This window comes from Vibrio sp. 10N.247.311.14, from assembly GCF_041467715.1.
Lineage (GTDB): Bacteria > Pseudomonadota > Gammaproteobacteria > Enterobacterales > Vibrionaceae > Vibrio > Vibrio crassostreae_C.
Genome location: NZ_JBFSVE010000039.1, coordinates 1 through 51,002 on the forward strand (window position 1 = coordinate 1; position 51,002 = coordinate 51,002).

General features: G+C 43.6%; 38 protein-coding genes. 32 read left to right on the top strand and 6 right to left on the bottom strand.

What is annotated here, in order from left to right:
• Positions 1-97 precede the first annotated feature (97 nt).
• The 4 genes from AB6F11_RS14705 to AB6F11_RS14720 form a co-directional block, all read right to left on the bottom strand.
• Positions 98-1,861 (bottom strand): PglL family O-oligosaccharyltransferase, encoded by a 1,764-nt coding sequence (locus tag AB6F11_RS14705; protein WP_102393519.1) that lies wholly within the window; start codon positions 1,859-1,861, stop codon positions 98-100.
• Positions 1,862-1,957: 96 nt separating this feature from the next.
• The gene (uvrA, locus tag AB6F11_RS14710) at positions 1,958-4,789 is read right to left on the bottom strand and encodes an excinuclease ABC subunit UvrA (protein WP_102393518.1); all 2,832 of its coding nucleotides are present in this window, start codon (positions 4,787-4,789) and stop codon (positions 1,958-1,960) included.
• Between the two features lie 149 nt (positions 4,790-4,938).
• Positions 4,939-5,811 (bottom strand): UTP--glucose-1-phosphate uridylyltransferase GalU, encoded by an 873-nt coding sequence (gene galU / locus AB6F11_RS14715; RefSeq protein WP_017061340.1) that lies wholly within the window; start codon positions 5,809-5,811, stop codon positions 4,939-4,941.
• Positions 5,812-5,968: 157 nt separating this feature from the next.
• A complete protein-coding gene (locus AB6F11_RS14720; RefSeq protein ID WP_029235590.1) occupies positions 5,969-6,616 on the bottom strand; it encodes a LuxR C-terminal-related transcriptional regulator in 648 nt (215 codons plus the stop codon).
• A 278-nt stretch (positions 6,617-6,894) separates the two neighbouring features.
• Here AB6F11_RS14720 and AB6F11_RS14725 point away from each other — a divergent pair, with 278 nt between their 5' ends.
• From AB6F11_RS14725 to AB6F11_RS14755, 7 genes are all read left to right on the top strand, one after another.
• The gene (locus AB6F11_RS14725) at positions 6,895-7,458 is read left to right on the top strand and encodes a single-stranded DNA-binding protein (RefSeq protein WP_102393517.1); all 564 of its coding nucleotides are present in this window, start codon (positions 6,895-6,897) and stop codon (positions 7,456-7,458) included.
• Between the two features lie 184 nt (positions 7,459-7,642).
• Positions 7,643-8,971 carry a site-specific integrase gene (locus AB6F11_RS14730; RefSeq protein WP_104216330.1) on the top strand — a complete coding sequence of 443 codons (1,329 nt, stop codon included), beginning with the start codon at positions 7,643-7,645 and terminating at the stop codon, positions 8,969-8,971.
• Positions 8,968-10,539, top strand: coding sequence for a site-specific integrase (locus AB6F11_RS14735; protein ID WP_198600177.1), 1,572 nt, complete (start codon positions 8,968-8,970; stop codon positions 10,537-10,539). Before AB6F11_RS14730 ends, AB6F11_RS14735 begins: the two co-directional genes overlap by 4 nt.
• A 2-nt stretch (positions 10,540-10,541) precedes the next feature.
• Positions 10,542-12,671, top strand: coding sequence for an integrase (locus AB6F11_RS14740; protein ID WP_104216331.1), 2,130 nt, complete (start codon positions 10,542-10,544; stop codon positions 12,669-12,671).
• On the top strand, positions 12,671-13,117 hold the full coding sequence (locus AB6F11_RS14745; protein ID WP_104216332.1) for a hypothetical protein: 447 nt from the start codon (positions 12,671-12,673) through the stop codon (positions 13,115-13,117). The genes AB6F11_RS14740 and AB6F11_RS14745 overlap by 1 nt, the downstream gene beginning before the upstream one ends.
• Before the next feature lie 2 nt (positions 13,118-13,119).
• Positions 13,120-13,563, top strand: a complete 444-nt coding sequence (locus tag AB6F11_RS14750) for a VPA1267 family protein (protein ID WP_050052718.1) — start codon at positions 13,120-13,122, stop codon at positions 13,561-13,563.
• Positions 13,560-15,752 carry an ATP-dependent RecD-like DNA helicase gene (locus AB6F11_RS14755; protein ID WP_372179580.1) on the top strand — a complete coding sequence of 731 codons (2,193 nt, stop codon included), beginning with the start codon at positions 13,560-13,562 and terminating at the stop codon, positions 15,750-15,752. The genes AB6F11_RS14750 and AB6F11_RS14755 overlap by 4 nt, the downstream gene beginning before the upstream one ends.
• 599 nt (positions 15,753-16,351) lie before the next feature.
• Here AB6F11_RS14755 and AB6F11_RS14760 read toward each other — a convergent pair.
• Both AB6F11_RS14760 and AB6F11_RS14765 read right to left on the bottom strand, forming a co-directional pair.
• Positions 16,352-16,990: a hypothetical protein gene (locus tag AB6F11_RS14760; protein ID WP_104216334.1), complete on the bottom strand. Its 639-nt coding sequence runs from the start codon at positions 16,988-16,990 to the stop codon at positions 16,352-16,354.
• 407 nt (positions 16,991-17,397) lie between these two features.
• The gene (locus AB6F11_RS14765; protein WP_104216335.1) at positions 17,398-19,620 is read right to left on the bottom strand and encodes a hypothetical protein; all 2,223 of its coding nucleotides are present in this window, start codon (positions 19,618-19,620) and stop codon (positions 17,398-17,400) included.
• A 707-nt stretch (positions 19,621-20,327) separates the two neighbouring features.
• On the opposite strand from AB6F11_RS14765, the gene csrD reads away from it, so the two are divergent.
• From csrD to tldD, 25 genes are all read left to right on the top strand, one after another.
• Positions 20,328-22,343, top strand: a complete 2,016-nt coding sequence (csrD, locus tag AB6F11_RS14770) for an RNase E specificity factor CsrD (protein ID WP_102393516.1) — start codon at positions 20,328-20,330, stop codon at positions 22,341-22,343.
• Between the two features lie 2 nt (positions 22,344-22,345).
• Entirely contained in the window at positions 22,346-23,788 is a 1,443-nt protein-coding gene (locus tag AB6F11_RS14775; protein ID WP_102393515.1) for an MSHA biogenesis protein MshI, read from the top strand.
• Positions 23,788-24,435, top strand: a complete 648-nt coding sequence (pilO, locus tag AB6F11_RS14780; protein ID WP_017061345.1) for a type 4a pilus biogenesis protein PilO — start codon at positions 23,788-23,790, stop codon at positions 24,433-24,435. The genes AB6F11_RS14775 and pilO overlap by 1 nt, the downstream gene beginning before the upstream one ends.
• Complete coding sequence (locus tag AB6F11_RS14785; protein ID WP_017061346.1) at positions 24,428-24,760, top strand: hypothetical protein; 333 nt, start codon at positions 24,428-24,430, stop codon at positions 24,758-24,760. Before pilO ends, AB6F11_RS14785 begins: the two co-directional genes overlap by 8 nt.
• A gap of 15 nt (positions 24,761-24,775) precedes the next feature.
• Positions 24,776-26,413 carry a pilus (MSHA type) biogenesis protein MshL gene (mshL, locus tag AB6F11_RS14790; RefSeq protein ID WP_102393514.1) on the top strand — a complete coding sequence of 546 codons (1,638 nt, stop codon included), beginning with the start codon at positions 24,776-24,778 and terminating at the stop codon, positions 26,411-26,413.
• A 53-nt stretch (positions 26,414-26,466) separates the two neighbouring features.
• Positions 26,467-27,306 (top strand): ExeA family protein, encoded by an 840-nt coding sequence (locus AB6F11_RS14795; RefSeq protein ID WP_017061348.1) that lies wholly within the window; start codon positions 26,467-26,469, stop codon positions 27,304-27,306.
• 2 nt (positions 27,307-27,308) lie between these two features.
• Complete coding sequence (locus AB6F11_RS14800) at positions 27,309-28,484, top strand: lipopolysaccharide assembly protein LapB (RefSeq protein ID WP_102393513.1); 1,176 nt, start codon at positions 27,309-27,311, stop codon at positions 28,482-28,484.
• Positions 28,474-30,198 carry a GspE/PulE family protein gene (locus AB6F11_RS14805; protein ID WP_017061350.1) on the top strand — a complete coding sequence of 575 codons (1,725 nt, stop codon included), beginning with the start codon at positions 28,474-28,476 and terminating at the stop codon, positions 30,196-30,198. Before AB6F11_RS14800 ends, AB6F11_RS14805 begins: the two co-directional genes overlap by 11 nt.
• A 12-nt stretch (positions 30,199-30,210) precedes the next feature.
• Entirely contained in the window at positions 30,211-31,434 is a 1,224-nt protein-coding gene (locus AB6F11_RS14810) for a type II secretion system F family protein (RefSeq protein WP_017061351.1), read from the top strand.
• A 3-nt stretch (positions 31,435-31,437) separates the two neighbouring features.
• Positions 31,438-31,893, top strand: a complete 456-nt coding sequence (locus tag AB6F11_RS14815) for an MSHA biogenesis protein MshF (RefSeq protein ID WP_102393512.1) — start codon at positions 31,438-31,440, stop codon at positions 31,891-31,893.
• Positions 31,894-31,972: 79 nt separating this feature from the next.
• Positions 31,973-32,548, top strand: a complete 576-nt coding sequence (locus AB6F11_RS14820; protein ID WP_102393511.1) for a prepilin-type N-terminal cleavage/methylation domain-containing protein — start codon at positions 31,973-31,975, stop codon at positions 32,546-32,548.
• A gap of 35 nt (positions 32,549-32,583) precedes the next feature.
• A complete protein-coding gene (locus AB6F11_RS14825; protein ID WP_102393510.1) occupies positions 32,584-33,036 on the top strand; it encodes a type II secretion system protein in 453 nt (150 codons plus the stop codon).
• Positions 33,037-33,181: 145 nt separating this feature from the next.
• Positions 33,182-33,673 (top strand): prepilin-type N-terminal cleavage/methylation domain-containing protein, encoded by a 492-nt coding sequence (locus tag AB6F11_RS14830; protein WP_102393509.1) that lies wholly within the window; start codon positions 33,182-33,184, stop codon positions 33,671-33,673.
• Positions 33,670-34,251 (top strand): prepilin-type N-terminal cleavage/methylation domain-containing protein, encoded by a 582-nt coding sequence (locus tag AB6F11_RS14835; RefSeq protein ID WP_017071541.1) that lies wholly within the window; start codon positions 33,670-33,672, stop codon positions 34,249-34,251. Before AB6F11_RS14830 ends, AB6F11_RS14835 begins: the two co-directional genes overlap by 4 nt.
• Positions 34,251-34,991 (top strand): prepilin-type N-terminal cleavage/methylation domain-containing protein, encoded by a 741-nt coding sequence (locus AB6F11_RS14840; protein WP_102393508.1) that lies wholly within the window; start codon positions 34,251-34,253, stop codon positions 34,989-34,991. The genes AB6F11_RS14835 and AB6F11_RS14840 overlap by 1 nt, the downstream gene beginning before the upstream one ends.
• Complete coding sequence (locus AB6F11_RS14845) at positions 34,981-35,418, top strand: MSHA biogenesis protein MshP (protein ID WP_102393507.1); 438 nt, start codon at positions 34,981-34,983, stop codon at positions 35,416-35,418. The genes AB6F11_RS14840 and AB6F11_RS14845 overlap by 11 nt, the downstream gene beginning before the upstream one ends.
• On the top strand, positions 35,415-39,845 hold the full coding sequence (locus AB6F11_RS14850) for a DUF6701 domain-containing protein (protein WP_240698187.1): 4,431 nt from the start codon (positions 35,415-35,417) through the stop codon (positions 39,843-39,845). The genes AB6F11_RS14845 and AB6F11_RS14850 overlap by 4 nt, the downstream gene beginning before the upstream one ends.
• Positions 39,846-39,992: 147 nt before the next feature.
• The gene (locus AB6F11_RS14855; RefSeq protein ID WP_017068734.1) at positions 39,993-41,036 is read left to right on the top strand and encodes a rod shape-determining protein; all 1,044 of its coding nucleotides are present in this window, start codon (positions 39,993-39,995) and stop codon (positions 41,034-41,036) included.
• Between the two features lie 94 nt (positions 41,037-41,130).
• Complete coding sequence (gene mreC, locus AB6F11_RS14860; protein ID WP_004735927.1) at positions 41,131-42,018, top strand: rod shape-determining protein MreC; 888 nt, start codon at positions 41,131-41,133, stop codon at positions 42,016-42,018.
• Positions 42,008-42,496 carry a rod shape-determining protein MreD gene (mreD, locus tag AB6F11_RS14865; protein WP_004735926.1) on the top strand — a complete coding sequence of 163 codons (489 nt, stop codon included), beginning with the start codon at positions 42,008-42,010 and terminating at the stop codon, positions 42,494-42,496. The genes mreC and mreD overlap by 11 nt, the downstream gene beginning before the upstream one ends.
• 7 nt (positions 42,497-42,503) lie before the next feature.
• Positions 42,504-43,127, top strand: a complete 624-nt coding sequence (locus tag AB6F11_RS14870; protein WP_102393506.1) for a nucleoside triphosphate pyrophosphatase — start codon at positions 42,504-42,506, stop codon at positions 43,125-43,127.
• Positions 43,128-43,147: 20 nt separating this feature from the next.
• Entirely contained in the window at positions 43,148-44,617 is a 1,470-nt protein-coding gene (gene rng / locus AB6F11_RS14875) for a ribonuclease G (protein WP_017061363.1), read from the top strand.
• Between the two features lie 10 nt (positions 44,618-44,627).
• On the top strand, positions 44,628-48,503 hold the full coding sequence (locus AB6F11_RS14880; protein ID WP_102393505.1) for a YhdP family protein: 3,876 nt from the start codon (positions 44,628-44,630) through the stop codon (positions 48,501-48,503).
• A 94-nt stretch (positions 48,504-48,597) separates the two neighbouring features.
• The gene (locus AB6F11_RS14885) at positions 48,598-49,410 is read left to right on the top strand and encodes a carbon-nitrogen hydrolase family protein (protein WP_017061365.1); all 813 of its coding nucleotides are present in this window, start codon (positions 48,598-48,600) and stop codon (positions 49,408-49,410) included.
• A gap of 19 nt (positions 49,411-49,429) precedes the next feature.
• A complete protein-coding gene (gene tldD / locus AB6F11_RS14890; RefSeq protein ID WP_017061366.1) occupies positions 49,430-50,875 on the top strand; it encodes a metalloprotease TldD in 1,446 nt (481 codons plus the stop codon).
• Positions 50,876-51,002 lie beyond the last annotated feature (127 nt).

A 51,002-nucleotide genomic window follows, 5' to 3' on the forward strand; every position in this document is an offset into this window, starting at 1 on the left:
CTTGTACGGTGGTGTGAGAGGACGGAGGCCGTGAGGCCTCCTCCTACTCGATTGCTCTAAAAGTAATACTACGAGTTAATATCTCGTAAACTCTCAGCTATTCTGCAGACGAAACGTTATCTTCTGCTTGTGACACTTTCTTATACTGAACCTTTGAAAAGTCTCTGTTAGGGAATAAAAAGTTCGCTTCGCTACGAATTTGCTCTGCTTTACTTTCTTCTCCTAGGCCTTGATACGCCAGAATCAGATTGCTGTAGAAAGCCGGTCTTGGTTTACTCTTTATGATCTCCAGTGACCAATCGATGTAAGGCTGTATAAGGCTCGGGTCGGCTTTGTAGAGGCCGATATTAAGGTAAGTGCTGTATATATCCCAATCGTAGCGATCTTTCCACACTACTGGGTTCGTTACCTGCTTAAGAATGTCCGGATTTTTCGGCTTAGACAGTTCAAACTTAGTCAGTACATAGTTGGTGTGCAGGGCGCTCAACATATAAAAACTGACCAAAATAGGGAGCACTAAGCTCAACACTCTAAATAGGGTCTTGCTGATGATACTGAACGACTGTTGATAATGTCGGGAAGAGCGCTGATCTACCCAGTAAATCAATATAATGAATGTTATCCAGTGAATCGCCGAGTGGTAAAAAGGATACTCAAGTTGAGAGTGTAAAAGTATCGGTATGAATAGCGCCAGTAAAGCTAAGCGTGTTCCTTTCGCTGAGCTCGAGATACGCGACAATACTAATACTGCGGCAATCAATATTCCTATGATAGGTACAATACCGCCCTCAACTCCCCAGAATAGAAACTCATTGTGAGGGTGATCCATTGCCGGAAGCCCCGGATGATAGTTTGAATTGAGTTGGTGCTGACGAGCTGTATACAGAGTGTACTCTGATTCAAATTTTCCGTAGCCGTAACCAGTAAATGGTTTCTCTACCAACATGTCTAATGTTTGCGGGAAGGTGTAAGTGCGAGCGCTTTCTAGATTAGTTCTTTTACTTGCTAGGCTATCTGTAGTGCTAAGGCTGATTACTGAAAATGCAATCACGATACCGACAGTAACGGATGTACACCATCCGTAGAAGCGTTTCTTGGTCGAGAACTTGTATAGATAGGGCAGAATGCAGATAAACCCAATGACAGCGGCCAACCATCCGGTACGTGATGCAATGATGATCAGCAAGGGCACGGTTAAGGTTGGAGTTAAATACAGTAGGAATGATTCGCTGATCTTATGGTTATATTTAGCCGGCTGCCTTGCTAAAAGGTAAGCGGACAGCACAAAACCAGTAGCAAGAAAGCTTGCCATTACATTCGGTTGTTGAAATATCCCATATGGTCGGTTTGCAGCAGTGTTGTAGCCAAATAGGTTGCCAGGTTCTAATAAGAAATATTGCACATAGCCAAATAGTGCTTGTATAACAACAGCAAGTACAATGAACCACAACATACGTTGCTTGTGTTTATTGCTGAACTTAAATTGCTGCAGCACCACAAATAAGGCAAAGCCCGCCCACAATCCAAGCAAGCGTCCTGACGCTCCTTGAGGTGCAGCATTGCTGTATAAAATGGGTAGCGTGAGTATGATGCAGCTAATCAACAAGCCAATTGTTAATTTGGAATACTTGAGTACTCGATTGGTCGCGAGTTGGTAAAAGCCAATCGCTAGCGTGAAGCTTAGCGCTAGCCAAGTGGTAGGGTTAAAGGATAGAGCAAGGCCCGAACCACCAGGATTCGGCATAAAAAAATGCATAGCTAACAAGAATACAACAGCTAAAGAAGCCAGAAATGCTTTGTTGAGTGGTAGCTGAGTGACCTGATTTTCTAGCTGAGTACCGCTAGTGTGTATTGTTGCCATAAATCCCTAACCTTATAAAAACAGAGCTTGTTCCTTCTGAAACAAGCTCTGTTACTTTAACATTTTTCTGTCTGCCCGCAGGGCGCTATTTTACACCTACTTCAAATTTAACATAGGCTTAAGGAAGCGAGCAGTGTGTGAACCTTCGACTAACGCCACATCTTCAGGTGTACCCTCTGCAACAATCTCACCACCACCTTGCCCACCTTCTGGGCCAAGATCTAGGATCCAGTCTGCTGTTTTAACGACATCTAGGTTGTGCTCAATCACGACAACTGTATTGCCGTGATCACGCAGTCTATGTAATACCGTCAGTAGCTGCTGGATATCGTGGAAATGAAGGCCTGTTGTTGGCTCATCGAGAATGTATAAGGTTTTTCCCGTGTCTCGTTTAGACAGTTCACGCGCTAATTTAACACGCTGAGCTTCACCACCAGATAAGGTTGTAGCTGCTTGCCCTAAGCGAATGTAAGAGAGGCCAACGTCCATTAAAGTTTGCAGTTTACGAGCGATAACAGGTACCGGGTTGAAGTATTCACGAGCATCTTCCACAGTCATCTCTAGAACTTCGTCAATGGTTTTACCTTTGTAGCGGACCTCTAGAGTCTCACGGTTATAGCGCTTACCTTTACACACATCACAAGGCACATACACATCGGGTAAGAAGTGCATCTCTACCTTGATTACGCCGTCTCCCTGACAAGCCTCACAACGACCACCACGAACGTTAAAGCTGAATCGACCTGGCTTGTAACCACGAGAACGTGATTCCTGAGTGCCCGCGAATAGTTCACGAATAGGGGTGAAAATCCCTGTGTAGGTCGCAGGGTTTGATCTTGGTGTACGACCGATAGGGCTTTGATCTATGTCGATTACCTTATCAAAATGTTCTAACCCTTTAATCTTTTTGTGCTTTGCTGGAACTGCAGTCGTGGCACCGTTTAATTGAGTGTGGGCGACTTTAAAGAAGGTATCGTTGATAAGCGTTGATTTACCCGAACCTGATACGCCCGTAATACAACTGAACAAGCCAACAGGAATTGTCGCGGTCACATTCTTTAGGTTGTTCCCCGTTGCGCCAACGATCTCGACGACCTTTTTCTTGTCGATAGGCGTTCTCTTTTCAGGCACTGCAATTTCTTTAGCACCGCTCAGGTATTGGCCTGTCAAAGAGTTCGGGTTTTCGATGATGTCTTGCATGGTACCTTCTGCCACCACGTGACCACCGTGCACCCCTGCTCCTGGACCGATATCGATAACATGGTCAGCACAACGAATTGCATCTTCGTCATGTTCCACAACAAGTACCGTATTACCTAAGTCTCTCAGGTGAATTAAGGTTTGCAATAGACGTTCATTATCGCGCTGGTGGAGACCAATTGATGGCTCATCAAGTACATACATAACGCCAACTAAACCGGCACCGATTTGGCTCGCCAAACGAATACGTTGCGCCTCACCACCAGACAGCGTTTCAGCACTGCGTGATAGGTTAAGGTAGTTCAAACCAACGTTGACTAAGAAATGCAGACGATCATTGATCTCTTTCATCACTTTATCTGCGATCTGCCCACGTTGACCGTCTAGCTTCAATTCTTGGAAAAATTGTAGTGCGTCAGCAATGCTAAGTTCAACGATTTCCGGAAGTGTTGTATCACCAATGAAAACATTACGAGCTTCTAATCTCAGGCGAGTGCCATCACAGCTAGAGCACGATTTGGTTGAGATGTATTTGGCAAGGTCTTCACGCACCGCGCTAGATTCAGTATCACGGTAACGGCGCTCTAAGGTATTTAAAATGCCCTCGAATGGATGACGCTTAACTCGAATATCACCTCGGTCATTGATGTACTTGAATTCCACTTCAGTTCGACCTGATCCTTTTAGAATGATCTCTTGAGTCTTTTTCGGTAGAGAATTAAATGGCGCATACAGATCAAAACCATAATGTTCTGACAGCGACGTTAGCATCTGGAAATAGTAGTAGTTCTTTTGATCCCAACCTTTTATCGCACCTTCAGCAATGCTTAGGTTCTCATCTAAAATCACTCGGCTTGGATCAAAATACTGTTGAACACCAAGACCATCACACGTACCACATGCTCCTGCCGGGTTATTAAATGAGAACAGGCGAGGCTCAAGCTCTTGCATGCTGTAACCACATTTAGGACAAGCGAAGTTAGCAGAGAATACGATCTCTTCTTGATCCGTTTCGTCCATCCAGCCGACGACAGCGATACCGCCAGAGAGCTCTAATGTGGTCTCGAATGACTCGGCTAAACGCTGTTGAAGATCAGGACGAACCTTGAATCTGTCTACCACAACTTCAATGGTGTGCTTCTTATGAAGTTCAAGTGCTGGTGGATCGGATAGATCACAGGTTTCACCATCAATTCGGGCTCGGATAAAGCCTTGCGCAGCTAAGTTTTCCAGTGTTTTAACATGCTCACCTTTGCGCTCTTTGATAATCGGTGCCATCAACATCATCTTTGAGCCTTCAGGCAGTTCTAAGACCTTATCCACCATTTGACTGATGGTTTGTGCTGCTAGAGGGATGTTGTGGTCTGGACAGCGAGGTTCGCCTACTCGCGCATACAATAATCTGAGGTAATCATAGACTTCGGTAATGGTACCGACGGTTGAGCGAGGGTTATGTGAAGTCGATTTTTGTTCTATTGAGATAGCTGGAGACAGACCTTCAATATGGTCGACATCAGGCTTTTCCATAAGAGATAGAAATTGACGAGCGTAAGCAGACAGAGATTCAACATAACGACGCTGACCTTCTGCGTAGAGTGTGTCAAACGCAAGTGACGACTTTCCTGAACCCGATAATCCGGTGATGACAGTCAGTTTGTCACGTGGAATGGTTAGGTTGACGTCTTTGAGGTTATGCGTACGAGCGCCTCTAATTTCTATTTTATCCATCTCAATAGACCATGTAATTTTAAGTGGCTAAAGTATTACATAGAGTGAGATTTGTGCAAAGTTTTACTGGATAAAAAAACAGTAAACAAAAAGGGCGACTCAAAGAGTCGCCCTTTCTAAAATCAGTAACGTTAGTGATTAACCAGTCGTTATGCTTCTTTCTTGGTCGAGTGTTTACCTAGCTCGATTTGCTGCTGGTCTTTCTTGTATAGGTTTTCGAAGCAGTAGTTTGTTGCTTCGATATAGCCTTCAACACTACCACAGTCAAAACGTTGGCCTTTAAATTTGTAAGCCAATACACAGCCTGCTTTTGCCTGTTTTAGCAATGCATCAGTGATCTGGATTTCGCCGCCTTTACCTGGTTCTGTCTGCTCGATTAATTCAAAGATATCTGGAGTCAGAATATAACGACCAATGATCGCTAGGTTGCTTGGTGCTGTACCTTGCTCTGGCTTCTCTACCATGTCATCAACTCGGAAAAGGTCATCTTTGATCATTTCGCCAGAGATAACACCGTACTTGTGAGTCTCTTCTTCTGGAACTTCTTGTACAGCAACAATAGAACAGCGGAACTGTTTGTATAGCGCAACCATCTGAGCTAGCACACCTTGTTGCTCGTTCACACAAAGGTCATCAGCAAGTACTACTGCGAACGGTTCATCGCCTACAAGTTCGCGACCCGTTAAAATAGCATGGCCAAGGCCTTTCATCTCACGTTGACGAATGTAGGTGAAGTTTGCCGCTTCAATCGTTTCACGGATATTAACCAATAGGTCTTCTTTATTGGTGCCGCTAATCTGGTGCTCAAGCTCGTAGTTTTTATCAAAGTGATCCATGATCGAGTGCTTACCACGTCCAGTAACGATGCACATTCCATCCATACCAGCCTCGATAGCTTCCTCTACACCGTATTCAATCAGAGGTTTGTTTACTACAGGCATCATTTCTTTAGGCATTGACTTGGTTGCAGGTAAAAAACGTGTACCGTAGCCAGCTGCCGGGAAAAGGCACTTTTTGATCATGATAAGACCCTTTATCTATAATAATTATTGATTCAACCTGAGTGGTTGATATTTCTGAGGGCAACTCTAGCATAAGTTATGTCGAAAATTCAGCAACAATAGCCATGGTTTACTAGAGCTTCCCTCAAAATTATCGTCAGACTAAGAGGTGGGTCGATTATGCAAGCAGGTTCTGGTTTGCCCATGCTATCGCTTGAACTCTATTTTTTACCGCAAGCTTACGGAATATTTGATAGAGGTGAGATTTAACCGTGAACTCACTAATAAACAAGTCATCGGCGATTTGTGTGTTTGAAGACCCGGATTGAAGACAGCGAATCACCTGGATCTCACGAATGGTTAAATCAACATTGGTTGGTGTGGTGTTGGTATTGACCATATTGCGATAATAAAACAACAGTTGATTGGTTACCTTCCTTGGCAGCCAGTTATCGCCATCAATGACTTCTTGAAGACCACGAGCAATCTTGTCCTTTTGTTCAGTGTTGTAAAAGAGTCCTTTTAGTACCCCATAGGTAAGAAGCTCTGAGGTTGGAAGTTGCTGGGGGACATTGAATAAAATGATTTCGTGATTTTTCCACATAACAGTCAGGTTAGGACAAATAATCAGTAGTTGTGGTACCTCTCTGTAATCGACGAGCAAGATCCGGTTACTCTGCTTTCTATCAACTAGCATTAATTCGTCGGGTGTCATTTTGTAGAGAACAATAGATAAATGCTTTTCTATCTCTTTTACATGTAGATAGGTATCGTTTGGGTCGATGCACAGAAAGTGTAAAGTGCGAGCGTATCTTGATTTTCTCATTGAAACGTCCTGTTTGAGTGGGATTAGATTCCACGTTGTCATGCAGGCTTTAGCTTCTCTAGCGCCTTGATAGTGACTTGCGTTGAATATCAATTATCAAAGTAAATGAGTGGTTTGTAAGTGGAGAAAAAAGCAACATCGCTCTGAATATCATGATTTGTTACGTTTTTATTCTTTGTAGTGAGGAGAGAATAGGAATGCGATTTATCACTGCAGAAAAGCATGCTATTCTTGTGCGCTAAAATTTTCTGAGACTATGAATTTAGACGGAGCAAATCATGGCTAGCCGTGGAGTTAACAAAGTTATATTAGTGGGTAACCTAGGTAATGACCCTGAAATTCGTTACATGCCAAATGGCGGCGCAGTAGCGAACATTACCATTGCAACGTCAGAGTCATGGCGTGATAAAGCAACTGGCGAGCAGCGTGAAAAAACAGAATGGCACCGTGTTGCTCTGTTTGGCAAGCTTGCGGAAGTTGCTGGTGAGTACCTACGTAAAGGTTCTCAAGTTTACATTGAAGGTCAACTTCAAACTCGTAAATGGCAAGATCAAAGCGGTCAAGATCGCTACACAACTGAAGTGGTTGTTCAAGGCTTCAATGGTGTAATGCAAATGCTTGGCGGCCGTGCTCAAGGTGGTGCTCCTGCTCAAGGTGGCATGGGTAACAACAACCAACAGCAAGGTGGTTGGGGTCAGCCACAGCAGCCACAACAACAACAGCAACAACAATACAGTGCTCCCGCTCAACAGCAGCCAAAAGCACCTCAACAAGCTCCTCAGCAGGCTCAACCTCAATATAATGAGCCGCCAATGGATTTTGATGATGACATCCCATTTTAGATCCCGTATAACTTAAAAGTGTAAGAATAAGCGCTTTTCAAACAGAAAAGCACCCCGTAACCCAGCAGAAATGCTGGGTTTTTTTATTTCTGACATTTTTGTTGACACCACCCCTGAGAGTTACTAGAGTTTATGTATAAATAAAGTGTAAAAATAAAAAGTATAAATGAGGGTAAACATCAACATGGAATACAAAGTAGAGACCTTGATTTTTGATCACGGAGAGCGTTACCCGATACTCATGGGTAGCGACGGAATGCCTCACTTTTATACAACACTTTGGGTTACCACTAAGCTACGTTCAAGTATGGCGGTAAATACAATGGTAAACCGTCTTGGAGCTTTGAAGTGGCTCTTTAAGTGGGAAGAAGACCAAGAGCGGGATTTTTATTCTGAGTTTCAGAAAGGGCAGTTCCTGAGCGATAAAGATATTGAAAATATCAAGTCCCACTTAGCTATGGATGTAGCACGTATTAAGGGTATATCTAAAAAAAAGAATATTCGAAATAAAGTAGTGAGTATTGATGACGCTATATCAGGCATCGAAATCACTCCCACCGTAGGCAGGAACCATCACTACAACCGCATGACATCAGTGGCTGAATACTTAGACTTCATCGCTAAGGTAGCTGTTCAATCTCAAAATAACGAGAAGCTAACTAGATCTATTAAGTCAATGACTAAGCGCTTTAAAGCTCATAGACCAAAAGGTAAAGGTAAAAACGTTATCGATAACCACGATGGCAAGACCCTAACAGATGGACTTGTAAAGGAGTTTTTGGAGGTTGCTCATTACGACAGCCCTTTAAATCCGTTCAAGCATGAGGTGACAAAACGACGTAATCACCTGATGTTTTTGCTTTTAAAGGAACTAGGTCTACGTCGTGGTGAGTTGCTGTCACTTACGATAAATAATGGTCATATGAGACTGGTTGGGGACAAGCCTTACATCTGGGTTAGGCGCGAGCACGACAGTGAATTTGACCCTAGAAAAGCACAACCAGTGGCTAAAACTAAAGAACGCATGCTACGCATCAAGAAAGATGTGGCAATCCTAATTGATGAATATATTTGTAAATATCGCTTTAACACTCCTAACGCCAATAAACACCCATTCCTTTTCGTTACTCATCACAAGTGCACTACGCAAGGTCAACCGATAAGCGTGAGTACGTTTGATACTGTGATCATCCCAATGATGAAGCGTGTAGACCCTAAATTTGATGATATTTATGCTCATTACTTTCGTCATGATTGGAACGAAGTCTTCTCGAAGAAGGTTGACGCAATTAATGAGTTGGCAGATGCGGGTTCAACAGAACACAAACGAATTGAGCCTGAAAAGGAATCCAAGATGAGGCAGCACAGTCTGGGGCATTCTAGTGAGAAAAGCCACGCTGTTTATAACAGACGACATGTGAAGAAAAGAGCTAATGAAGTAGCACTAGAAGAGCAGGAAGAGCTAGAGCGTAAAGTTAAAGAGTTAAAAAATAAGGAAGGTAATGGCTCATGAGTAATTTGGCTTTTGATTCAAAACAATTGGTAACTTCCCCAAGTGCTGGATCTCAGGCGTATGTATCTAAAGATGGCTACAGCTTTGATATTGATGCGGATACTTGGCGGTTGAACAAAGGGGTGACCGTATCATTCCAGCCAGACATCCTAGCGTTAGAGCCTAAGTTGCTTAATGGATTTAAAAAAACACTAGCGAATTATGCGATGGAGTTGTCAGCATCTCATTCCAATAATATGTACTTGCGTTTCCAACGTATGATTAGAGACACAAAAGCAACCTCTATCGATGACGCCACGATTTTAAATTGGCGAGCAATGCTTGATGACGAGCACGAGTGGTATCTAGGGGCGTTGCGTGGTTTTTTAATTAGCTGGCATGATTATGGATATTACGGTGTACCAGCCGATGTCGTGCGACTACTTGAAGGCTTGACGTTATCAGGGAATAGCAAAGGTGTTGCGGTAGCTAATCGTTGCCCTTACTCAGGGGCTTTTACTCCAAACGAGGTTCTTGCCCTTAATCAAGAGCTGATCCGTTTGTTTAGAGACGACGAGATTCCCCTTGCTGGGTATAGCTATATTAGTGTGCTTCAAGCTACAGCCAGACGACCAATCCAAATTCGACAGTTAAAAGCCTGTGATGTGATTCGAGATTACAACTCTGAGTCTCAAGCTACAAACTTCTATCTTAATATCCCACGAGCCAAGCAGCGTGGCGGGGGCTTTCGTGTTGAGTTTAAGAAGTTATCGATAACTGAAGATTTATACTTAACCTTGAAAAACTTGGTTGAGGCTGAAACTCAAAAGTTAGAAGCATTATTTGATGTTGAGCTTTCTCCTCAACAGCTAAAATTAGTGCCACTTTTTATTGATTGGAAAATGACTGATGACTTTAAGCAGCAAGGGATGGATATGTCACTTGATCTTCTTCGTGCCGATGTTCTCCATTTGTCAGAAGTACAACTGCGTGAAAGATACATGCATAACTTTAAAGTTAAGCAGGTGGCTATATCTGAACGAACGGGAGATGTCATTCATGTAACTGCACGTCGTTTCCGTCATACCCGCGCTACAAACCTTGGGCGCAAAGGGCTAGGCGCTCATATCATCGCCGAAGCTCTTGATCAGTCTGATACGCAAAACGTGAAGGTTTATACTGAAAATACTGCTGAAACAGTTGCTTATATTGATAAGGCAGTAGGCAAGCAATTAGCCCCATTTGCAAATGCTTTCATGGGGAAAATCATCATGAAGGCCGCTGATGGCGAACGTGGCGATGATCCAACTGCACATATCCCAGATGTTGATAACGAGGTTGTGGGCGCATGTGGAACGAATGATTTTTGTGTTAAAGGGTATGAGGCTTGCTACCTTTGCCACAAGTTCAGACCTCTTGCTGATGCCCCTCATGAAAAATTTCTCAATATGCTGTATGCCGAAAAAGAAAAGCGGCTCAAAGAAACAAAAAGCGAAGAGTACGCATCGACAAAGGATCGGTTGATTCTTGCTGTTGAGTGGGTCGTGCAGAAGTGTGCCGAAATGAATGCGCAGAAAGAAGGTAAGTGATTATGAGTGAAAATGTATTTCTGTTTAAACCCAAAGCAGAACTTACCGCAGAAGCTAACCTTGAGCGCTTCATCAACAAGAGCAAGCAACTATCTGTGTTTGGCTTGGATAAATGGCATGAGAATAAATGGGACACAGTTAAAGGTACTAGGACTGTAGTGGCGCGTTTCTCGACCAACAGGGAGCCATCAAATAGTTATACCTATCAACCCCTTGCCTCACCTTTCTTGGATTTTGCTAAAGCATATATTAAGTACACTTATTCTCATAAGCCAGTGACTAATCTACAGCGTCATTTTGAGGCAATTCGCATTCTCGAAGAGGCTCTTTTAGAGGCGACAGGCACTGCTGACATTTTAAATCTCGATGGTGTAGTTCTGGGGAGGTTGGATGAATTTTGCAAGAAACGACTTAGTAATGCTACCGCATTAAATAAGGCGGGCTACCAAATACAACTGTTGCTGGACTTCTGTCGAAGTAACTTAATTACACCTAGTTTGCCTGAGTGGTCAAACCCTTACGGCAAAAAGAAGGATCTGAATGTTGCGCTCGACGATGAAGGCAAGGAACACCGCGCTGACAAATTACCTGATGACGACGATATGATGCTGGTTGCCCAGTTATTCAGTAATGCTCCCGAACTTGGAGTGGAAGTTGAATACTACACAGCAGTCATGGCATTGCTGATGTGTGCGCCTGCACGCTGTTCAGAGCCTACTGTACTGCCTGTAAATTGCGAAGTGTGGGAAGAGAACCGAGCGGGTGATTTAAAACTTGGCTTACAGTGGGTTCCAGCGAAAAAAGGTAAGGTGGGCGTTAAGTGGATTCCGACAGTAATGCAGGATGTTGCTATTGAAGCCATCAAGCGCTTAAAGCGCATTGGTGAGAAGGCACGAGAGGCTGCGCTATTCGCGGAGGATCAACCTAACAAGTTCATGCGGCATTCCGGGTGTATTACCCCTGAAGGTTTTAGTGATACGTCCTCTTTGTCGTTAGAGCAGTTCAATGCGGCAATGTCAGTGAATTTGAAAGGCTTAACTTTGAAGGCACCGACACCAAAGTGGCTAATAAATATTCTTGAGGAGAATGATGGCGTTGTCACTTACGAGGCGCTAGGAAAGTATGAATATTCGAGGTTGAGAAAGAAATTCAAGAAATGGCCTTATGCCGACAAAGCTAAACACGTTAAGGTTTCTGATTGCCTATTTTTACATCGGGAAAATGAGTTTCACAACAAGTTTAAGCCTCGTGGCTTCTCTTCTTTACTGCCAACAGTCAATCAGATTAATGACAGATTTATTCAAAGAGAATCCCGCGATGGCAGGTCTCTGTGGAGTAAGTTTGAAGTCAGCAAACCTGATGATTTACCTATTCAAATCCCATCCCACAACGCACGGCACTGGCTAAGCACAATGTGCGAGCGGGGAGGAATGGATGAGCTTACTCTGGCTAACTGGGCTGGCCGAGCCAAGGTTAGCGATAATAAAAGCTATGACCACCGAACAGAAGAAGAGAAAAGTGATGAAATGGCAATGCTGCTGGATAGTGAGCATTTAACACCACTGGATAAAATAAAATTAAACCTTCCTGTGTCGTATGAGGATATCGGTAAGGACTTGGCTGGTTGCGCGATAGTGACAGAGTTAGGGGTTTGTGAGCACGATTTTTCTATGTTGCCATGTACTAGTAATGGGGACTGTGAAACTTGCAAGGAGTTGGTTTGTATAAAGGGCATGGAAAACTCACTTGATAACTTAAAAAAACGCGAAATAGAAGTGGCTTCACAATTGAAGAAATCTCAGGATAGCCGCGAAATGGGGGTGTTTGGTGCCGACCGCTGGATATCAGCACACGGCTGGCGTCTTTCGCATATTCGCACAAAAATCAGAATTCTAGAGGATGAGAATACACCTGACGGTACACCCGTTCGCATACCTGAAGAATATGACCCATCACCAGTGAAAGAGGCTTTACGCGAGAAGGGCTTTGGTGTTGATATCGAGTCACCAGAGACAATTGGCATACAAACAGACGGCTTAGTGTTAGAGGGGACAGCACCAGAAACCAACGACGAAGAGCTGGGATTAGCCGATGAGGTATCTGATTTGTTCGACATAATGGAGGATTTTTAATGCCTAAAATTGTAATCACCCCTGAGACTCTACCTACAATATTGGACGTAATTAATACATGGGAAGGTAAGTTAACTTGGCCTCTATTGTGTGAGCGTGTAGCTGACCTGCTAGGAATTAAAGGCGGAGTGCAGAGACAGTCATTGTCTTCATACAAACAAATACAGGAGGCATACACGGATAAAAAGGATGCCCTAAGGCACCCTGTGGCTCCTGATGCTGCTCCTACTGTTAAAGTGGATGTCGACTACCTTCAGGGCAAGGTTAGGGCTCTAGAAGCTGAGGTGGCTCGATTAACTGTACTGAACAATGCATACAAGCAACGTTTTATACTTTGGCAGCATAACGCCTATAAGAATGGCGTTAGAATGGAGAGCCTTGATGATGCCATTGAAATGCTACAAAAGCCGCTGGTAGAGCTCAAACGCAAAACTGGAGGCCAATAGTCATGAGTAATGGGCGCGATAAAGGCAAGGCAACAGTGGCGGCCTTTAAGGCATGGATAGCAACACAAAATGACGACAGTTTCACCCAGATTATTTATCGAGGCAACTTAAGCCGTGGTGAAATCTGTAAGGCCATTGATTGTGGGCGTCCTGCTTTAAGGCAAAACCCCGACCTTGCAAAACTCTTAAAAGAGCTGGAAGACGATTTACGTGAGCGAAAGGTGTTACCGCCTCTTTCAGATGAAGGGAAGGCAAAGCGTGGTGACACAAGCGCGAAAATGTATAACGGTGATGGTAATAAGGCTGTAATGCAGGGAAATCGTTTACAAGCTCTTGAGAGAGAGGTTATGGACTTAAGAGCTAGGAATGCAGTGCTGGAGCAGGAGTTGAGTCGATTTAAGGAGTTATCCGAAGTCGTATCTGAGCTAGGGATGATACCGCGATGACAAAAAAGCCGACGAATCGAAAATATACAACTGAGCAGTTTAGGTTAACCAGCTTCTTCATTAAAACCAGTAGTTACATGGTACTTAAGGGTGTCCCAATAGCAAGGGATAGCTACAAGAAAAACGATGGTAAGTACATTGTTAGCCTTGGTATTAATCCTACCGATCTCCCTGTAAAACCCTCCATTGGACAACACTGGGAGGTTAATGGCATAAGGGATATTACTAAGGTGACGCAGGATGACTATGTCATGGATGACTATAGGTACAGTAATGCGACACTAAAGTGCCTGATGCCTAATTCTTCTGAGGCTTTTGTCAGATTCATTGCAAAGCAAAAAGATTTCAAAGATGTCGGAGAAATAAAAGCTCGCAGATTATGGGCAAGGTTTCAAAAACGCATTTACACCCTACTATCCGAGGACACTGAGCAGCATCGTTTAGAGTTGTCTGAAGAGTTAACCCCTGCTGCTATTGATGCTATGTACCTTGGCTATGAAAAATATGCCAATTTAAAATCTGCAAATTGGATGTCGGAGCATAATATACCATACGATGTTCAACAAAGGTTGTTTAAGTCCCACGGTAGAGCATCGATTGATGCCATTAAGCTCGATCCATACAGGTTGATGACATTTGGTCTCGGATTCAACGAAACAGATGCTTTGGCTATGGAGCGGTTCTCCATAGTACGCACGGACGAAAGGCGTTTAATCGCAGCCGTCGAAGCCGCGATGCAAAAAGAAGTATCCAAGGGACATACATGTGCTGACAAACCAACTCTGCGCAAGGCCATCAACTCCATTTTAAAGGATGCTAATTTAACCTCCCTTGCGTTAAAGCTAGGAGAGGATAAAACGAGGTTTGCCTTCAACAGCGAAACAATGACTTACCATCCGACAGGGCAGTTGTTGATGGAAGCTGTAGTTGCTAGGCGCTTGGTTGCGTTGTCGAATGTTAATAATCTTTACACTGAAGAGGCTAATGCCGCTTTTGTTAAGGCGAAAAATGAATTGCCGTATGAGTTGACCCAGCGTCAATGTGAAGCAGTTATTTATTCACTAGATAACGCCGTGGCCTGTATTACAGGAGGAGCAGGTACGGGTAAGACGACAGTTCTTAGAACCGCATTACGTAGTTTTTATGAGCTAGGTTATACCATTCATGCCCTAGCTCTTAGCGGTCGTGCAGCCATGCGTTTACATGAAAGTATCGGCTTTGGTACTAAAACAATTGCTGCGTTTTTGCGTGATGAGACAATAACTGAGAGTAGGCAACTTGTGGTTGTTGACGAGGCATCCATGGTTGATTTGCCATTGATGTACCGAATCATTACACACATTGCTCCCAATGTTAGGATCTTACTAGTTGGCGATCCTAACCAACTACCGCCTATTGGTGCCGGGCGTATACTAGCTGATGTTATTGCGAGTGGAGTCATAATCAATACAACATTAGATATAGTGAAGCGCCAAGAAGGCTCCAGCGGCATTCCTGAATATTCAAGGTTGGTGAACAATGGGGTTGTTCCTCAAAACCTGTCTTCAGGTGCTATAAGCTTTCATGAAGCAGAGGATCAGGATAGTTTGGCTGAAATATGTCAGGAGTTATATGCAGGGTCTCCTGACAACTCGCGCATAATGGCACCTACAAACAGGTTGGTAGATCGAGTTAATGAGTTGGTTCAATGGCGTATCAATCGCACTGGAGAGCCAATTATGTTTTCTGATGGTTTGGATGAATGGTACACAAAGATGCGCAAAGGCGATCAGGTGCTGTTTACCAAAAATGACCACATAAGAGGCGTACAGAACGGGCTGTTAGGGGAGTTAACCGACATTGAGAGAACGGAGAGTCGCCTCGGTGTGATCACCCTTGATAATGGCAAAACGTTGGATGTTGATAATTTAATTATTGACCAGTTACGTTTGGGGTACGCTATTACTTTACACAAAGCTCAGGGCAGTCAATTTCCACGAGTTATCATTGCGCTTCAGAACTCTAAAATGCTTGATCGTGCATGGCTATATACAGCTATAACGAGGGCTGAGGCTGAGGTGCACATTGTAGGCACTAAGGATTTGATGGGGAGGGTTATCATCGCACCGAGTCATACTAGCCTGAGAAACACCTATTTGCCGATTCTGCTAAATAAATATAAAAGCAAAAATACTTGCCGCTTGATTTAGTTACACGGGAATGAACGGAATTAAGCTGTCTAAATACAAAGGTATATTGGCCATGATCGGCTCTGGTATACCTTTGGACAGGACAGGACAGGATAGGACAGGATTGAGCTAGACGTTTACTAAATTAGCATTTAACGGGTTACCTAAAACACCTACAAATCTCTAACTTAGTGGCCAAATTCACTGTTCCACAGCACTATCCTAGATGAAAAGGTTGAAGTTGATGGAAAAGAACAGACTAAATACACCATTGATGACGATATGGGTGAGAAGTTCATAAAGCTATCTTTACAATCTCTTAGCTCTGTTTTTTGTGGTTCGGCAGACTAACTTTGATAAAACCTACAGACTTGTAGATGTTGTAGGGATAGAAAAAGTAAGTTATTGCACCACTTTATCTGCGCTATTAATAGATTTAACTAAAACGTTTTTGGTCACTTTCGAGCTAGAAAGTAGCATAAGTAAAAATTCAGTCTGAGAAGCTTTTGGACAATTCCGTTTTAGCGCAATTACTAATTTAGAAAAAAATGAATTAGTTGAAGTATAGATATTTCAACTCGCCTAGATGATTGTCCAGTATTGCTGGAGCAGATCAATAACTATGATAGGCTTAAGTTACTTGACTCATTAAAGTAGTTACAAATGTTCGGTGTCGGGTATTGCCCAGAACCAACGATGTATGCACTGTATTCCTCAGTGAACAAGTAAACAACAAACATATCCTCGTCTCTGATACTTACCTGTGATTGATCAATCTTAGTGTATATGTAACTATTATTAGGCTTTCCACTAGTAAATAATGTGCTACCTTTTCTACCATTAACTACTGACAATTTCATTTCCAGCATTCGACCATAGCGCTCCATCAAGCGCTTTTCATCACTCTCATTAATAGCAAGATCTTTGATCTGTTCAATTATGCTTTTAACCTCTTGAGCAGCAAAAATCCAATCTGTTCTCTTTAATGACAGCGAGTAATTTTTATTATGAACAGAAATATTTTCTATGGGGGTCACATTGATCATTTTTTCTGAGATCAAGGTCGCTACAACTAATTCAACAGACTCTTTAATTGAGTCATGGTACTGAAAATTCAAAGCACTCTTAGCAATATCTCTTGATGATTTTGCCATATCTGATGCTTTCTTCGTTGCAACTGCTGAAGCTATTGCACCAAAACTTGCGAGAAATGTTCCTGTTACTGATAACCAAGCAATCAGGTTAGATGTGTCTTCCATATTTTTTAAAATACCTTTTACTGTCGTGAGTAGAGTAGATGTAAATTGTGGATTATGCAGCAAAACACTCAAGCCAATGTAAGATATCGCCAACACTACCAAGCTAACCCGAGCTTTAAAATTTCGCAAAAGCATTTAAACCCTACACTCCACCACTAAAAGATGATTATTCCACATTTAAGTTATGTTTAGTTAGATGCAACCAACATAAATGCCTGCGAACAACAAAGATCAGAAGCTCTTGTCTGTCTAGGCCGCATTCCTTCGTTTAGGTAAGCACTTATTGCAGGCAATAAAGATTGAAACTCCTTTCTGGACAGAAACGAGTCAGATGATTTACCTCTTGATAGGTTGGTTCACATTAGAAAAAGTATCTCCGTTTATTCAGTTACGCTATTTTTTCCAACCTATTTATCATTAATATTTAGCTTAATTGCTTCAATTGAATACTTAATCTCCTCTCGAAGCTCATTTGTTAAGTGGCTGTTGCAAAATGTTTCAATAGCACAATGAGAGTAACTGTTAATTCTTCTTTCTTTTTCGAAGCGACCCAACATTCCTAAATACTCCAATTTGGTCAAAGCGTTAGTGAAAACCTTATGATTTCCAGAAAATTCATTTAATTTTTTGTCAATTAAGCCTCTATATTGAGAACTTTCATTATTAACTGAAATTATTGCAGATGCACAAATGGATTTTGCCAGTAATCCATGATCACAGTTTATTGATGCAGCATTAAAGCCTACTTTCAAAATATTATCGACCAAAAATGATATAGTATCTGAAGAGTCTATCAAGTGATGTAGATTAAAAAGTGAATTCATGAAACCATAGGTATCGATCCTACGTAAAACCTCTTTATCCTCTCTGATTTCGCATAAGGCTATAATCTCTCTGTTAACTACCTCATAGACATCATGACTTAACTGACAGTCAGTCTTTTCATCGGTGAGTTCCAACAAGATTTTTAGCATAGTCTCAGACAAGCTATATAAACAATGAAATAGGACTAAATTTTTTTCTTGATCCAGTTTGTAAAGCTCCCCTCGGTCATTAAAAGTCAATTTAAGCCACAAACAAATACCTTTAATTAGCGATGTTACCAGACTCCGATATTTATCTGGGTCACTGGAAAGTATGCTTGCTTGTTTAGCTAGCCTGTAGGATAAAGAATTTTCTCCAAATCCATAAAAACCGTTTACAATACCTAGGCTAAATGAAGTCATCTTCTCTTGATTCAAATAGAGCCGACCCAGAGAGTGAATACTTTTTGATATACTCTCAATTGCTGCTTCAACCTTAGAATCTTCATTCAATATCAATAAAAACGCTATGTCACCGTATCTTCGCATAACATCGTTTATTACAGTGATATCCCCATTCGCTATACTCAAACTACCTAGCAACCTCAGCGATTCATCAAGCGGTTGTATGTTGTCATGCGAAGCTGTTTCTAATAGCCCAGTAGCTAACCTGCCAACAGCGCTGGAAGCATTTATCATCACATCATTATTTTTTAAGTGAATTGAATCCTTGACCGAAGAGGTGAAATAATGGATCGCATAATCAATTTGTTGCCCCAAGCGATACCCATGTTGCTCATTGTAAAAGTTGAGAACCAGAGCTAACTGTGAATAAACGTCAAAGCATATATCAACCCATTCTTTATCATTCGCTTTAATAGCTTCAGATGCACTGTACGCTATCTTCGATAATACATGGTCAAAAACTGGCTCTGACTCGATGCTCGTCCTCATATAAGGTGAGCCTTCAATAAACGTGTTCTGCCTAAACTGAATATACTTGTCAATAATATACACTGATTTTTTCAGTGTATTTCGAGCTACTATGTAATCATTCAACTCAGTGTAAACCTTCGTCATTGCACACAAACTGTCAATAGAGTTAATAACGGATTGCTGATGCATCGGATTACTTTTACATAGTTCCCACCGTTGAGAATTAAAGTTTTTATTCGTAAGGCTTTCAATGGGTGGGGGATTTTCAGTTCGTATTTTCCTTTCAATAGCCTTTCCCCATCGTCCAAGGTTTGAGCTGACCTCAGATGCTATAAGCTCTACTTGCTCTATAGGGTTAATTAGTTGTATTGACCGTTTATAAGAAAAAAACAAAAGAAAAATAAATAGCACCACAGCCCAGAGCATGAGCGTTGCGTATTGACCAGAATAACCATCAACAATAAATAGCGAAGTAGTTATAATTGAAAGTGATATTATAAGGCAGGATGAAAGATATCCGAGTATCTGCTTATCAGCACTAAATCTATAAAAGTCTAAATACCTCAATCTCTGAAGATTAGCTTGAAGAGAAAACAATAGTAAAGAAAAGACTATTGCAGTAAATCCAAGCAGTCCCCCACCGATAGTAAGCGATATAGCTTTTAATTGTTCAACTGAAATCTCACCATTTAGCAAAGACGATGCTTCTACTGAAACCTTAAAAGTAATTAAGGACATTAAAACTAAAAGCACTCCCTTTTGCTTAAGGGTATAGTTTCTTAATGAGTAAAAAAAACTTATAGCGCGTGCCTTTTCTAGTCTGGCTAACCGAACGACTCCCTTCTTTTTGCTATCAAAAAAGTCTTTGCATCTTAATATTAATAAAGTCACTGCTATACCCACTCCGTTGCACTACAATAACTTACAGCAAAAAGCATAGCTTTTCATCCATACTCAACAGTTCTTCACTCTGAGGTAGGAGATAGGTATTGCAAAAAGTAAGTCAAATGATGGCTTGACGAAGTGGGTTGATCAATCGGTCACAACTCACAATGGGGCAAAGGTGAGTTTGCCGTGATCGGTGCAGGCACACTTCTGGACAAAGGTGATGTCATCACGCAAATTGCGTGATTGATTTGTGACTCAGGAAGGGATAAGGCGTACAATCAATAAAGGATGATTTGGTGAGACATAGCGGTTTATGATTTGATCTGCATTCTAACAGGTAGCCTTGTCTTGTGCGTAAAGTGTAAGAATAAAAGACGAATTTTAATGGATTAATGGTTTATTTTTACGTTATTTTTCTAAGTGTAAGAATAGTTGGGCGGAACATGTCTCTGAACTATCTTGAAAGCTATGTCTAGCTTGGCTTTGTAAGTGTGAACTCCTCACTTACTCACTCACGCACTGAAAAGTTTACCTTTACTACCGTTCTAGTCCCTGTTTTTAATATATTATAAAGACAGTATTAAATTGGAAAAAGCCGCGTTCATCGCGGCTTTTTGTTACCTACAATTCTTAACGCTTTATTTACAACGTCAATTTATAGTATAAGTAGCAATACGGTATAATGTGAGTTGAAAAGGATTTCGTTATTCATGAGATATACCCCGACACTAAAATTGAGCACTCGATTGGTCGCATTTGTCACCGTGATAGTGATCAGCGCGATGTTCATTCTTTTTATTGGTGGCACACTTTCCTTTAAGCGTATTGGACAGGAATATTTAGACCATTATTTGGTTGGCATTGTCGACGTTGTAGATAAAGAGATGGAAGACCCTGACGCCGCGTATTCAATGCAGCGTTGGATGCCTAAGATGTTGCAGGCGAGCAATATTGTTGAGATGAAACTCTCGAACAAGACCGGCATCGTTTATCGTTTCAAAGATACCTCCCCACAAATTGATCCCAATCGTCTTTATGAGAAAAGCTTCATTTTAGAGCGTAATGAAGGCTACCGAATCGAATTTAAAGCACTTCCTCCTTATATTGGCTACAACTACTCAATGGAAGCGATGTGGTCAATTACTTTGGCTGTCGCATTGGTTCTGTTCTGTCTTGCTCGTGGTGTTCGTTGGTTGAAAGAGCAGCTCATGGGTTCTGAGATTTTGGAAGAGCGAGGAAGAATGATCTTGGCCGGTCAGGTTGAAGCTCATGCAAAGGGAGATGAGCGAGAGTGGCCTTATACCGCAAGTGAAGCCTTAGATGTCTTGATCGAAGAGCTGCAAGATGCTCGTCAAGAACGAAGTCGCTTTGATACCTTTATTCGTACTCACACCTTCCTAGATAAACTCACAGGAACGGCAAACCGAGTTTTATTCGATAATAAGCTGGAATCGGTACTGCATGAAAGTGGCGCACGAGGCGGTGTGTTACTGATACGTATCGACGAATGGGAGCAAGTTCGTGATGCTAACGACAAGCAAATCACTGACGGCTTTATTATTGAAGTCGGTGAAGTACTGTCGAATATCGTTCAGCGCTATCCCGATGTCATATTTTCTCGCTATTACGAAGCGGACTTTGCTGTATTTATCCCTCATCAGGGCGCAAAAGATATTGCGACCTTGGCTGCTCAGTGTTTAAGGCAGTTAGATAAGCTAACTCCGCCAGAGCCTTTAGAGTCGGATAACTGGTGTCATATTGGTGTGACCATGTATACCGAAGGTGAGCGTCATAGCCAGATCATGGATGAAACGGAAACGGCACTAAAGAGTGCTCAGTTAGAGCGTATTAATAACTGGAGCCGTTACCCGAAAGAGAATAAGAATGAGCTTGATAGAGGCAGTGTTCGTTGGAGAACATTACTTGATAAAGCGCTGCTTCCTGAAAATTTAGTAATCTTTGCTCAGCGGTGTTATCTTATGCCGGAATCTGGTCAAGTTAATGAATTGCATAGAGAAATATTTACTAGAATTCAGGATCCTGACAAAGGTTTATTGAAATCGTCTCGATTTATGCCTGCGGTAGAGCAAGTGGGTTATCAAGCTCAAATGGACCAATCGGTTCTAAAGGTTGTGTTGAAATCGTTGAAAGAATCAACTCAACCTATCAACTATTCAGTGAATCTGAATGTTACCCCGTTTGCTAATAAACAGCACTTTAAGTGGTTTAGGAGTGAGTTGTTACAGCTCTCTGCTCAACACCGCTCTCAGCTTGCGTTTGAATTTTCAGAAGGGCACTTGATTGCTCATCTTGATTATATGAGACCGGTGGCAAAGATGTTGCGAGGTTTAGGGTGTAAAGTTGTGGTTGGCCAAGCTGGGCGAACCATTGTTAGCACTCACTATATAAAGGATTTGAAGGTTAGTTATATTAAGCTTCATCGAAGCCTAATAAAGAAAATCGACCAAAGGCATGAGAACCAACTGTTTGTTCGAAGCTTAATTGGGGCGTGTGGTGATTCTCCAACTCAAGTTATTGCCGTTGGAGTCGAGACAAAACAAGAAAAGAATACCTTGATAGAGTTAGGCATTAACGGCTATCAAGGGAGATATTTCGACGAAGAACAACAAATTATCCCTTTGCCTAATCAAGCAGAAAAAGCCGCGAAAGCGGAATCTGTTGTCAAAGTTGGACGAAGAAATCGATGGCGTAAGAGTAGTAGTTAAGAATGAATTTTAAAGCGATTTTAGACAAAATAAAGCCAACGAATAATAAAGGTAGCTCGCAAGTTGTCTTGGTGGGCAATGACGCCATTTATATTTCATCGACAGAACAAGATCCTCAAGTAGCCAGCATTCCCGTGGTTAATGGGGACTGGGAGAGTGCGCTAAAAAAATCGCTTAGCAGTGAGGCGTTTACCAGTAATAGCGTCCAACTGATTGTCTGTGCTAACTACTACCAAACCTACCAAATTGATAAACCGGACATTCCAGAGAGTGAATGGTCGGTAGCACTGCCTTTTTTACTCAAAGATCTTGTTTCAGAAAGAGTCACGGAAATTACTGCGAGTGCGGTCGCGTTACCAACGTCGAACAAGCTGCAAGTATATGTCCTGCCTAAAAAGCTGTTGGACAAGCTTTTGAATATCACTAATTCGGCTCAGGTTGAATTAATAGGTGTTGCTCCTGAAGATGAAATCTGGGGTTACAGTGCAGGCGAACTGTCTAATTTCATTCTTTTACAACGTAGCGTCAATTCACACTTTAAATTGGGTGCGTTTGTCGAAAATACCGTTTGTTTTCAAAGAACCATCCGCAGTGTTGTGCCACCTTTAACGGGTGTTGCGTCAAGTGCTCTGCAGTTAGATGGCCTCGCTTTAGAGCTTCAACGCTCGATTGATTACCTTTCTTCTCAAATTAAAGGCACCCAGCTTCACCAGCTTAAAATCTGTTGTGACGAAGAAGATGAAGCAGAGTTACAAAGTGCCTTAAACAGCACATTGAGCTCGACAGTTTCACTGTTGGTTGAAGGTGAGCGTGATAATTCAGAGAGTTTGTTGCTTAAACTTGCAGCTGAAAAAGAGACGTTTAAGGTCAATCTTTACCCTGAACACCTTAAGCCTAAAAAAGAATATTTTACGCTGACCAATGTTGTTGCGAGCTGGGGAGTAATTTGTGTTTTGATGCTTGGTGGTTACTTCGCAATGCAGTATCAAGTTTCTAATCTAGATAAAGAGCTAACAGCCCTGCAACAAGACTCGAATCAACTTAACAAGCAAGTTAACCAATTGAATAGTAAGTTAACTCAGCATAAACCGTCTCCAGAGAAAGTCGCGGCGGTTGCGCGTCTCAAACGTGAGACTGAGGCTAAAAAAGAGGCTTTGAAGGCTGTTGGACAATACGACGAATCCCAACAAGTCGGGTATTCTGGCGTCATGAATTCCTTAGCTAAATTAGGCCGAAATGACATTTCTCTTTCGCACATCTACATGACCCACGATACTTTAGATCTTAGTGGCTTGGCTCGTAACGCAAATGTCGTTCCGAACTGGATTGGTCAGTTTAAAAGTGAGCTTAATTTAGTCGGACGCACTTTTGAAAAACTAAAAATTGGCCGTAATGATCAGGATGTGGTGACGTTTGAGCTAAGTACTCGTCGGGAGAGTAAATAATGCAGCAGTGGAACCAGCTGAGCGATAAGTTTCTTGCATTAAGTCAAAGAGAAAAATGGCTACTTTTTGTGTGTGGTTTTGTTGGCCTATCGATGTTGTTGTTCACCTTATTGGTTGAGCCTGCGTATCTCGATCTACAAGCTAAAAATGCCAAGGCGAGCAGCCTGACTCAATCGAATCAAAGGCAGCAAGGTGAGTTACTTGTTCTGCAAGCTCAGTTAAACAAAGACCCAGACAAAGAAATTAATCGAGAGTACAAAAAGCTGCTGGTGGAGAGCCAAGATCTCTCTCTTCAGCTTTCTCAGATTGTTGATGGATTAATCACACCTTCTCAAATGTCGCAGTTACTGGAGAGCGTTCTTAACGCCGGTAATGGACTAAAGCTTGAATCGCTAGAGTCATTAAAACCAGAAGCGATTTCGAACAATAAAGAGACCAGCGAATATTCAGGCTACTTTCTTCACCCTGTAAGAATGGAGCTAACCGGCAGTTACTTTGATATCTCAGCTTACCTTCAAGCACTTGAGTCTCTACCTGTGAGTTACTACTGGCGCACATTTGAATACTCAGTAGAAGAATATCCTAAAGCTCGACTGGTGTTCGAGGTTTACACATTAGGTACTAGACAGGAGTTTATCGGTGGTTAGAACTCTTTTGTTGTCCTTGCTATTTAGTAGCTCTTTTGTGTGGGCTGAGCAAGATCCCACGGCGCCATTAGGCTGGCTTTCACCTCAACAGAAAACGGCGCCTGCTAAGAAAGCACCAACTCGTTATCGCTTGCCTTCTTTAGAAAGCATCGTGTGTAAGGGAGATACGCCTTGCTATGCGATTATGAATGGTCAGATTCTCGGACAAGGGGAAACGATCAGAGGGTACCGAGTTAAGAACATAGATCCAGAATACGTCACTCTGCAGAGAAGCTCTAAGCAGTGGAAATTAGAGATGTTCTCTTTAGATGTTAAGAATAATTAAGGTTAGAGTGAAGACATGCGTAAACTTGTAGTAGCAATCCTAGTGTCATCTTTAGTCGGCTGTTCGATGGGGCATAGAGATCCTGTTGAGATTAAAGAGTCTTTAAACGAATCAATTAATGAAGCCAATAGCAGAGCGCTTCATGAGCTGCCTTCGTCGGTTCAAGATGACCTTATGCCTCAGCTTAATTCTGACTCGATGTCTCCGGGGATGGAAACGGTTAAGCGTTTTCGTATTCAGGCAAAAGGCGTTGAAGCGAGAACTTTTTTTGCCAGCTTAGTGAAAGGTACGGAATATAGTGCGGCTATTCACCCAAGTGTGTCTGGAAACCTTACGCTTAATCTAACGGACGTGACGTTAGATGAGGTACTGGCTGTTGCTCAAGATATGTATGGCTACGATATTGAAAAGCGTGGCAAAGTGATTCAAGTTTATCCTGCCGGTCTTCGCACCGTAACGATCCCTGTCGATTACTTACAAGTTAAGCGTTCTGGTCGCTCACTAACGACGATCACCACCGGCACGATCTCTAACTCAGATTCGAATTCATCGAGCTCTTCAAACTCGAACTCAAACTCGTCAAATTCATCTAACTCTTCTAATTCATCAAACTCGACATCGAATGGTGGTACAGAGATTGAAACGACCTCTGAAAGTGATTTTTGGCCACAGCTTGAAGCGGCGGTTGCTCACTTAATTGGCTCGGGCGATGGGCAAAGCGTTGTCGTGACCCCGCAAGCGAGTGTGATTACAGTGCGTGCTTACCCTGACGAAATTCGTGAGGTTCGAGAGTTCTTAGGTATTTCTCAAAAACGCCTGCAGCGTCAAGTTATCCTAGAAGCCAAAATCATGGAAGTGACCTTGAGTGACGGCTACCAACAGGGAATTAGCTGGTCGAATTTGTCTAAGTCGATTGGCAGCGGTGGCGTTGTAATTGATCGTCCGGCAAGTACTTTACCGCCGTTAGATGCAATCAGCTCTTTGTTAGGCGGACAAACTAACGTAACGATTTCAGATGGCAGCTTTGAAGCAGTTTTGAGCTTTATGGACACTCAAGGTGACCTTAATGTTCTATCGAGCCCGCGAGTCACGGCGGCAAATAACCAGAAAGCGGTTATCAAAGTGGGTACCGACGAATACTACGTAACAGATTTATCAAGTTCGGTCGGTAGTGGTGATGACGCGAATGTCGCACCTGAAGTTGAATTAACTCCGTTCTTCTCTGGTATCTCTTTAGATGTTACCCCTCAGATAGACGATAAAGGTAGCGTGTTCTTACATGTACACCCAGCCGTTATTGAGGTAGAGGAAGAAGTGAAAGAGCTCAACCTTGGTTCCACGACGGGCTTGGTGCAACTTCCTTTGGCGAAAAGCTCTATTCGTGAGTCTGATTCAGTGATTCGCGCCAAAGATGGAGATGTTGTGGTTATTGGTGGGTTAATGAAATCCAACACCAGTGATGTGACCTCTAAAGTTCCATTCCTCGGTGATATTCCAGCCTTAGGTCATTTGTTCCGTAACACCAATCAGTTAACGCAAAAAACTGAACTCGTGATCTTGCTTAAGCCAACGATCGTGGGTGTGAATACTTGGCAAAATGAGTTGGAGCGTTCACGTGATCTTCTTCAGCAGTGGTTCCCTGATGAAGAGTAATTGCTTACTTTCTCAATATAGAGTGGCAGTGTCTCACTAAGCTAGGTCGTCGTATGTATCAAGCTCACTTTGGTTTTGAACAACTGCCATTTACCTTAACGCCGAATACCGATTTCTTCTATGGTTTAGCGCCTCATTTCGAAGCGATTCAGACGGTAATCTCGGCGTTGGAAATGGGCGAGGGCGTGATTAAGGTGACCGGAGAGGTAGGCACTGGAAAAACCATGGTTTGCCGGATGTTGGTCAATCACCTACATGACTGTACAGCTCTGATCTACTTACCAAACCCTGTGTTATCAGGGGCAGACTTGCGCCAGGCGGTTGCAACAGAGCTTGGTTTAGCTGTCGATAATGAAGCAACCTTGGTTGATAACATTCAGCATAAGCTCATTGAATTGCACAATTCTGGTTTAAGAGTGGTGGCTATTCTTGATGAAGCTCAGGCTCTATCGGATGAAGCGCTCGAAACATTAAGGTTGTTTGGTAACCTTGAAACGGAAGATAAAAAACTGCTGCAGATTGTCTTATTAGGTCAGCCAGAATTGGATGCTCGATTAGAGGCGTACCACCTAAGGCAGTTTCGCCAAAGAATCACATTTAGTTCGACACTGAGACCGCTGAATCTCGATGAAACGGTGGCTTATATTGATAATCGAATCGCTAAATCTGGTGGTAGCCCTGAGTTATTCAGCTTGAATCAAAAAAAGGCGATCTGTCGTTCGTCGTTAGGTATCCCTAGATTGATAAACCAACTTTGCCATAAGGCTCTATTGCTTTCGTTCAGTGAAGATAAGAAAAGTATCGACAACCAACATCTTTTTTCAGCTATGCATGAAACGTACGATGTGTGTAAGCCTAAATTTAAAACGCCAATACTGTGGGGTTGGAATTAATTATGAGCGTCATTAACAACGCCTTGTCTGAATTGGCAAAGAAAAAGTCAGCGACTTCGATTGAAGCGGCAGTCGTACCTAAAGTAAAAACGCGTTCCCCCCTAGTTTGGGTTGTTGCAGGTTTTACGTTGAGCTTAGCGATGGGCGGTTGGGCGATATCGCAAGGCCCTGTGATTGATCAGTCTATTGTTGAGCAGTCAATCTCAACTCGAGATTTACAGGTTCAAGTCTCTGTCGTTGATGATTCAAATGGCATCCAGGAAGCCGCTCAACCTATCTCATCGCCAACTAAGAAATTGGTGACACTAGACTCTGCGATCCTTTCAACAGAAAACACTGCGATGGCAAAAAGCGCTCAATCTAAGCCTAGTGTTTCCGAATCAGTTGTTATGTCTGCCCCAAAAGCGACAAAACAACAAACACCGGCTAAAGCTCTAAGCGTGCCTGAAACGACTAAGACTGAAATTCCCCAACCGATTTACGTTGCTAGTGTGGCAAAAAAAGCCCCTGCGTCTATCTCTAATGAGCCTGTAGCCTCTGGTGATTCAGAAAATAGCGGAATGTTGATCGAGCAGGTTGAGTTAACTCCGGAACAGCTATCTGTGAATGCACAAGGTCGAGCTCAGAAAGCGCTTGATGCGAACGATCTTACTGGTGCGTTGAAGGGCTACACTGAAGCTCTACGCTACACGCCACGAAATGAAGATGTCCGTCAGAAACTTGCGATTCTCTATTTTGGTAAAGGCGATACTCGCAAAGCCTATGAGCTTTATCAGTCTGGAATTAAGCTCAACATCAACAGTGAAAAATTGCGATTAGGGTTATCTAAACTGCTGGTTAAAGCGAATCAATCAGAAGCGGCGCTGAGCCCTTTAGTACACATGCCTCCGCATCCAACTCAAGAGTATCTAGCAATGCGTGCGGCGTTGAGCCAAAAATCACAGCAAGAAGAAATCGCACTCGAGAGTTATCAAAAGTTGGTTGAAGTCGATTCAGATAACGCTCGCTGGTGGTTGGGCTTAGCGATTCAGCAAGAACGCCAGTTAGACTTCGCTGCAGCAAAACAATCATATCAAGGTGCGTTGACTAGAGTCGGTATCTCATCTCAATCACAAAGCTTTGTGCGTGACCGGTTAAAAATACTCAATGCTTTAGAGGAGAGCGGCGATGCAAATTAGATTAAGAAAAAGACTTGGTGATTTGCTTGTCGAAGAAGGCATTATCACTGAGGCTCAAGTTGAACAAGCACTGGCCGCTCAGAAAAGTACTGGGCGTAAGCTGGGTGATGCGCTAATTGAGCTTGGCTTCTTGTCAGAACAGCAAATGCTGAGCTTTTTGTCGCAGCAGTTAGCGATTCCTCTTATTGATTTAAGCCGAGCCGTTGTCGATGTTGAAGCAGTACAGCTTTTACCCGAAGTACATGCTCGTCGCCTTCGTGCATTGGTTATTGGACGCCAAGGTGACACTTTGCGTGTTGCAATGAGCGACCCAGCCGATCTGTTTGCCCAAGAGTCTTTGCTTGGTCAGCTCGGCGATTACGCGCTGGAATTCGTTGTTGCTCAAGAAAGGCAATTGGTTGATGGCTTCGATCGCTATTATCGAAGAACCAAAGAGATTGCCTCGTTTGCTGAGCAACTTCACGCTGAACACCAAGTTAATGATGCCTTTGATTTCGATATCGCTGAAGAAGACAGTGATGAAGTTACCGTCGTTAAGCTGATCAACTCGCTATTTGAAGATGCTATTCAGGTTGGCGCTTCGGATATTCATATCGAGCCAGATTCAAACGTATTGCGTCTTCGTCAGCGTATTGATGGTGTGCTGCATGAAACATTGCTGAATGAGGTGAATATTGCTTCGGCACTTGTACTGCGCTTGAAGCTGATGGCAAACCTCGATATCTCAGAGAAACGTCTTCCTCAAGATGGTCGCTTTAATATCCGAGCTAAAGGTCAGTCGGTTGATATTCGTATGTCGACCATGCCAGTACAGCACGGTGAATCAGTGGTTATGCGTCTTCTTAACCAGTCAGCAGGCCTACGTAAACTAGAAGAGTCGGGCATACCGAGTGATCTGTTGGTTCGTCTGCGTCAACAATTGCGCCGTCCACATGGCATGATTTTGGTTACCGGCCCAACCGGCTCAGGTAAAACAACAACCTTATACGGCGCGTTAAGTGAATTAAACGAACCGGGTAAAAAGATCATTACTGCGGAAGACCCGGTGGAATACCGCCTACCTCGTGTGAATCAAGTTCAGGTAAACCCTAAGATCAATCTCGATTTCTCTACTATCTTGAGAACCTTTTTACGTCAGGATCCCGATATTATTCTTATCGGTGAGATGCGTGACCACGAAACCGTTGAGATAGGCTTGAGAGCTGCACTGACCGGCCACTTAGTATTAAGTACGTTACATACCAATGATGCGGTAGACAGCGCGTTGCGTATGATGGATATGGGTGCTCCGGGTTACTTGGTCGCGAGCGCTGTTCGAGCAGTAGTCGCACAGCGATTAGTTCGTAAAGTGTGTACAGATTGTAAGGTTGAGGATGAGTTAGATGAACCTCGCAAGCAATGGCTGAGCGTCCGTTTCCCTAACCAAGTAGGTGTGCCGTTTATGAAAGGCCGTGGTTGCCAGAACTGTAACTTAACCGGTTACCGCGGGCGAATTGGTGTATTTGAAATGTTGGAGCTAGAGCAAAACATGATGGATGCACTGAGAGCTAATGATGCGGTAGGTTTTGCTCAAAAGGCGAGACAGTCTGAAAACTATAAACCGTTATTGGCTTCTGCGATGGAATTGGCTCTGCAAGGTGTCGTGAGTCTTGATGAGATAATGCATCTTGGCGAAGGTGATGCGTCCGGTGCCACTGACCCAATTTATCTGTAGGGGTAGAATGATATGCCAACGTATCGTTATGTAGGTCGCAGCTCTGATGGTAGTCAAGTAAGTGGGCAATTAGACGCGAATAACGAAGATCTTGCTGCTGAAAGCTTGATGAGTAAAGGGATCATTCCAACCTCTATCAAACTGGGCAAAAGTGGTGGTTCAGTCTTAGATATGGATGTATCGAGTCTGTTCTTTCCGAGTGTACCGTTAGAGGTGTTGGTTCTGTTTTGTCGACAGTTATACAGCCTAACCAAAGCGGGTGTACCACTATTAAGATCGATGAAAGGCCTCACTCAAAACTGCGAAAATAAGCAGCTGAAAGCCGCCTTGGAAGAGGTGGTTGCTGAGCTAACCAATGGTCGCGGCTTAGCGGCGTCAATGCAGATGCACCCAAAGGTATTCAGTCCGTTGTTTGTATCGATGATTGGCGTTGGTGAAAACACAGGCCGTCTAGATCAGGCTTTACTGCAATTAGCTGGATATTACGAACAAGAAGTTGAGACTCGCAAACGAATTAAGACTGCGATGCGTTACCCAACATTCGTGATCAGTTTTATCTTGATTGCAATGTTCATTCTTAACATCAAGGTTATTCCACAGTTCTCAAGCATGTTTGCGCGCTTTGGTGTCGACTTGCCGCTGCCTACTCGTATCTTGATTGGTATGTCTGAGTTCTTTGTGAATTACTGGGGCTTAATGCTTGGAGTGATCTTTGGTCTTATCTTCGCTTTTAAAGCTTGGGTGAAGACAGACAAAGGCTTGGAAAAGTGGGATCGATTACGCTTAAAAATGCCGGTCATTGGCGGGGTAGTGAATCGAGCACTGTTGTCACGCTTCTCGCGTACTTTTGCTTTGATGCTTAAAGCGGGTGTTCCACTGAACCAGTCGCTAGCGCTTTCGGCGGAAGCTTTAGATAACCGTTTTCTAGAGTTGCGAGTTCAAGCCATGAAATCGGCCATTGAAGCCGGTAGTACGGTTTCGTCGACCGCGATTAACAGCGAAATTTTCACACCGCTCGTGATACAAATGATCTCCGTCGGTGAAGAGACGGGTCGTATTGATGAGCTATTACTTGAAGTGGCTGATTTTTATGACCGCGAAGTCGATTACGATCTGAAAACCTTAACCGCCAGAATTGAACCCATTTTGTTAACCATCGTTGCAGGCATGGTGCTGATTTTGGCGCTAGGTATCTTCTTGCCGATGTGGGGAATGTTGGATGCGATCAAAGGCTAGGGAATGCTAAATAACCTACAACGCTCACGTTTTGTTATTTGGACTGTGGTTATTCTTTTTCTTATTGTCGGTGTACTTTCGGCATTCAAAACGGTAGAAGAAGAAGCAACTAACACGGCATTTATCGTCGCGAGCAAGCGGATTTTAGAGCAAGCCAATTTGTTCAAACAGCAGTATTTGTTATCGGGTGCTGGGCAAGAAGAAGGCTCGGAACCCCCAAAGATCTACAGCAGAACTGGGTGGGTAATGCCTATCCAAGGTACGGAGCGAGACTGTAATTATTGGCTGGATCAATTATATCCTCAAGGGAGCATTTTAGGGCTAAGCTCTCCAAGTGTTGAAGATAAAAGTGATAACATACAGTTTTATTGTAGTTATCATTATGGTGATAAATATCAGGTAGATATATTACTCGAAAGAGAAAGGTTTAGTGTAAAAGCCAATATTTTGGCTTTGTGAGAATATTGACACTGTTTTTATGGTTTTATACGTGTGCAAATGTATAATGCGCGTTAGTAATTAGATGAGTAGGTAGAAAATGCTTAAAAATCAAAAGGGTTTCTCCCTTGTCGAATTAGTCATCGTAATTGTTGTCGTTGGTTTATTGGCAGTGGCGGCTTTACCCCGCTTCTTAGATGTGACCGATGAGGCTAAAAAATCCAGTATTGAAGGTGTCGCTGGTGGTTTTGCGACAGCAGTACTGTCGGCAAGAGCACAGTGGGAAGCAGAGGCTAGGCCATCAGAGAAGATAGGTGTTGAAACATACAATACTGTAAATTATGATGGTGTTGATTTTTGGTTAACGAGATCAAAAAACAGTAACAATGTCGATACCGATTTTAGAGATGGCTATCCGTGGACTCTGAACAATAATTCGAGCACTGCTCCACAAGATATTTCAGATGAAACATGTTCTGAGTTGATGGAAAACTTGCTGCAAAATCCACCTAAAGTGGGTCCTATCTCGGATGTTGCTAACGACTCAAACTACAAGTATTCAGCGCAAGCAAATTCTGGTGATGCAACCTGTACTTACGTTCAATTAGAAGGTAGTACCGAGCATGAGTTTGTTTACGAAATTAAAACTGGTCGTGTGACCGTAACTTTGCAGTAAGTCTGCGTAAAATTAAACATAGAGAGAGCTTAACTATGAAAAGACAAGGCGGTTTCACCCTAATCGAACTAGTGGTTGTAATTGTTATTCTAGGTATTCTTGCTGTAACTGCGGCACCACGTTTCTTGAATCTGCAAGATGATGCTAAACGAGCTTCAGCAGAGGGCCTTAAGGGGGCTATGGCTGGAGCTGCGGGTATTACTTATGGTAAGGCAGCTATTGCTGGGCAAGAAGGAACCGAAGCGCCTACTGCAATTTCAGTTGGTCAAAGTACTATTAATGTGGTTTGGGGTTACCCTGAAGGTACATCTGCAGCATTAACTGCAATTGTATCTGGCTTGACTGATGATTGGACAGAAGTAACAGGTCAATCTGCTGGTACCGTTGCCTACGGTTTTGCAAATGATGCTGCTACTTGTCACGTTACTTATCAACAAGCTCAGTCAGAGGGAGATGAACCTTCAATTGACTTGGTAGCTTGTGAGTAATTATTTGAAATGATTATGGAAGGCCAGCAGATGCTGGCCTTTTTTCTATCCAAAGCACATAAATATCAAAACTATTCATATACATAAGATCACTACATTCGTTATCTTGTATAATTAGTATTCGCTTGGCAGTTAGAGGCTCATTATGGATAACAGCCCCACATCCAAAGGCTTTACTCTGGTAGAGCTGATCATCGTTATCATTATCCTCGGTATTGTTTCCACCTTTGCCGCAAGTCGCTTCGTCGGTACATCTAGCTTTTCTACTTTTACTGCGCAAGAGCAAACCATTTCCGTAATTCGCCAAATCCAAGTCAATCGAATGCAATCGAACGTTTCAGCGGCTAATGACAGTTTTCGCCTTGCTATTAATAGTGATTGTTTAGGCTCTGTGGCCGCGTGTAACTTAAATCTTTCGAATAGCGCTCAAAAAACACAGGCCGATGCACGTAGTGATTATGTGCGTGAATCAGATATTTCATTTTCCCCGGCGAACACCATTATCGACTTTGATTTATTGGGGAACCCTTCAGTAAGTGCTGGAGTGAATATTACTATTAACTCTACTTCTTCAAATAATAGCGCCCAAGTTTGTATTAATTCTCAAGGTTACGTGCGTGAGGGAGCATGTTTATGATGCGCTCCCGTGGCTTCACTCTTATTGAAAGTATTGTGGTGATTATCGTACTGGGCGTTGCTATGGTCACGATTACTAGTTTTTTAGCTCCTCAAGTGGCGGGCTCCGCTGACCCTCAATATCAAAACCGCTCAGTAGCTTTAGGGCAGAGCTTAATGAATCAAATATTGGCACGTGGCTTTGACCATAATAGTGACTTTGACGGAGGGGTAATGCGTTGTGGTGATTTTGAATATAGTGGTTGCACTGATCCCGACAAGCTTGGGGTTGATATTGATGATGGTGAACAAGAAGGTAAGCCAGCAACGTTTAATGACGTGGACGACTATATTGGTTGCTGGTATACGGCTGCGACTGAATCCGCCTGCCTGTCGAGTACTACGAATGAATTAGCCAATATACTTGATGAACAGATAGATGATAGCTATGCCAATTTTCGGGTGGAAGTATCTGTGTTTTACGATGGCAACATGGACGGAATTGATGACAACACAATTGGCCCGATGAAGCGTGTTGAGATACAGATCTTCGGTGGTAATAATCGTTATAACGTCGTTGCTTATAAGGGGAACTACTGATGAAGCAGCGTGGTTTCACCTTAATTGAGATGATTGTAACGATTGTAGTCGTTGGTGTGATTGGTTTAGCGATCGCAGGTTTTGTTGAATACGGCATGAAAGGTTATGTCGACACTATCGATAGACAAAAGGTGCAAGTAAAAGGGCAGTTTGTTGTTGAGAAAATGTCGCGAGAAATCAGTCACGCGGTCCCTAACAGTTTTGATTCGAGTATTGCTCCGGCTTCGGTTTTTGCTCAAAAATGTCTCACCTTTTACGCTATTAAATACTCAGGCTTTTATCACCTTGACGAATCGACGGATGAGCTTGATTTTATTATCGGGCAAGACTCGCCCACGTTAGATGCCGGCGATTACCTCATTATTAATCCCACCACTTATTCTGAATTTGGATCTGGTTCGACTCAACGGATTTCAGTCTCAGGTTTAGTTTCCACGAGTAATGTGTTTACCGCTAACTCTGTTAGCCTTAGCAGCCAGTCTATTGCTCAACGCCATTATATTTACGATGAGAGTGCTTCGGTGAGTTACTGTTTAGTGAATGATACCGTTCAGAACCAAGGCCTAATTCAGCGCAATGGAATCACCGTTGCGGATAGCATCAATTATGCTCAAAGTAACTTCCGCTACGAAGAGCCAAGCTTGCAGCGAGGTGGCGTGATTCACATCGATCTTGTGCTTGAGCAAAACAGTGAAGTAAGCGTTTACCAACAAGATGTGCAGGTACTCAATGCGCCATAGAAAATCATCTCAACAAGGCAGTGTTTTGGTCGTCGCGATATTTGTTATTGTGGTGATGGGCTTCCTTGCGACTTCTTTAGTGCAAGTACAATGGTCAAACCACGATACATTGACGCGTAAACAACTTGGAACACAGGCTTGGCTATTAGCACATTCCGCTAATGAGTGGGCACTCACTCAAGTTTATCCATTAACGGTTTCGCCTGCGGTTTCAACCAGTGTGAGCACCGTCTGTGGTAACTTAAATTCAAACCAAGTGAGTAGTGGGATGTCGACTATCTGTGCAGTTGAAGAGTTAACTTGTACTCCGATCGGAATTTTAGATGATGTTGGTTTTTTTAAGATTGAATCAACAGCCGTTTGTGGCTCAGGCATTAACCAAGTACAGCGTATTCAAGAAGTTTGGGTGAGGGAGTCAATACGATGAAAGCATGTAGATATATTTTAGTTGCCTGTTTCTGCCTATTCCCTTTGATCGCGACAGCGTCGACTTGTAACGTAGATCCGAGCGGTGAATTTAAAATATCATTTAATATCAATTCCGCCCAGCTTGCTGAATCTGTGTTTGCAGAGCAAGAGCCCGGAAATAACCGCCCGGAATACACCATCTGGACCAATGATATTAATGAGCCTACGGTGGGAGATACGCCCTTTATTCGCGATCCTCGTTACATGGTTGGTGGGGGAGACTATAGTGTTCAACTGATTTATCAGCCGGGAGCGGGAAATGATGCCGGAACCGCAGACTACTACGTTGACGATGGGCAGGGTTTTACTTTTTTAGGCAATTACCCCGCAGACTTTAAAGGTATTCACCCGCAAAGCGTCGATATTAATAGTGGGGACAGTACTGAACTAGAATGTGACAGCTCGGATATCGAGCCACCGCCGGTTTATTCAAACGATGCTCAGTATGAATTTGGTATCGTTCAGTGCTCTGGTGGAGAATGTAAGATCCCACTGACTCAGTCTTATACCAACACGCCACTGGTGTTTGTGATGCCAACCATTGATTCAAGTGCCCCTGACGCGGATGCTCCTGCAACGTTAATGGTTACCGAGGTAAGCAAAACCGAAGCGACCATCAAGCAGATTAAGGCGCCAAAGAATGGCGGTGGTTCAGATTTAGATAGCCAACCGATAACAGAAGTCAGTTACCTTGCGATTGAGCCCGGTGTGGCCGATTTTAATGGCCATGAAGTCATAGCGGGTTATTTGAACACCGATGCAGCCAGTGCTAAATCAGGCTCAAATAGTAATGATAGAGTCCTTTATAGCGATTTTGGCGGAGCTGGCTTTTCTTCTAATCCGGTGGTATTGCATCAAATTCAAACTCGAAATAACAATGATAAATGGATGACCTCTGGCAAGGTTAGGCGAACCGATGAAACGTCATACATTGATTTGTTTTTGGAGCTAAGTGCTTCTCACCGCAGTAACGATGATTATGACGATGAGAAGATCGCGTTTTTAGCGACGTTAGCCACCAATACTAACCTTGATGTTGATGGTTTTAAGGTTCAATTTGCAAGAGGGTATGATACGCCAAGTCAAAGCGGTAATGACCCAATGTTGGATGGCTGTGAGGATAAGTATGCTACCACCTCTCTAACGAATATTGACGGGATCATAGCTAATAAACAAGAGAGGGCTGGTGGACACGGAGGCTGGCTACGTCGATGTAACATTAACACGAACCAAGTTAGCTTTGTTGTAGATGAGGACTTTAGAGACCGCACGCATATTCCGGAAGAAGTGGGTTACTTTGCGTTTGAGTTACCTGAGGTGGTTCCTGTTGCCAACGTGTGTAACTTGTTTCCCGAGCCCATTCAGAGTTGGACTGGTGTGAATAGCTCATTGACGGTTACCAGCCAGCAAACAAAATTTAGCGGCTGGTCTAATAACTATATTAATCAATCTTTAAAAAAGGTCTCTGAAGGCTATGAGCTCTTTAATGATAAATGGACAACAAAAGATGACTTTTTATTATTGGGTTTTGATGATGCGAGTGAGTTTTATCATATTTATAATTTTCCAGTGTGTGATGAACATCAATGTGATGTTGGTAATAATGATAGCCAACTTGAATTAAGAAAGATTAAAGGCAGTTACGTAACCTCTATTGCAGAAAAAAATCCATCAGAAAGTTTAACCATTACGGGCAAGGCTTCGGATATTTTGCAGAGCTGCGGAGCGGACTCAGAGATATGTTCTTACCAAATTAACGGTGAAACAATAGATGTTTTCATTGAGAGTAACTTGTCTAAGCTCGTTATCAACAAGCAGGGGAATGATTATAATCTAGTTCGAGTCGTCTTAGATGAAGACAGTTATATCTCAGATGTTAAAGTTAGTGGAGGGGCGGGTGTAGAACTGGTTTTTCCTGATAATTCCACGGTGACCTTTGATAATTATGAGCATGATGCAGGAGATTTGGTATATGCCTTTGAGGGCAACTCTCAAATAAATGTGATAACACGTATGAAGTTTAACTTGGCAGTTGATATACAATCTGACTTCGCTTATCCCATTATATACGCTCCTAAAGGTGAGGTCATATTTGACGTTGGGAACTCTACTTTCAAAGGATTTATTCTCGCAGATACTGTAGATTTAAATCAGACAGCTATTCATGGTGCCGTGACAGCGAGAGTCGCCGTGCTTGATAATGGTGTAACGATAATCAAACCTGATTATTCTTGTGAACCCCCAGTACAGCAAGGATTATTGGTTGTAGAACCTCAACAATTATATAGCCTAACCTGTGAGCGAATTCCGGTTGAGTTTCGCCTAGAAGAGAATGGCGAATTGGTCGACTCTAATGAGCAGTTTGAAGCGACGGTAACCCCAACGGGAACGCGATGGTGTACGGGTGAAGCTAACAATGCGTGTGAAACTCCGGATTATACGTTTGATGGTGGCATTCGAACCTTGTATTTAGACTCTGATACGGTTGGTAGTTTCAGTGTTGGGGGAGTCTACGATTCAGAGCCCGCAACATCGACACAAGTTTTTTATGTGCCCTATAAGTTTGATACAAGCCCAAGCCAAATACATATGAATGCAGCTCAAGACTCTCAAGAGTTAGTGGTAGAGGTGACGGCTCAAGCTTGTGATCAAGGCGTTGTTAGCCCAGTAAATGGCTATACTAAAAACTTATCATTTGATGCTTCTAAAGATTACTTTCTTGAAATGCCTACCCCTGAAGATGGATCACTTGATGACTTCTCAGTTACAGATCTAAATTTTGATAATGGTGGTGCTATAACTGAAGTAAATTGGAGCAATGTTGGGCAAGTTAATGTAGTTATCAATGATCCTAGCTTTGATTGTTCTGAAATTGAAGGGTGTCCTATTTATGAACAGCCTGATTCCGCAAGTTCGGGGTTGGTTGGTAGCTTTGTTGTCAAATCTAAACCTTATGAGTTTGCTGTATGTACTGATAGCGATTCAAGTGGAACGAGTACAGAATCCAGTAGTAGTGGCTTTGTTGCAGCGGGGGAGAGCTTTGATGTGGACGTGAAACCCATGATTACCGGAGCTAATGTAAATTCCGTATGTTCAAATAATGTAGGTGTTCCTTCGAATTATTTTGTGTCTCAAGCTTCGATCAGTGTTTCCCATTATTTAGACACACCAAGTGAGGGTGTACTTGGCTATTTGATGCCCGACACGATATCTCCGAGTATTTCAATTAGTGATCAGTCAAATGGTGGGTACCAACTTGATGGGTTAACCTACTCAGAGGTAGGAAGTTTTGAATTGGTTGCAATTGAAACGGGTAACTTTTATAGCACCATTGCCCCTCCAAATGGTGATTCAGGTGTCACTGGGTCTAAAACTATCGGCCGTTTTTACCCCAAATACTTCATGCAAGGTGACCCTGAGTGGAATGTTACAAATCAAAATAATATTGCGTACCTAAGTCAACCTTATGACTCTACAGTTCACCAAGTATATCCAATGGCATCAGGTGAGAGTGATACGGATAATGCGCTTAATAATTACCGATTCTTTAATACAGAACTACAAGCAAAGTTTGGTGTTCTAGATGATAGCAATATAGATAACGGCTTCTTGCTAGATACGGATGCTGGGTCTTGGTCTGTTGATCGTAAACATTGGTTACTGAATGACAATGCAGCTGAGCTGCAAAGAGTTACGGATTCAGATGACGTTAGCCGCAGAGATGGTCCTTTCAATACCAGTGATGCTAGCTCAATAGCCACTAATTTTGGTTTAACAGTGACAGGAGTTGATCCTGTGTCATTTACGGATTCAGACCCTGTTACCGATTCAGCTGCATTCCCAGTTCAACCTCCTGCCCGATATGGTCGAATGGCGCTCGATGATATTGGTGGTAACTCAAATGCCACATTGACTATCCCACTAAGAGTTGAATTCTGGAATGGTAGTGAGTTTGTTCTCAACACTGATGATAGCTATCAAGATGACCAGAATAAAAGAAGCAGTAGTTTTAATGGTGCAAATTATTGTAGACAGGTGATTTGGCACAGCGAAGGCAAGACTATTACGTCTGCAATGCTTAGTGGTGATGGAAATGTAAAGGGCGGTGAAGAAGAGGTCACAGCAAACCAAAATACGCCAACGGGAACAGATACGCCGCGTGAGCAAGTTCGTCTGTGGTTGAGAATGGATGCCTCTGCGCCAACGGCTAATACTGGTGAAAACCCTGTTGTTTGTTCAGGTAGCGATCAAGATCAACCATGGTTGCGCTACAACTGGCGCCAACTCGGTGATGAAGATCCCTCCACCGTCGTCACATTTGGTATCTACCGCGGTAACGATCGTGTGATCTACCGAGGTGAAAGTGGCTTAACAGGTCAGCAATAATATAATTTTTGCCCCTTAAGTTAGGAATCTGTAAGAAATTGCGGGTTTCAGTCCATGTTTGTACTTCAATGCCTTGCCGTAACAGCAAGGCATTGGTACATTTAGTGCAATTTTTGTCTTCTAATTCTTGCAGGATGAGCGAAGAATATGTTTAAAAAACTTCGTGGCATGTTTTCAAACGACCTATCGATTGATTTAGGTACAGCCAATACCCTTATTTATGTAAAAGGCCAAGGCATTGTTCTTGATGAGCCTTCAGTTGTAGCTATTCGCCAAGATCGTGCGGGTTCTGCAAAGAGTGTCGCTGCTGTTGGCCACGCTGCTAAGCAAATGCTTGGTCGTACGCCTGGTAACATCTCAGCGATCCGTCCAATGAAAGACGGTGTAATTGCCGACTTTTACGTAACGGAAAAAATGCTTCAGCACTTCATCAAACAAGTGCATGACAACAGTGTGCTTAAACCAAGTCCTCGTGTTTTGGTTTGTGTACCTTGTGGTTCAACACAGGTTGAGCGTCGTGCTATCCGTGAATCAGCGTTAGGTGCTGGTGCTCGTGAGGTTTACCTAATCGATGAGCCTATGGCTGCTGCGATTGGTGCTGGCCTACGTGTCTCTGAGCCAACAGGTTCAATGGTTGTTGATATCGGTGGTGGTACTACTGAAGTTGCGGTTATCTCACTGAACGGTGTGGTTTACTCGTCTTCTGTTCGCATTGGTGGTGACCGTTTTGATGAAGCGATCATCAACTACGTTCGTCGTAACTACGGCAGCTTGATCGGTGAAGCGACAGCAGAGAAGATCAAACACGAAATCGGTTCAGCTTACCCTGGCGATGAAGTCAATGAGATCGAAGTTCGCGGTCGTAACCTTGCTGAAGGTGTGCCTCGTAGCTTTAGCCTAAACTCAAACGAAATCCTTGAAGCACTTCAAGAACCTCTATCTGGCATCGTATCTGCAGTGATGGTTGCACTTGAACAGTGTCCACCAGAGCTGGCTTCTGATATCTCAGAAAACGGTATGGTACTAACAGGTGGTGGTGCACTGCTTAAAGACCTTGATCGCCTGTTAACAGAAGAAACAGGTATCCCTGTTGTTGTTGCAGAAGAGCCATTAACGTGTGTTGCTCTAGGTGGCGGTAAAGCTCTAGAGATGATCGACATGCACGGCGGCGATCTGTTCAGCGAAGAATAATATCTAGTGTTAGGCTCTTTTCTTATCTAGTTTTATGTAAAGAGCCTAGGACCTTGTCTATAGGATCAAATGTAGCTCTAGGACCAAATATAGAATGAAGCCAATTTTTGGTAGAGGTCCCTCTCTACAATTGCGCCTGTTTTTTGCTGTAATTTTATCAGCCAGCCTTATGCTGGCTGATAGTCGTTTAGATGCTTTCTCAAATGTTCGCTATCTATTAAACAGCATGGTTGCGCCTATTCAATATGCAGCCAACTTGCCTCGCACTATGTTCGATGGTGTTTACGACCGTTTTAGCACTCGCAAAGGGTTAATTGAATCTAACCATAATATTAAACGAGAAGTCTTGCGTCTGAAGAGCGAGCTGATTCTGCTTGAGCAATATCAAGAAGAAAACAAGCGCCTTCGTAAGCTGTTAGGCTCGCCGTTTATCCGTGATGAGAAGAAAGTCGTCACAGAAGTTATGGCGGTAGACACTTCACCATATCGCCATCAAGTCGTGATCGACAAAGGTCAGATTGATGGGGTGTATGAAGGTCAGCCGGTGATCAACGAAAAAGGCATTGTCGGCCAAGTCACTTTCGTTGCTGCTCATAATAGTCGTGTATTACTACTCACTGATGCAAACAATGCGATTCCTGTTCAGGTTATTCGTAATGACATCCGTGTGATTGCTTCGGGCAATGGCATGATTGATGAGATCCAGCTAGAGCACATTCCAACCAGTACCGATATACAAGAAGAAGATCTGTTGGTGACATCAGGTCTTGGTGGGGTATATCCAGAAGGTTATCCAGTCGCCTATGTTACGGCCGTTGATTACGACCCGAAACGTGAGTTCGCTGTGATTAAAGCAGAGCCTGTGGTTGAGTTCGATAAGCTCAGATACCTGCTGCTTGTATGGCCTGATGAAAACAAACAGATGCAAGCGGATCAATCGAGCATAGAACAAGCATTGTTAGAGGGCGAAGATGGCCAATAGCGTTTTAAGAAGCAAGGTCGTAATTGGCTGCTCATTTTTAGTAGCCCTTATTCTGCAAACGATCCCTTGGCCTGGTAGCTTAGATCTATTTAGACCATCTTGGTTGCTGCTGGTTACGTGTTACTGGGTTTTGGCTCTACCGCATCGTGTTAACGTGGGTAGTGCTTTGATTTTAGGCTTATTGTGGGACCTTTTGATCGGCTCTACTCTGGGTATTCGAGGCATGATGATGGCAATAGTGATGTACATTATTGCGATGAACTTCCTCGTCATTCGTAACATGGCGTTATGGCAGCAAGCGATGATCATTGCCGCGTTAACGGTCTTGTTTGAGGTGTTGATCTTCTTTGGTGAATATTTGATCCAAGATGTTGTTTTCAATCCGTTATCGTTATGGAGCGCATTGATAAACTGTATACTTTGGCCTTGGATGTTTTTATTAATGAGACGCGTGCGTCGCCATTGGCATGTGAGGTAGCGTGACGATGGAAAAGAAACATTTAGTTTTGGCATCCGGCTCTCCACGCCGCAAAGAATTGCTATCTCAACTCGGTTATGAGTTTTCTGTCCTCGTAACCGATGTTGAAGAGTGTAAACACGCTCAAGAAACCGCCGAAGAATATGTTAAGCGACTATCTTTAGATAAAGCTTTAGCTGCGTTGTCTTTATTGAAAGATAACCCTTCTGAAAGGCAGCATGTCGTTCCTAGTTCTGATACTGTAGATCATGGCTCTGATATAGTCGTTCTTGGTTCTGACACAGTCGTCGTAAGCCAAGGGCAAGTGCTTGAGAAACCCACCGATTTTGCTGACTCTAAGCGCATGCTTACTCAGTTAGCGAATGAACGTCACCAAGTGATGACGGCGGTTTCTGTGGTTTCAGAAGAAAAACAAAGAACAGAAGTCATTATTACCGACGTATGGTTTAAACCCCTCAGTGAAAAAGAAATAGAACAATACTGGCAAACAGGGGAGCCATGCGATAAAGCCGGTAGCTATGGGATCCAAGGTTTGGGCGGACGCTTTGTCACCCGAATCGAAGGTAGTTATTACGCCGTTGTCGGCTTACCTTTATTTGAAACGGACCAGCTACTGCAAGAATTCTTATAATTACTAATCTGAGGTGCACCATGAGTGCTGAATTGTTGCTGAACGTGACCCCGAGTGAAACTCGTGTGGCCATGATTGAAGGGGGGGCTCTTCAAGAGATCCATGTCGAACGAGATGCTCGACGCGGTATCGTAGGAAATATCTATAAAGGACGTGTAAGCCGTGTTCTTCCGGGAATGCAGGCGGCTTTTGTGGATATAGGCCTTGAGAAAGCAGCTTTTTTACACGCCTCTGATATTGTCCCACACACTGAATGTGTCGCTGAAAACGAAAAGAAACAATTTCAGGTTCGTGATATTTCAGAGCTTGTCCGTCAAGGGCAAGACATTGTGGTGCAAGTGGTCAAAGACCCTCTTGGTACTAAAGGTGCTCGCTTAACCACTGATATCACTCTACCGTCTCGTTATCTGGTATTTATGCCGGGCGCAAGTCATGTTGGTGTATCTCAACGTATCGACAGCGAGTCTGAACGTAACCGTCTTAAAAAAGTCGTGTCTCGTTACTGTGACGAACACGGTGGCTTCATCATCCGCACAGCAGCAGAAGGTGCAGATTCAAATGAGTTGGCACAAGATGCCGCATTCTTGAAGCGATTATGGCTAAAAGTATTAGAGCGTCGTGGTAAGCACAAGGCGCGTACTCGTTTGTATGGTGAGCTTTGCTTAAGCCAACGTATCTTACGTGACTTCGTCGGTACTGAGCTGAGCAAGATTCAGGTCGATTCTCGTCTAGAATATGAAAACCTAAAAGAGTTTACCTCTGAATACGTGCCTGAGCTGACAGACAAGCTTGAGCTGTATGAAGGTGATAAGCCTATCTTTGATATGTACGATACCGAGAACGAAATTCAGCGTTCATTGGATCGTAAAGTCGAATTAAAGTCTGGTGGATATCTGATTATCGACCAAACTGAAGCGATGACCACGGTTGATATCAACACTGGCGCGTTTGTTGGTCGTCGTAATCTAGAAGAGACGATTTTCAACACCAATGTAGAAGCGACTCAAGCGATTGCTCGTCAGCTGCGTCTACGTAACTTAGGTGGCATCATCATTATCGACTTTATTGATATGTTGTCTGAGGAACATCGTAAGCGAGTACTAACTTCTTTAGAGGCTGCGCTCGACAAAGACCGTGTGAAAACCAATATTAATGGCTTCACGCAGCTTGGTTTGGTTGAGATGACTCGTAAACGTACTCGTGAAAGTATTGAGCATATCCTATGTTCGAGCTGTCCTGCTTGTGAAGGCCGCGGCAGTGTGAAGACAGTTGAAACCGTTTGTTATGAAATTCTTCGAGAGATCACGCGAGTGAATCGTGCGTACGACGCCGATAAATTTGTGGTCTATGCGGCAGCTGCCGTAGCTGAGGCGTTAGAGGGCGATGAATCTCATGCGCTTGCGGAGCTTGAAGTCTTTATTGGTAAGCAAGTTAAAATCCAGGCTGAGCCTCTGTACATACAAGAGCAGTTTGATGTTGTTATGATGTAATGGAAATTTTGTGAGCTCAAGCGTTACTCTGATTCTACGTGCATGTTTATGGTTAGTGGTTACTCTCTTAGTAACGCTAGCCATTGCCGTTACTACACTGCGTGTAGCCTTGCCCAATTTAAACAAGTATCAATCTGAAATTGAGCTTTGGGTAAACCAACACTCCGGTTTTGATTTTTCGATTCAAGATGTGGGCGGTTTTTGGCGTAACACTCACCCCTCTATTGCTCTGCAAGGCGTTAAAGCTAGCCTCCCCAATGCAGAAGATGTGACCTTCTCTGTTGAGCGTGTTGAAGTCGAGTTTGACTTGATTCAATCGCTCGTGCAGATGCGCCCGGTTGTGGCCGATCTAGTCATGAATCAAATGTATCTTGATATCCGCTCAATTGATCTGTTTGCCGGACAAAATGGCAAAGACGAACCTACAGATCCCGAGTCTTCCAAGCGAGTGATACAAGAGCTCGATAATTTACTGCTAAAAACACTCGTCGATGTAACTGCAAAAGATTCTTCTATTCTTTATCACTCTGTTTCGGGTGAAGAACGTCAGCTCGATATAGAAACCTTAAAATGGCAAAATTCAGACAAACATCACCTTGCTGAAGGTGTGGTGAGTATCAAAGATGCCAATCTAAACTCTCTGTCAGTGAGTGCTAACTTTATTGATGGTGGGTCACTGACTGATGTGACTGGTGAGTTTTATGTCAGTGCCGACAGCATTTCTGTTAAGCCATGGCTTACGCATTATATGCAGGCGGAATCCGGCATTGAAACGGGTACTGTGAGCTTGAATAGCTGGCTTACGCTGCGAAATAGCAAGCCAGTGAGCGCTTATGTTGAGGTTTTACCCTCAGAACTGGCGTGGAACGAAGATGGCGAGCATGACCTCATGCTTGAGTCCGGTGTCTTTAAGTTGTCGCCGACTGATGATGGTTGGCAAGTAAATGGTCACTCACTAAACCTTAGAACGGATGACACACCTTGGCCGGAACTCGACGTAGCGTTCAAGTGGAATCAAGGTCCATGGCAACTCAACATTTCTGAGCTGGATATTGCGACTATTACTCCGTTGATTAAGCTGCTGCCTGACTCTGAACAATCAACCAAAATGATTAACGTATTGGCGCCGGGCGGCTCTGTTTCTGATATCCGTGTTTCCATGGGTTCGGGAATTGACAGTTTACGTTATTCAGCCAGTTTTTCTGATCTTGCTATCGAGCAGTGGGAACTAGTCCCAGGCTTTAGCCAAGTGTCTGGTAGTGTGTTTGGTTCGGCCTCGGAAGCGAAAGCTAGCCTGCATGTTATTGACGATGTGTTCCCTTATGGTGACGTATTCCAAGCGCCTTTGAATATCAAACAAGGTCAGGTTGATATTGTTTGGCAGCAAGATGAAAACGGCTGGAAGCTGTGGTCAGACAAAATCACAGCTGCCACCCCCGATTTACAAGTACTAGGCGCATTCCGCTTAGACTTCCCAAAAGATGCGAGCCCGTTTTTATCCTTCTACGGCGAAGCGGACGCTTACAATGTCGGTGAAACATGGCGCTACTTACCTACACTGGCTCTTGGGCAAGATCTAACAGACTACCTTTCAACTGCGATTCAAGCCGGTAAAGCGGATACCGTAAAACTGTTGTGGCATGGTGATTTGTCTCAATATCCATACACTAACCACGATGGTATTTTCCAGGTTTGGGTTGGCTTAGAAGATGCGAAATTCAGCTTTGATACCGCGTGGCCACTGATTACTGATCTTCAGCTTGATCTGTTGTTTGAAAATGATGCGATGCATCTGGATTCTCGCTCAGCTCAACTGATGGATGTGACGGCAGATCGAATCACAGGACGCATTCCTTATTTAGGGGAAGGCGGCCATATTGAAATTGAAGCTAAAGCGACGGCGTCTGGCAACGCAGTACGCGATTACATGACGTCTTCGCCACTGGTGGGCTCGGTAGGCGCAGCCTTAACCGCACTTCAAGTGAGTGGTGATGTCTCTTCTGAGTTCCAGCTGAATATTCCGTTTGATTCTGAAAAAGAAGCAAGAGCATGGGGTTACGCCGACTTAAGTGGCAACCATGTTGAGATTGAAGCGCCGCCAATGGTGCTCGAGAACACCACGGGTCGAATTGAATTTGATAATGACGTAGTGACGGCAAATGGCCTCGCTGCGGATCTGCTTAACCAAGGTATCTCGCTTGATTTTAAGGGCCTTAATGATGGTCCTGGCTATGCAGTTGATATTGATGTGTTAGGTGATTGGGACGTCAAGCCTCTAGAACCTTACATAGGTGAGCAATGGTTAAGCCGCTTATCAGGTCATGCGCAATGGCAAAGCCAGATTGATATCCAGCTGAATGATATCGGCTTTACCTACCAACTAGACTTACAGTCAGACCTAAAATACTTGGCGAGTGATTACCCATATCCATTGGCGAAAAAATCACTAGAAAGTGGCTCTGCAAGGCTACAGGCATCGGGTAACCAAGAGACGATTACCGCGCGCCTGCAATTGCCAAACACCAAGTACCAAGCTGAGATTGATATCACAGGCGACGTGCCTGAGTTAACGGCGACCAACTTAGTGCTTGGTCGCGGTGGCTACAAAATTAGCCCGGTGGTGGGCCATCACGCACTGATTCGTACAGACAAATTCAATGCCGATGATTGGTTATCGGTTGTAATGGAACCGGTAAAGCCTTCAACGGCTGTACTTAGTCAAATGAACACGCCAACCATACCTGCGCCAAGCCGTATTACCTTTGAGAGTAAAGAGCTGATCTTGGGTGGTATCTCTTGGAATGACGTCGATTTTAGTGCTCGTAAGAACAAACAGGCGTGGCAAATGGAAGTGTCTAGCCAAGAGCTAGAAGGGGATATTAACTACCTGCCTCCTTATGATTTGACAGTTTCACTGGATCGTCTGCATCTGTTTGTTCCTGAGTGGAGTGATAAGAACAACCAAGATCAGCAACTGCTGCAACGTAAAGAACAAGCTGCGCCATTGATATCCAAATTGGATAGAGAGATCCACGATGCGATGCCAAACCTGACCCTGACGCTGAACGACTTTTGGCTGCAAGGCTACAAGGTGGGTAAGGTCGATGTTGAAATGACGAGGAACGAAGATCGTATCGAGTGGAACAAAATCCAGGTGCGAAGCGGCGGTAACAAAGCGGATGTGAGTGGCTGGTGGGAACTGCAAGGTGACAAGAGTCATTCATCGTTAACCGTTGATGTTGAAGGTGAAAACAACAGCGAGCTCATGGAGCGCTTTGGTATTACTTCCGGGATTCAAAAAGCGCCATTCGCGTTGGAAGGTCAACTAAATTGGGATGGTTCACCTTGGGGAATCAAAATGGATACCCTTGATGGCAACGTTAAAACCAAGTTTGGTAAAGGCATTATCTCGGATGTGAGCGGCGCAGCTCGATTACTTGGCCTGTTTAGCCTAGATTCGATCATCCGTAAGATGCAGCTCGATTTCTCAGATGTGTTTGATAAAGGTATGGCCTTCAACAGCATCACCGGAACGGGCGAGATTCAAAATGGTATCTTCCTGACCAATGATCTGAACATGGATGCGGTCGCAGGTGAGATGAAAATCAAAGGTATCGCTAACCTCAACACGCGTCAGGTTGATGCTGAGGTGAACTTTACCCCAGATATTACCTCGGGTATTCCCGTATTAACGGCCTTTGCGGTAACCCCTCAAACGGCGCTGTACGTATTGGCGGTGACCACGGTTATCTCGCCAGTTGTGGAAGTCTTTACCCAAGTAAATTATTCGGTGAAAGGACCATTGGATTCACCAACGGTGAGCGAACTTTCTCGTAGCTCTGGCGAGTTTCAGCTGCCAGAGAAGCTGAGAAAATTAGCCGAATAGGCCTTAAATTAGCCGAAAAGACCTTATGCCCGAGTCAGCGAATATACGGTGAAATGCTGATTTCTGAATCATAATGAATGGAGGAGCGATACACATGGATTGTGTTGGGTTGATTCAAATGACATCTGGCCCCAGCCCTGAATTGAACTTTGAGTACCTTGCTCAAGAAGTTGCAAAGTGCAAAGAGTTGGGGGCTAAGTGGGTTGTTTGCCCTGAAAACGCGTTAGTTTTTGGCAGTAAAGCCGACTATCACCAGTGTGCTGAGCCTTTTAATGATGGTCCACTGCAAAAGAAAATCTCTGAGCTAGCAAAGCTTCACAGAATTTGGATCGTCATTGGCAGTATGCCGATAAGCACAACTAACGGAGTGACGACCACCACCTTGGTGATTGATGATTTTGGTTGCCTCGTTGCTCATTACGACAAGCTACACATGTTTGATGTGGATGTCGCTGACGCCCATAAGTGCTATCGAGAGTCGGATATTTTCACTCCGGGCAACCAAGTTGTGACAGCGGAAACGCCTTTTGGTCGCTTAGGTTTGAGTATTTGTTATGATGTGCGCTTTCCACACTTGTATTCAGAGTTACGTAAGCAAGGGGCACAAATCATTGTGGTGCCTGCGGCTTTTACAGCGGTAACGGGTCAAGCGCACTGGGAAGTACTATTAAGATGCCGCGCGGTTGAAACACAGTCGTGGATTGTCGCGGTAGGTCAAGGCGGAAAACACCCTTGCCAAAGAGAAACATGGGGACACTCAATGGTGGTTGATCCATGGGGACGAGTGGTCGCACAGTTAGACCAAGATCCTAAAAGTATGGTGGTTGAGATAGACACATCCAGTTGCGAGTCCATTAGGCAAAATATGCCCATCGCGCAACACTCTCGATTTACCAATCAATTTTAATTACAAACAAGAGCCATCTATGAGCATTAATCAAATTGAAGAAGCGCTACTGAACCCGACAGGGCTTACGGAGCAAAATATCGCAGATACATTGGCGAGTATTGCTACCCGCCAAATTGATTATGCTGATATCTACTTTCAGTCAAGCTGGCACGAATCTTTAGTGCTAGAAGACAGCATTATTAAAGACGGCTCTTTCAATATCGATTGCGGTGTTGGCGTTCGTGCAGTATCTGGTGAAAAGACTGGTTTTGCTTACTCTGACCAAATCCAATTGGATGGTCTTAAGCAGAGCGCAATTGCGGCTCGTGGTATTGCTAAACAAGGTCAAAACGGCAAGGTTCAAGCGTTCAAACGCAACTCTAATCAAGCTTACTATGATGCAGTTAACCCGCTTGCGAGTTGGGAAAAACAGCAGAAAACAGAATTACTAAAATCATTAGATGCTTACATTCGCACTAAAGAGCCGATGGTGACTGAAGTATCGGTGAGTTTAAGTGGTGTGCATGAGCAGATGCTGGTTGCTGCGACTGATGGCACTTACGCTGGTGATATTCGTCCGCTGGTTCGCTTGTCTATTAGCGTACTTGCACAGAAGGGTGATCGTCGTGAGCGTGGTAGCGCTGGTGGTGGTGGCCGTTTTGGTTACGACTTCTTCTTAAGTGATGACAAAGGCACTCAAGTTGCTTACCAATTTGCGGATGAAGCGATTCGCCAAGCATTAGTTAACCTTGAAGCGGTTGCAGCGCCTGCTGGTGCCATGCCTGTGGTTCTTGGTTCTGGTTGGCCGGGCGTTCTGCTGCATGAAGCGGTAGGCCACGGTTTAGAAGGCGACTTCAACCGTAAAGAGTCGTCAGTATTCTCTGGCAAAGTTGGTGAGCAAGTAACTTCAAGCCTATGTACGATTGTCGATGACGGTACATTAACGGATCTACGCGGTTCATTGAACGTCGATGATGAAGGTGTTAACGGTCAGTACAATACGTTAATCGAAAACGGCATCCTAAAAGGTTACATGCAAGATAAGCTGAACGCTCGTCTAATGGGTGTAGCACCGACAGGTAATGGTCGTCGTGAGTCATACGCGCATCTTCCAATGCCACGTATGACGAATACATACATGCTACCGGGCGAACACACACCGGAAGAGATCATCGCGACGGTTGAGAAAGGTATCTACGCACCGAACTTCGGTGGCGGTCAGGTCGATATCACATCAGGTAAGTTCGTATTCTCAGCGTCTGAAGCGTACATGATTGAAAACGGTAAGATCACTCACCCAGTGAAAGGCGCGACGCTAATCGGTTCTGGTATCGAAGCGATGCAGCAGGTGTCTATGGTGGGTAACGACCTAAGCATCGACCGTGGTGTGGGTGTGTGTGGTAAGGCTGGTCAAAGTGTGCCAGTGGGTGTTGGTCAACCAACATTGAAACTAGACTCGCTAACCGTTGGTGGTACTGAGTAATTCAGACTAACCTCTGCCGACTTACTTCAAAATATTAAATTGAAAAGCGCCTCCAATGTGAGGCGCTTTTTGTTTTGTGCGCCGAGCATGGCGTTGATCTAGGAGGTGAAAGTCCTCTACGGGCTCA

Excerpts from the sequence above, each read along its gene's own strand:
- uvrA (WP_102393518.1), bottom strand. The coding sequence starts at position 4,789 with ATGGATAAAATAGAAATTAGAGGCGCTCGTACGCATAACCTCAAAGAC.
- tldD (WP_017061366.1), top strand. The coding sequence starts at position 49,430 with ATGAGCATTAATCAAATTGAAGAAGCGCTACTGAACCCGACAGGGCTT.
- AB6F11_RS14720 (WP_029235590.1), bottom strand. The coding sequence starts at position 6,616 with ATGAGAAAATCAAGATACGCTCGCACTTTACACTTTCTGTGCATCGAC.
- AB6F11_RS14840 (WP_102393508.1), top strand. The coding sequence starts at position 34,251 with ATGAAGCAGCGTGGTTTCACCTTAATTGAGATGATTGTAACGATTGTA.
- AB6F11_RS14735 (WP_198600177.1), top strand. The coding sequence starts at position 8,968 with ATGAGTAATTTGGCTTTTGATTCAAAACAATTGGTAACTTCCCCAAGT.
- AB6F11_RS14835 (WP_017071541.1), top strand. The coding sequence starts at position 33,670 with ATGATGCGCTCCCGTGGCTTCACTCTTATTGAAAGTATTGTGGTGATT.
- AB6F11_RS14850 (WP_240698187.1), top strand. The coding sequence starts at position 35,415 with ATGAAAGCATGTAGATATATTTTAGTTGCCTGTTTCTGCCTATTCCCT.
- AB6F11_RS14830 (WP_102393509.1), top strand. The coding sequence starts at position 33,182 with ATGGATAACAGCCCCACATCCAAAGGCTTTACTCTGGTAGAGCTGATC.
- pilO (WP_017061345.1), top strand. The coding sequence starts at position 23,788 with ATGCAGCAGTGGAACCAGCTGAGCGATAAGTTTCTTGCATTAAGTCAA.
- AB6F11_RS14705 (WP_102393519.1), bottom strand. The coding sequence starts at position 1,861 with ATGGCAACAATACACACTAGCGGTACTCAGCTAGAAAATCAGGTCACT.
- AB6F11_RS14795 (WP_017061348.1), top strand. The coding sequence starts at position 26,467 with ATGTATCAAGCTCACTTTGGTTTTGAACAACTGCCATTTACCTTAACG.
- AB6F11_RS14815 (WP_102393512.1), top strand. The coding sequence starts at position 31,438 with ATGCTAAATAACCTACAACGCTCACGTTTTGTTATTTGGACTGTGGTT.
- AB6F11_RS14725 (WP_102393517.1), top strand. The coding sequence starts at position 6,895 with ATGGCTAGCCGTGGAGTTAACAAAGTTATATTAGTGGGTAACCTAGGT.
- AB6F11_RS14805 (WP_017061350.1), top strand. The coding sequence starts at position 28,474 with ATGCAAATTAGATTAAGAAAAAGACTTGGTGATTTGCTTGTCGAAGAA.
- mshL (WP_102393514.1), top strand. The coding sequence starts at position 24,776 with ATGCGTAAACTTGTAGTAGCAATCCTAGTGTCATCTTTAGTCGGCTGT.
- mreC (WP_004735927.1), top strand. The coding sequence starts at position 41,131 with ATGAAGCCAATTTTTGGTAGAGGTCCCTCTCTACAATTGCGCCTGTTT.
- AB6F11_RS14755 (WP_372179580.1), top strand. The coding sequence starts at position 13,560 with ATGACAAAAAAGCCGACGAATCGAAAATATACAACTGAGCAGTTTAGG.
- AB6F11_RS14870 (WP_102393506.1), top strand. The coding sequence starts at position 42,504 with ATGGAAAAGAAACATTTAGTTTTGGCATCCGGCTCTCCACGCCGCAAA.
- AB6F11_RS14740 (WP_104216331.1), top strand. The coding sequence starts at position 10,542 with ATGAGTGAAAATGTATTTCTGTTTAAACCCAAAGCAGAACTTACCGCA.
- mreD (WP_004735926.1), top strand. The coding sequence starts at position 42,008 with ATGGCCAATAGCGTTTTAAGAAGCAAGGTCGTAATTGGCTGCTCATTT.
- AB6F11_RS14800 (WP_102393513.1), top strand. The coding sequence starts at position 27,309 with ATGAGCGTCATTAACAACGCCTTGTCTGAATTGGCAAAGAAAAAGTCA.
- AB6F11_RS14845 (WP_102393507.1), top strand. The coding sequence starts at position 34,981 with ATGCGCCATAGAAAATCATCTCAACAAGGCAGTGTTTTGGTCGTCGCG.
- AB6F11_RS14730 (WP_104216330.1), top strand. The coding sequence starts at position 7,643 with ATGGAATACAAAGTAGAGACCTTGATTTTTGATCACGGAGAGCGTTAC.
- AB6F11_RS14745 (WP_104216332.1), top strand. The coding sequence starts at position 12,671 with ATGCCTAAAATTGTAATCACCCCTGAGACTCTACCTACAATATTGGAC.
- AB6F11_RS14885 (WP_017061365.1), top strand. The coding sequence starts at position 48,598 with ATGGATTGTGTTGGGTTGATTCAAATGACATCTGGCCCCAGCCCTGAA.
- galU (WP_017061340.1), bottom strand. The coding sequence starts at position 5,811 with ATGATCAAAAAGTGCCTTTTCCCGGCAGCTGGCTACGGTACACGTTTT.
- AB6F11_RS14810 (WP_017061351.1), top strand. The coding sequence starts at position 30,211 with ATGCCAACGTATCGTTATGTAGGTCGCAGCTCTGATGGTAGTCAAGTA.
- AB6F11_RS14775 (WP_102393515.1), top strand. The coding sequence starts at position 22,346 with ATGAATTTTAAAGCGATTTTAGACAAAATAAAGCCAACGAATAATAAA.
- AB6F11_RS14760 (WP_104216334.1), bottom strand. The coding sequence starts at position 16,990 with ATGGAAGACACATCTAACCTGATTGCTTGGTTATCAGTAACAGGAACA.
- AB6F11_RS14750 (WP_050052718.1), top strand. The coding sequence starts at position 13,120 with ATGAGTAATGGGCGCGATAAAGGCAAGGCAACAGTGGCGGCCTTTAAG.
- AB6F11_RS14825 (WP_102393510.1), top strand. The coding sequence starts at position 32,584 with ATGAAAAGACAAGGCGGTTTCACCCTAATCGAACTAGTGGTTGTAATT.
- rng (WP_017061363.1), top strand. The coding sequence starts at position 43,148 with ATGAGTGCTGAATTGTTGCTGAACGTGACCCCGAGTGAAACTCGTGTG.
- csrD (WP_102393516.1), top strand. The coding sequence starts at position 20,328 with ATGAGATATACCCCGACACTAAAATTGAGCACTCGATTGGTCGCATTT.
- AB6F11_RS14820 (WP_102393511.1), top strand. The coding sequence starts at position 31,973 with ATGCTTAAAAATCAAAAGGGTTTCTCCCTTGTCGAATTAGTCATCGTA.
- AB6F11_RS14855 (WP_017068734.1), top strand. The coding sequence starts at position 39,993 with ATGTTTAAAAAACTTCGTGGCATGTTTTCAAACGACCTATCGATTGAT.